55 protein-coding genes and 1 pseudogene (2 of these 56 cut by a window edge) are annotated in these 57,671 nt (G+C 39.4%); 24 read left to right on the top strand and 32 right to left on the bottom strand.

Going from position 1 to position 57,671, the window contains the following annotated elements; genetic code table 11:
* The 6 genes from ftsA to gshB all read right to left on the bottom strand — a co-directional run.
* Positions 1–538 carry the 5' portion of a cell division protein FtsA gene (gene ftsA, locus J576_RS08445; RefSeq protein ID WP_002053865.1) on the bottom strand. Its footprint begins 725 nt before the window's first position, so the window shows 538 of its 1,263 coding nt (coding positions 1–538); it begins with the start codon at positions 536–538; the stop codon falls past the left edge of the window.
* A gap of 60 nt (positions 539–598) precedes the next feature.
* Positions 599–1,453: a cell division protein FtsQ/DivIB gene (locus J576_RS08450; RefSeq protein WP_002053744.1), complete on the bottom strand. Its 855-nt coding sequence runs from the start codon at positions 1,451–1,453 to the stop codon at positions 599–601.
* A gap of 2 nt (positions 1,454–1,455) precedes the next feature.
* Positions 1,456–2,382, bottom strand: a complete 927-nt coding sequence (locus J576_RS08455; protein WP_002053928.1) for a D-alanine--D-alanine ligase — start codon at positions 2,380–2,382, stop codon at positions 1,456–1,458.
* Positions 2,383–2,419: 37 nt separating this feature from the next.
* Positions 2,420–3,868: a UDP-N-acetylmuramate--L-alanine ligase gene (murC, locus tag J576_RS08460; protein ID WP_033855553.1), complete on the bottom strand. Its 1,449-nt coding sequence runs from the start codon at positions 3,866–3,868 to the stop codon at positions 2,420–2,422.
* 11 nt (positions 3,869–3,879) lie between these two features.
* Positions 3,880–4,977 (bottom strand): undecaprenyldiphospho-muramoylpentapeptide beta-N-acetylglucosaminyltransferase, encoded by a 1,098-nt coding sequence (gene murG, locus J576_RS08465; RefSeq protein WP_002053889.1) that lies wholly within the window; start codon positions 4,975–4,977, stop codon positions 3,880–3,882.
* A 237-nt stretch (positions 4,978–5,214) separates the two neighbouring features.
* Positions 5,215–6,159, bottom strand: coding sequence for a glutathione synthase (gene gshB / locus J576_RS08470; RefSeq protein WP_002053920.1), 945 nt, complete (start codon positions 6,157–6,159; stop codon positions 5,215–5,217).
* Positions 6,160–6,320: 161 nt separating this feature from the next.
* On the opposite strand from gshB, the gene J576_RS08475 reads away from it, so the two are divergent.
* Both J576_RS08475 and J576_RS08480 read left to right on the top strand, forming a co-directional pair.
* Entirely contained in the window at positions 6,321–6,533 is a 213-nt protein-coding gene (locus tag J576_RS08475) for a DUF1737 domain-containing protein (protein WP_002054013.1), read from the top strand.
* A 226-nt stretch (positions 6,534–6,759) separates the two neighbouring features.
* Complete coding sequence (locus J576_RS08480; protein WP_031951321.1) at positions 6,760–8,952, top strand: TonB-dependent receptor; 2,193 nt, start codon at positions 6,760–6,762, stop codon at positions 8,950–8,952.
* A gap of 52 nt (positions 8,953–9,004) precedes the next feature.
* On the opposite strand, the gene pyrE is transcribed toward J576_RS08480, so the two are convergent.
* Positions 9,005–9,655 (bottom strand): orotate phosphoribosyltransferase, encoded by a 651-nt coding sequence (gene pyrE / locus J576_RS08485; RefSeq protein ID WP_000211303.1) that lies wholly within the window; start codon positions 9,653–9,655, stop codon positions 9,005–9,007.
* A 38-nt stretch (positions 9,656–9,693) separates the two neighbouring features.
* Between pyrE and J576_RS08490 the strand changes: the two genes are divergently transcribed.
* Complete coding sequence (locus J576_RS08490; protein ID WP_002053891.1) at positions 9,694–10,518, top strand: exodeoxyribonuclease III; 825 nt, start codon at positions 9,694–9,696, stop codon at positions 10,516–10,518.
* A 456-nt stretch (positions 10,519–10,974) separates the two neighbouring features.
* Positions 10,975–11,325 carry an arsenate reductase gene (locus J576_RS08495; protein ID WP_002053925.1) on the top strand — a complete coding sequence of 117 codons (351 nt, stop codon included), beginning with the start codon at positions 10,975–10,977 and terminating at the stop codon, positions 11,323–11,325.
* Positions 11,326–11,363: 38 nt separating this feature from the next.
* On the opposite strand, the gene J576_RS08500 is transcribed toward J576_RS08495, so the two are convergent.
* A complete protein-coding gene (locus J576_RS08500) occupies positions 11,364–11,801 on the bottom strand; it encodes a DUF2147 domain-containing protein (protein ID WP_002053814.1) in 438 nt (145 codons plus the stop codon).
* Between the two features lie 149 nt (positions 11,802–11,950).
* On the opposite strand from J576_RS08500, the gene J576_RS08505 reads away from it, so the two are divergent.
* Together J576_RS08505 and J576_RS08510 are read left to right on the top strand one after the other, a co-directional pair.
* Entirely contained in the window at positions 11,951–12,862 is a 912-nt protein-coding gene (locus tag J576_RS08505) for an alpha/beta hydrolase (RefSeq protein WP_002053915.1), read from the top strand.
* A gap of 178 nt (positions 12,863–13,040) precedes the next feature.
* Positions 13,041–14,234 (top strand): GGDEF domain-containing protein, encoded by a 1,194-nt coding sequence (locus J576_RS08510; protein WP_002054070.1) that lies wholly within the window; start codon positions 13,041–13,043, stop codon positions 14,232–14,234.
* On the opposite strand, the gene dsbD is transcribed toward J576_RS08510, so the two are convergent.
* The 4 genes from dsbD to J576_RS08530 form a co-directional block, all read right to left on the bottom strand.
* Positions 14,235–16,043 (bottom strand): protein-disulfide reductase DsbD, encoded by a 1,809-nt coding sequence (dsbD, locus tag J576_RS08515; RefSeq protein ID WP_002053899.1) that lies wholly within the window; start codon positions 16,041–16,043, stop codon positions 14,235–14,237.
* Between the two features lie 18 nt (positions 16,044–16,061).
* Positions 16,062–16,829 (bottom strand): transporter, encoded by a 768-nt coding sequence (locus J576_RS08520; RefSeq protein WP_002053755.1) that lies wholly within the window; start codon positions 16,827–16,829, stop codon positions 16,062–16,064.
* 12 nt (positions 16,830–16,841) lie between these two features.
* On the bottom strand, positions 16,842–17,387 hold the full coding sequence (locus J576_RS08525) for an ankyrin repeat domain-containing protein (RefSeq protein ID WP_002053917.1): 546 nt from the start codon (positions 17,385–17,387) through the stop codon (positions 16,842–16,844).
* Between the two features lie 158 nt (positions 17,388–17,545).
* Positions 17,546–17,896 carry an HPF/RaiA family ribosome-associated protein gene (locus J576_RS08530; protein WP_002053923.1) on the bottom strand — a complete coding sequence of 117 codons (351 nt, stop codon included), beginning with the start codon at positions 17,894–17,896 and terminating at the stop codon, positions 17,546–17,548.
* A 252-nt stretch (positions 17,897–18,148) separates the two neighbouring features.
* On the opposite strand from J576_RS08530, the gene puuE reads away from it, so the two are divergent.
* From puuE to J576_RS08555, 5 genes are all read left to right on the top strand, one after another.
* Complete coding sequence (gene puuE, locus J576_RS08535; RefSeq protein ID WP_002053819.1) at positions 18,149–19,114, top strand: allantoinase PuuE; 966 nt, start codon at positions 18,149–18,151, stop codon at positions 19,112–19,114.
* A gap of 99 nt (positions 19,115–19,213) precedes the next feature.
* Positions 19,214–19,717 carry a 2-oxo-4-hydroxy-4-carboxy-5-ureidoimidazoline decarboxylase gene (gene uraD / locus J576_RS08540; protein ID WP_002053987.1) on the top strand — a complete coding sequence of 168 codons (504 nt, stop codon included), beginning with the start codon at positions 19,214–19,216 and terminating at the stop codon, positions 19,715–19,717.
* The gene (uraH, locus tag J576_RS08545) at positions 19,714–20,037 is read left to right on the top strand and encodes a hydroxyisourate hydrolase (protein ID WP_002054028.1); all 324 of its coding nucleotides are present in this window, start codon (positions 19,714–19,716) and stop codon (positions 20,035–20,037) included. The genes uraD and uraH overlap by 4 nt, the downstream gene beginning before the upstream one ends.
* Before the next feature lie 24 nt (positions 20,038–20,061).
* Positions 20,062–21,429, top strand: coding sequence for a nucleobase:cation symporter-2 family protein (locus J576_RS08550; RefSeq protein ID WP_002053832.1), 1,368 nt, complete (start codon positions 20,062–20,064; stop codon positions 21,427–21,429).
* Between the two features lie 121 nt (positions 21,430–21,550).
* Entirely contained in the window at positions 21,551–22,276 is a 726-nt protein-coding gene (locus tag J576_RS08555; RefSeq protein WP_002053945.1) for an outer membrane protein OmpK, read from the top strand.
* A gap of 55 nt (positions 22,277–22,331) precedes the next feature.
* On the opposite strand, the gene hpxO is transcribed toward J576_RS08555, so the two are convergent.
* Positions 22,332–23,489, bottom strand: coding sequence for an FAD-dependent urate hydroxylase HpxO (gene hpxO, locus J576_RS08560; protein WP_002053773.1), 1,158 nt, complete (start codon positions 23,487–23,489; stop codon positions 22,332–22,334).
* Between the two features lie 199 nt (positions 23,490–23,688).
* Here hpxO and alc point away from each other — a divergent pair, with 199 nt between their 5' ends.
* Both alc and J576_RS08570 read left to right on the top strand, forming a co-directional pair.
* Positions 23,689–24,699, top strand: coding sequence for an allantoicase (gene alc, locus J576_RS08565; RefSeq protein WP_002054017.1), 1,011 nt, complete (start codon positions 23,689–23,691; stop codon positions 24,697–24,699).
* On the top strand, positions 24,696–25,199 hold the full coding sequence (locus tag J576_RS08570; protein ID WP_002053976.1) for an ureidoglycolate lyase: 504 nt from the start codon (positions 24,696–24,698) through the stop codon (positions 25,197–25,199). The genes alc and J576_RS08570 overlap by 4 nt, the downstream gene beginning before the upstream one ends.
* Before the next feature lie 119 nt (positions 25,200–25,318).
* Here the strand turns inward: J576_RS08570 and parE are convergent, their stop codons facing one another.
* Together parE and J576_RS08580 are read right to left on the bottom strand one after the other, a co-directional pair.
* Complete coding sequence (gene parE / locus J576_RS08575; protein ID WP_033855554.1) at positions 25,319–27,202, bottom strand: DNA topoisomerase IV subunit B; 1,884 nt, start codon at positions 27,200–27,202, stop codon at positions 25,319–25,321.
* 14 nt (positions 27,203–27,216) lie between these two features.
* Positions 27,217–27,798: a YqiA/YcfP family alpha/beta fold hydrolase gene (locus J576_RS08580; protein ID WP_002053841.1), complete on the bottom strand. Its 582-nt coding sequence runs from the start codon at positions 27,796–27,798 to the stop codon at positions 27,217–27,219.
* A 211-nt stretch (positions 27,799–28,009) separates the two neighbouring features.
* Between J576_RS08580 and J576_RS08585 the strand changes: the two genes are divergently transcribed.
* Positions 28,010–29,353, top strand: coding sequence for an alpha/beta fold hydrolase (locus J576_RS08585; RefSeq protein ID WP_002054038.1), 1,344 nt, complete (start codon positions 28,010–28,012; stop codon positions 29,351–29,353).
* A gap of 32 nt (positions 29,354–29,385) precedes the next feature.
* Here the strand turns inward: J576_RS08585 and J576_RS08590 are convergent, their stop codons facing one another.
* The 8 genes and pseudogenes from J576_RS08590 to gshA form a co-directional block, all read right to left on the bottom strand.
* Positions 29,386–30,117 carry a hypothetical protein gene (locus J576_RS08590; RefSeq protein ID WP_016803563.1) on the bottom strand — a complete coding sequence of 244 codons (732 nt, stop codon included), beginning with the start codon at positions 30,115–30,117 and terminating at the stop codon, positions 29,386–29,388.
* Between the two features lie 159 nt (positions 30,118–30,276).
* Positions 30,277–30,414, bottom strand: a pseudogene (locus J576_RS20410) (lysozyme inhibitor LprI family protein); the annotation flags it as partial.
* 131 nt (positions 30,415–30,545) lie between these two features.
* Entirely contained in the window at positions 30,546–30,902 is a 357-nt protein-coding gene (locus J576_RS08595) for a DUF5991 domain-containing protein (protein ID WP_016803562.1), read from the bottom strand.
* Between the two features lies 1 nt (position 30,903).
* On the bottom strand, positions 30,904–31,362 hold the full coding sequence (locus tag J576_RS08600) for a hypothetical protein (RefSeq protein WP_002053790.1): 459 nt from the start codon (positions 31,360–31,362) through the stop codon (positions 30,904–30,906).
* Positions 31,363–31,381: 19 nt separating this feature from the next.
* Positions 31,382–33,133: a muramidase family protein gene (locus J576_RS20630; RefSeq protein WP_002054054.1), complete on the bottom strand. Its 1,752-nt coding sequence runs from the start codon at positions 33,131–33,133 to the stop codon at positions 31,382–31,384.
* 11 nt (positions 33,134–33,144) lie between these two features.
* A complete protein-coding gene (locus J576_RS08610; protein ID WP_033855555.1) occupies positions 33,145–36,450 on the bottom strand; it encodes a type VI secretion system Vgr family protein in 3,306 nt (1,101 codons plus the stop codon).
* A 167-nt stretch (positions 36,451–36,617) separates the two neighbouring features.
* A complete protein-coding gene (locus tag J576_RS08615) occupies positions 36,618–37,133 on the bottom strand; it encodes a disulfide bond formation protein B (RefSeq protein ID WP_002053747.1) in 516 nt (171 codons plus the stop codon).
* Between the two features lie 14 nt (positions 37,134–37,147).
* On the bottom strand, positions 37,148–38,725 hold the full coding sequence (gene gshA / locus J576_RS08620; protein ID WP_002053847.1) for a glutamate--cysteine ligase: 1,578 nt from the start codon (positions 38,723–38,725) through the stop codon (positions 37,148–37,150).
* A gap of 168 nt (positions 38,726–38,893) precedes the next feature.
* On the opposite strand from gshA, the gene J576_RS08625 reads away from it, so the two are divergent.
* From J576_RS08625 to J576_RS08645, 5 genes are all read left to right on the top strand, one after another.
* Entirely contained in the window at positions 38,894–39,433 is a 540-nt protein-coding gene (locus tag J576_RS08625; protein ID WP_002053742.1) for a DUF924 family protein, read from the top strand.
* 58 nt (positions 39,434–39,491) lie between these two features.
* Positions 39,492–40,055 (top strand): CC0125/CC1285 family lipoprotein, encoded by a 564-nt coding sequence (locus J576_RS08630; RefSeq protein ID WP_002053890.1) that lies wholly within the window; start codon positions 39,492–39,494, stop codon positions 40,053–40,055.
* Between the two features lie 13 nt (positions 40,056–40,068).
* Positions 40,069–41,379, top strand: a complete 1,311-nt coding sequence (locus J576_RS08635) for a DUF445 domain-containing protein (RefSeq protein ID WP_002053988.1) — start codon at positions 40,069–40,071, stop codon at positions 41,377–41,379.
* 27 nt (positions 41,380–41,406) lie between these two features.
* A complete protein-coding gene (locus J576_RS08640) occupies positions 41,407–42,561 on the top strand; it encodes a pyridoxal phosphate-dependent aminotransferase (RefSeq protein ID WP_002053934.1) in 1,155 nt (384 codons plus the stop codon).
* A gap of 105 nt (positions 42,562–42,666) precedes the next feature.
* Positions 42,667–44,034: an MATE family efflux transporter gene (locus J576_RS08645; protein WP_002053737.1), complete on the top strand. Its 1,368-nt coding sequence runs from the start codon at positions 42,667–42,669 to the stop codon at positions 44,032–44,034.
* 56 nt (positions 44,035–44,090) lie between these two features.
* On the opposite strand, the gene J576_RS08650 is transcribed toward J576_RS08645, so the two are convergent.
* Positions 44,091–44,924 carry an SDR family NAD(P)-dependent oxidoreductase gene (locus J576_RS08650; protein ID WP_002053911.1) on the bottom strand — a complete coding sequence of 278 codons (834 nt, stop codon included), beginning with the start codon at positions 44,922–44,924 and terminating at the stop codon, positions 44,091–44,093.
* Positions 44,925–45,120: 196 nt separating this feature from the next.
* Here J576_RS08650 and J576_RS08655 point away from each other — a divergent pair, with 196 nt between their 5' ends.
* From J576_RS08655 to phoR, 3 genes are all read left to right on the top strand, one after another.
* Positions 45,121–45,792, top strand: a complete 672-nt coding sequence (locus J576_RS08655) for a TetR/AcrR family transcriptional regulator (protein ID WP_002053829.1) — start codon at positions 45,121–45,123, stop codon at positions 45,790–45,792.
* A gap of 255 nt (positions 45,793–46,047) precedes the next feature.
* On the top strand, positions 46,048–46,758 hold the full coding sequence (phoB, locus tag J576_RS08660; protein ID WP_000650776.1) for a phosphate regulon transcriptional regulator PhoB: 711 nt from the start codon (positions 46,048–46,050) through the stop codon (positions 46,756–46,758).
* Positions 46,759–46,767: 9 nt separating this feature from the next.
* The gene (phoR, locus tag J576_RS08665; RefSeq protein ID WP_002053999.1) at positions 46,768–48,126 is read left to right on the top strand and encodes a phosphate regulon sensor histidine kinase PhoR; all 1,359 of its coding nucleotides are present in this window, start codon (positions 46,768–46,770) and stop codon (positions 48,124–48,126) included.
* 67 nt (positions 48,127–48,193) lie between these two features.
* On the opposite strand, the gene J576_RS08670 is transcribed toward phoR, so the two are convergent.
* The 5 genes from J576_RS08670 to pncB all read right to left on the bottom strand — a co-directional run bounded on the left by J576_RS08670 (position 48,194) and on the right by pncB (position 53,050).
* Positions 48,194–49,390 carry an alpha/beta fold hydrolase gene (locus J576_RS08670; RefSeq protein WP_002053931.1) on the bottom strand — a complete coding sequence of 399 codons (1,197 nt, stop codon included), beginning with the start codon at positions 49,388–49,390 and terminating at the stop codon, positions 48,194–48,196.
* Between the two features lie 42 nt (positions 49,391–49,432).
* Positions 49,433–49,852, bottom strand: a complete 420-nt coding sequence (locus J576_RS08675; RefSeq protein ID WP_002053721.1) for a hypothetical protein — start codon at positions 49,850–49,852, stop codon at positions 49,433–49,435.
* A 136-nt stretch (positions 49,853–49,988) separates the two neighbouring features.
* Positions 49,989–50,840 carry an archaetidylserine decarboxylase gene (asd, locus tag J576_RS08680; RefSeq protein ID WP_002053980.1) on the bottom strand — a complete coding sequence of 284 codons (852 nt, stop codon included), beginning with the start codon at positions 50,838–50,840 and terminating at the stop codon, positions 49,989–49,991.
* Positions 50,837–51,685, bottom strand: coding sequence for a sulfurtransferase (locus J576_RS08685; protein ID WP_002053767.1), 849 nt, complete (start codon positions 51,683–51,685; stop codon positions 50,837–50,839). The genes asd and J576_RS08685 overlap by 4 nt, the downstream gene beginning before the upstream one ends.
* 150 nt (positions 51,686–51,835) lie before the next feature.
* Positions 51,836–53,050, bottom strand: coding sequence for a nicotinate phosphoribosyltransferase (pncB, locus tag J576_RS08690; protein ID WP_025468001.1), 1,215 nt, complete (start codon positions 53,048–53,050; stop codon positions 51,836–51,838).
* A 168-nt stretch (positions 53,051–53,218) separates the two neighbouring features.
* On the opposite strand from pncB, the gene dtd reads away from it, so the two are divergent.
* The gene (gene dtd, locus J576_RS08695) at positions 53,219–53,662 is read left to right on the top strand and encodes a D-aminoacyl-tRNA deacylase (RefSeq protein ID WP_033855556.1); all 444 of its coding nucleotides are present in this window, start codon (positions 53,219–53,221) and stop codon (positions 53,660–53,662) included.
* Between the two features lie 38 nt (positions 53,663–53,700).
* Here the strand turns inward: dtd and J576_RS08700 are convergent, their stop codons facing one another.
* The 3 genes from J576_RS08700 to serB form a co-directional block, all read right to left on the bottom strand.
* The gene (locus J576_RS08700) at positions 53,701–54,180 is read right to left on the bottom strand and encodes a hypothetical protein (RefSeq protein WP_002053983.1); all 480 of its coding nucleotides are present in this window, start codon (positions 54,178–54,180) and stop codon (positions 53,701–53,703) included.
* A gap of 253 nt (positions 54,181–54,433) precedes the next feature.
* The gene (aciT, locus tag J576_RS08705) at positions 54,434–54,769 is read right to left on the bottom strand and encodes a ciprofloxacin tolerance protein AciT (protein ID WP_002054010.1); all 336 of its coding nucleotides are present in this window, start codon (positions 54,767–54,769) and stop codon (positions 54,434–54,436) included.
* Between the two features lie 409 nt (positions 54,770–55,178).
* On the bottom strand, positions 55,179–56,402 hold the full coding sequence (gene serB / locus J576_RS08715; protein WP_002053863.1) for a phosphoserine phosphatase SerB: 1,224 nt from the start codon (positions 56,400–56,402) through the stop codon (positions 55,179–55,181).
* Positions 56,403–56,461: 59 nt separating this feature from the next.
* Here serB and J576_RS08720 point away from each other — a divergent pair, with 59 nt between their 5' ends.
* Positions 56,462–57,671, top strand: partial view of a hypothetical protein gene (locus tag J576_RS08720; RefSeq protein ID WP_079378083.1) — the 5' portion only. It continues 98 nt past the right edge of the window; only the first 1,210 of its 1,308 coding nucleotides appear in the window; it begins with the start codon at positions 56,462–56,464; its stop codon lies beyond the right edge, outside the window.

Below are 57,671 nucleotides of genomic sequence, written 5' to 3' on the forward strand. Positions count from 1 at the left end.
TCGCACCTTTCATGGCACGATCAAGGTTTTGCATAGTAGCAATCGGCATCATCATGAGTTGATAGTGGCCAGTCATGCTATGAGCGGTCATATTGATTGGGTTTTGAACCCATTCAGCAGAGTCGCCTAACTCAAACCCTAACGGGACAGCACTTGCTAAATAGTAGTCAGAAGTTACATGGCTTGCTTTTGCTAACTCTAATGCACGTACAACTTCATTGGTTGTAATCACATGTGCTGGATTAGCAACAGGTGTGCGTCCAGAAGCATAGAAACTTTGCAGCTCGGTACTCGGAATAGATACCCACGCACTATGAATGCGACATTCGGCCATATTTTCCGCTTCAGCAACGGCGTTTTTAATCGCAGCAATGACTTTATCGAGACTTACAATTTTTCCTTTGTTCATGCCTCGATTGCGAGCAGTTGCCATACCGATAACCTGAATGTTATCTGGCGCATGAATTTTTCCAATCAAAACTGAAACTTTATGCGTCCCAATGTCAATCGCAACAACTGAGGGAACAGCTTCACTCATCACTCATACCATTTCTTTGTTGTCTAATACCAGGCAAATTGCCTATTTTAAAGCCACGTATTATGGCTTTGCTTTTGCACCACCTGCAATGCTTGTGTCATCACTCGTTACAACAAACTGACCATTCACAATTTTAGGTGGGGTTGCATTCTTCCATTGAATAGATAATCCATTACGATATCGTAAATCAATGGCTGAGATTTTCGTCCACACAGGTTTTAGGTCAGATTGTGCCAAGTGACTTAAACGTTGCAATTTATTCATTGTTTGGTCTTGGTCAACAATAATTCGTAAACCAGAGTCAAACTGCATAAACCAAGTCATTCGCTCTGTTAGATATAACTCTTTTAAACGCAAATTAACAGGATGGAATAACTGATTAATTTCATTATAGCGTCGCATCATCATTTTAGACTGGCTTACCGGACCATGTAACAGCGGAAGCTCAGGATGAAGTCTCGGTTCTGCCTCACTAAATACGTCACCACCATCGCTTAATAAGCGACCTGTTCCCCAACGGGCGATCGCATGTCGAGGCATCACACGAACACGAATACCATTTGGCCAGGCACGAGATACGACAACTCGGTCTACCCATGAAATTTCTAATGCTTTATCACGTATCTGCTCTAAGTCAGACGTAAAATAATTATCTTTTACAATCGGTTGCACATATCGCATCACTTGCTGATTCTCAACCGGAGTTGTTGAACCTACCACTTCAAGTTTTGCGACAGTTGCATCAGTAATAACTTTATATAGACCGTAAATTCCGGCTGCCAAGACTAAAAAGGCAATAACCAGCAACACCCATCCGCCAGCATTGGCAAGCTTTTGCTTACGCGTAGGCGGTTTTTCATGAATGGAGGTAATCGCCGCACGTTTACGGCGCATGGAAGCCGGAAGTTGTGCCATATTTAAGCCGTACCTTCCAATGTTTGCTCAAGAATTGCAACACACAATTCATCAAAGCTATAACCCACAGCTTTAGCTGCTTTTGGCACAAGCGAGTGGCTGGTCATACCTGGTACGGTATTTACTTCTAAAAGCCAGAAATTACCTTGCTCATCCTGCATTGCATCAATACGGCCCCAACCTTCTGCACCTACGGCTTGGAAAGCACGTAAACATAAGGCTTGTAGGTTTTTCTCTTCGCTCTCGCTAAGACCACAAGGAATACCATACTCGACATCATTACGTTGATATTTTGCTTCGTAGTCGTAGAAAGCAACATCTGCTGGTGGCTGTAAACGAATAACAGGTAAAGGCTGACCATTTAAAAATGAAATAGTAAATTCACGACCTGTGATCCACTTTTCTGCCATCACAACAGCATCGTGCTGAGTCGCCTTCTCAATTGCTGCTGCAAAATCTTCAGCTTTCTCAACCTTACTCATGCCTACACTTGAACCTTCATGTACAGGTTTAATGATGACAGGTAAGCCTAATTCAGCAATGACTGAATCTAGGTCAGTCTCTTTAGTAATAATGCGATACGGTGCTGTTGGTAAGTCACTGCCTTGCCAGATTTGCTTGGTTTTGACCTTGTCCATACCAATTGCAGAACCTTGCACACCTGTTCCTGTATAAGGAATGTTTAACCACTCAAGTGCGCCTTGGATTTGACCGTCTTCACCACCACGACCATGCAATACAATAAATGCGCGGTCATAGTTTACAAGTTCAGTTACACTACGGTCTTGCGGATCAAATGCCTCAGCCTGAACACCTGAACGTAACAAAGCGTCCAGAACTGCCTGACCACTATCTAAAGACACAGCACGCTCAGCCGATTTTCCACCAAGTAACACAGCAACTTTGCCGAATTTTGTAGCATTTGACACGTTTAAATCCTTAACCCGATAATTCAATACTTTTTGTTTATTTCACATACAAATGATGCTGTGCAAGTTCTACTGAAATTGCTCCCACGTTACCTGCACCTTGCGTTAATAACAAGTCATTTGGTTGTAACACATTTTGCATGATGTTTTGCAAATTACCATCAACCGGATCAATCAAAATCGGCTCAACCTGACCGCGCAAACGAATACTACGCGCCAAAGTACGGCTATCTGCGCCAACAATTGGTTTTTCCCCAGCCGGATAAACTTCTAGTAATAATAATTGGTCGACTTGAGATAAAACTTCAATAAAGTCATCAAAACAATCACGAGTACGAGAGTAACGGTGTGGTTGGAAAAGCATCACTAAACGACGGTCAGGGTGACTCTGACGAGCAGCTTTAATTGTAGCTTCCACTTCTTTCGGGTGGTGTCCATAGTCATCGACTAATTTCACATTACCTTCACCAAGCTCAAATTCACCTTGTACTTGGAAGCGACGTCCAACACCACTAAAACCTTTTAATGCACGGCTAATTGCTTCGTCTGAAACGCCTTCATCGGTAGCAACACCAATTGCAGCCAAAGCATTTAAAACGTTATGTAAACCAGGCTGATTAATCGTTAGACGTAACGGTTCACGGCCTTTACGTAACACTGTAAAGTGCGAACGCATGCCATCTTGCTCTACATCAATCGCACGAATGTCATTATCTTCGTTAAAACCATATGTAATAACTGGACGGCCTACACGTGGCAAAATCTCACGAACGTTTGCATCATCACCACAAACTACCGCTAAACCATAAAACGGTAAGTTATGTAGGAATTGTACAAAGGTATCTTTTAATTTATCAAAGCTACCTTCATAAGTGTCCATATGGTCAGCATCGATGTTGGTTACAATCGCTGCCATTGGCTGTAAATAAAGGAAAGATGCATCTGATTCGTCAGCTTCAGCAACAATAAAACGGCTTTCACCAAGAGCTGCATTTACACCAGTACTGTTAAGTAAACCACCGATCACATAAGTTGGGTCAAGGTTTTCTTCAGCCAACATAGTGGTTAACAAACTCGTTGTTGTGGTTTTGCCATGTGTACCTGCTACCGCAATACCATGACGGTAACGCATAAGCTCACCAAGCATTTCTGCACGACGTACAATCGGAGTACGTTGTTCAATCGCTGCTTTAATTTCCGGATTTTCCGGATCAATAGCAGTTGAAACGACAAGCACATTGGCATTTTTAATATTTTCTGCTTCGTGTCCGATATAGACTTTAATGCCATTTTCTTCTAATTGTTGTGTAGTTTTAGAAGCTTTAATATCTGAACCGGAAATTTTATATCCTTGGTTAGCTAACACCTCAGCAATACCACACATACCTGCTCCGCCAATACCCACAAAATGAATGTGTTTGATACGGCGCATTTCAGGCACTTTAATCAATTTTTTTGCTTGGTTTGCAGCTGTTATTGGAGACATAGTAAATCCGATTACATTTTTTGAATAAGATCAACCACATGCTGAGTTGCATTTGGTTGGGCATGTTGACGCGCTTTCACTGCCATTTCTGTAAGTAATGGGCGGTTCATCAACGTAGTAAACAATTGATTTAAAACTTCTGGTGTCATGGTCGATTGCTGGCAAATTTTTGCAGCGCCGACATCGGCCAGAAATTTAGCATTTGCAGTTTGGTGGTCATCTACCGCAATTGGAAGCGGTACAAAAACTGCTGCAACACCAGCAGTTGCAACTTCTGTCACTGTTAATGCCCCAGCACGGCAAATAATCAGGTCTGCTTCGCTATACGCTTTTGCCATATCTTCAATAAAAGGCAAAACCTGTACAGTTAAATTTGCTGGCGCATCTGCATACAAAGCTTGAGTTGCCTCAACCTGTTGCTGACCACACTGATGGAAAATATTCAATGGAACTTGAAGTTGTTTTAATGCTGGAGGTAAACGTTCATTGAGTGCTTTTGCACCTAAAGAACCACCTACAATTAAAATATTTAAGGGTTTACCTGCTTGCTCACGCTCATCGTAACGCCACTTTGGGCTTAAGATATCAGTGATCTCACGACGTACCGGATTTCCAGTCGTTACCACTTTTTCGCTAGCAGGAAAAGTATTTGGAAATGCTTCACACACCACTTTAGCCACGCGTGATAACTGGGCATTGGTAAAACCTGCAACCGCATTTTGTTCATGAATGAGAACAGGAATACCTAATAAGCGCGCCGCCAAGCCACCAGGGCCTGCAACATAACCACCAAAGCCAGCTACCGCGTCAACTTTAAGCTGTTTCATATAGCGCATTGCGCTAAAAGTTGCTTTCAAAATTTTAAAAGGTGCAGCGAGTTTACGGATGACTCCATTTCCACGCACACCTTGAATATCAATTTGATATATTGGAATATTTTGATCTTTTAATAACCGATTTTCCATACCTGTTGGCGTGGCTAGCCATGAAACCTGACAACCTTGTTGTTGAAGTTGTTTGGCTACGGCGAGGGCTGGAAAAACATGTCCACCAGTACCGGCAGCCATCATCATGACATGTTTAAGTTTGCTTTGCTGTGAATCTGTCACGGTCTAATTCTTCAACTCAAAAAACAATGGAAATTGTCATCTATTTTTGTAGCCGTTTATTTTAATCCTAAAGCTTCATTAACGAAAAGCGAATTTCACTCGTTTATAACAGAAAGATGTGCTTTTTTGAAAATATGCCTACAAAGCGCTAGCGTATTTCATATTGTGGTTTTATTAATTCATATATTTTTAGGTGATTTCCCAATATTCGCTTAGGAAATCACCCGAACTAGACCATTATGCAGGACGCCCAGCTTCTAATACGTCAAATAGATCATCGGCAATTGAAGTACCAAATTGAGCATCAATTTCACGAATACAGGTTGGGCTGGTCACATTAATTTCAGTGACATAATTACCAATTACATCAAGTCCAACAAATACCAAACCTTTTTCACGCAAGAAAGGCCCAATTTTCGCTGCAATCAGCTTATCATTTTCAGTAAGCGGACGCGCTTGGCCTAAACCACCTGCCGCCAAGTTACCGCGCACTTCACCATTTTGCGGAATACGGGCTAGACAGTAAGGAACAGGCTCACCATTCACCATTAGAATGCGTTTATCCCCTTCTACAATTTCAGGAATATAACGCTGTGCCATAATTGGACGCGTACCCAATTCTGTCAGCATTTCTAAGGTAGAACCAATATTTACACCATCTTGGTATAAACGGAAAATTCCCATCCCACCCATACCATCAAGTGGCTTAACGATCACATCGCCATGTTCTTTAATAAATTCACGAATCAGGCTCTGCTGTGATGTCACAAGTGTAGGCACTTGTAGCTCTGGAAACTGCGTTGCAAAGAGTTTTTCATTGCAATCACGCAGTGATTGAGGCTTGTTAATAATCCATGAACCTTCGCGTTCAGCTTGCTCAAGCACATAAGTCGTGTAGACAAAGTTCATGTCAAAAGGCGGATCTTTACGCATGAGTACAACATCATAAGCCGCGATTGATTCTTTTTTCTTTTCGCCTAACTCATAATAATGGTTGTAATCTTCGAAAACTTTTAACGGAGAGATGAGACCGTAAGCCTTACCTTGATCGATATATAAATCTTGCTGTAATGCATAACCTAATTCATGTCCACGACGGCTCGCCGCCCACAACATTGCCATGGTTGAATCCTTTTTCAGATTTACGGTTTCAATCGGATCCATGACGACAAGTACACGCATGCTCAAGCTCTTCTTAAAATTTAAATTAGCATGAGTATAGCTGAGATTTTTCACTCGTTTTTCTTAATTTTAGTAAAACCTTATCTGTTATTTCTTTATCTTGAATTCAGATAAACTCAGTTAAACTAAGGTCATAAAATATTATTTTTTAAAGGCTAAAGATGAAACTTTATCGCTATTTAACAGGCCCTGATGACTCTGCTTTTTGCGCACGAGTGACTAAAGCACTCAATCATGGCTGGGAATTATATGAAGCACCAACCATGACCTTTAATGGCACTCAAGTGATAGTGGGCCAAGCAATTTGCAAAACGATTGATGAAAACTATGATCCAGAAATGGATATTGTAGATGTGCTCAAAAACAATACTTAACTCTAAGGGTGTTTTTTAATAATGAAGCACCCTCTTCAAACCTCTATTCATAAATAAAACTAATCATTTCAATCAAGCAATTATTCATCACATAAATTATATTTTTAAAATCAACAATTAAAAATCTATCACGATAATTTTATAAGCAATAGTTCTTTTATTCTAAACAATTAAATGATTATAATTATCATTTATACTTTTATTTTTGTTAATTGACTTTATTTTTATGTTAAAAATTTCTATATCATCTCCCCAAATTAAAAGCTCGTTCCCACTTAGCCTACTCAGTTTAATGATCTTGAATATTCAAGGTGCCTACGCAGAGGAATTAGCGGACTCATCTTCAAAAGTTGCAGCAGTCATGCCAACTATAAAAATTGAAGCGATGAGTGAACTCGATCCCATCAAAAGTTATATCGACTATGACAAAGCCAATGTCACACGTAATGGTTTAGACAAAAAAGATATTCCGCAAACTATTGATACTATTGATGTTCAAAAATATAAAATTTATGGATCAAATGACTTAAGCGTCATGCTGCAAGGTACACCAGGCGTATCAACCAGTTACGATATGCGCGGCGATGGGATCACGATTCGTGGTTTTGGTGCAGACACAGGCGATATTTACCGCGACGGTATACGTGAAAGCGGACAAGTACGTCGCAGTACAGCCAATATCGAACGTATTGAAATTTTAAAAGGCCCTGCTTCGGTTTTGTATGGTCGTAGCGCTGGTGGTGGGGTTGTAAATATGGTGAGTAAGTTTGCCAATTTTGATTCTAAAAGTTCAGTTGGCGCATATGCGGGTTCATACGATAATTACGGTACAACGGCTGACATCAACCAAGTACTTAACGACAATTTAGCAATACGTTTGACTGGAGAATATGGCGAGGCAGGCAGCTTCCGCTCAGGTATCAAAAATAAAATTGAGATGCTCTCTCCAAGCTTTACCTATAAAAATGACGATGGAACACTCACTTGGACCACACAATATACCTATGACAAATTAGGTCGAGTTCCTGACCGTGGGCCAACGCGTGAAAATCTACCTGCTGGTACATCTATCAAAACAGGATTTGCCCAAGATGGCGATTATGTTGATGATATTTTGCAAGTGGTCCGCACCGATGTAAATTATGAATATGCACCTGACTGGAACTTCCACTGGGCAGCGAGTTACCGTCAAGCAGAACAGAACTTTGACCACTTTTATTTTGGGACTTATTGTGGGTTAGATGGCAAAGATTTAAAAGGCAAAACCTGTACAACAAAAAAAGGCTATATCAATCAAATTTACTATTGGCAACAAACTAGCAATAAGACCACAACCAATACCTTTGATATTAAGGGAAAATTCAAAACAGGCTCGCTTGAGCACCAAATTATGGTCGGTACAGACTGGACCTATGAGCAACGAGAACCACGTCTAGCCAATAAGACTCAAAACGGTTCAGCCATTTATGGTTACGTTAATCCGCTCACTGGTGAACGTGAATATAGTCGTGGCAATGGCCCTCTTTTAATTAGCCAACATAACTACAATGAAGGTACCACTTATGGTGTATTTGTTCAGGATTTAATTGGTCTAAATGACCAACTTAAACTCATGATGGGCCTACGTTATGATTACTTTGACTTTTCAACTACCAATAAACTTAATAATGATCATCGTAATGTAAAAGACAGTAGTCTTAGTCCAAATGTGGGTTTAGTCTGGCAACCCGTTCCAGAGCATAGCTTTTATACGTCTTACTCTAAGAGTTTTGCACCATTTGGCGGGCAAATGGGTGTTAACCAAGTTACTGGCAGCACCGATGTCACAAAAATGGATAAAGAGCCTCAATATAACGAGCAATATGAAGTTGGAGTAAAAAGTGAATGGTTAGATAACCGTTTAAATACTCAATTTTCTGTCTTTGATATTCGTAAAAATAATATTCGCTATAAACCAAACCCTGACAGTGAACCAGATGTATGGGCAACTGCGGGTCAGCATCAATCTCGTGGTCTCGAATTTAGCTTTATTGGCCATGTACTTGATAATGTGTTTGTTCGCGGTGGGTATGGCTACACAGATGCAAAAGTAAAAGAAGACAAGCAAAATCCTGAACGTGAAGGCAACTATTTAGCAAACACATCTAAGAACACAGGTAATTTATTTGTTCGCTATTTACCAACCGAGCAATGGTATACCGAAGTGGGCGTGACCTATGTCGGTTCTTATTATCCAAATATTAATAATCAAGTAAAAATGGAAGGCTTCTATCGTGTCGATGCAGCAATTGGCTATAGTGCCGACCCGTGGAATGTCACACTTGCGGTAAATAACTTAACCAATAAAGAGTACTGGCGTTCAGACAGCATGCCAGGCACACCACGTAATGTGTTATTGCGTTTAAATTATCAGTTCTAAGTAAAAATATTAAAAAGGCATACCCCTATTTTAGAGGTATGCCTTTTTATTTTTAGATGCCGTATTTTTCACGGTAAGCTTGCATATTGGCTAAAGCTTCTTTTTCGCCTTTCGCTTCTAAATAATCCATTAAGTCCTTCATAGTAATCAGTGCATGCACAGGAATTTCTAATTCTTTTTGAACTTCCTGAATTGCAGAAAGTTCACCTTGACCACGTTCTTGACGATCTAGCGCAACCAAAACACCCGCAATAGTTGCACCGGCATTTTTCAAAATCGTTACCACTTCGCGAATCGCTGTACCTGCGGTAATCACGTCATCAATAATCCAGACTTTTTTACCTTCAACCGCAGCACCAACTAAAACACCACCTTCGCCATGATCTTTCGCTTCTTTACGGTTAAAACCCCATGGCACGCTCTTGTTATGTGTTTGCGACAAAGCAACAGCAGTCGCAGCTACAAATGGAATACCTTTGTAAGCTGGGCCAAAAATCACATCAACATTTTCGCATTGTGTTAATTTATCGGCATAGCCTTGTGCTAAAAGAGATAAAGCTTCACCATCGTTGAGTAGGCCTGCATTAAAAAAATAAGGACTCACGCGTCCAGATTTTAAAGTAAACTCACCAAATTTAAGCACACCGCGTGATAATGCGAGTTCGATAAATGCTTGCGGGTGAAATGACACAGGCGTTGTCATGAGGTGCTCCAAATTCACAATTGAGGTTAAATTTTCGCATGATACCAAAGGATCAGTATCCAAGTGATGTAAAAATTCTTCGAGTCGTTTCCATTAACGTAAATGGCTTACGTTCTTCAGTGACGAAAGGCTTACTTGAATGGTTAGAACAATCCGATGCCGATGTCGTATGCATGCAGGAAAGCCGCATTACCCATGAACAATGGACTGAAAAGTTTAGACCCGAGGGATGGCATACCCATCTCTTTCCAGCAGAGCGTGCAGGTTACGCAGGTACTGCAATTTATAGCCGCTTACCCTTTGTCTCTATTAAAGATGGTTTAGGGTTTGAATTGGCCGATAGTCAAGGCCGCTTCATTTCTGCCGAATTCGATTTAGGTTTGTCACATCCCGTACATATTGCATCATTATACTTACCTTCGGGCTCAAGTGGTGAAGAAGCGCAGGCACGTAAAGATTTATTTTTGGGTGAATACGCAAAAATCTTAAAACAATGGCGTGATGAGAATAAGTCCATCATTATTTGTGGCGATTACAACATCGTTCATAAACGGATTGATATTAAAAACTGGTCGGGCAACCAAAAGTCGTCTGGCTGTTTACCACATGAGCGTGCTTGGCTTGATCATATTTATGATGAACTTGGCTATGTAGACACCTTCCGTGTGGTAAGAACAGAAGCCGAATTGTACTCATGGTGGTCAAATCGCGGACAAGCTCGTGCGAAAAACGTAGGGTGGCGTATTGACTACCAAGCATGTTCACCAGACTGGAAAACACGCACAGTAAATGCATGGGTTTATAAAGATCAATGGTTTAGCGATCACGCTCCAGTTATTATCGACTATAAAATTCAAGAGTAAGTGAACAAGTGTTCACTTGCATTGTCGTTTTTGCTTACAACACATGTCGTTTTTGAGTATTTTTCTTACACACGTTTAACGGCATTATAGCCCCACGGCACAGGGAAGCAGTCAGGATGACGCAAAAGGATAGGACGCCGTAGGAAGATAAAATAAACTTAAGATAAGTTTATTTGCAAGGATGTGACAATGGACGTTGAAATGAGACCCGCATGATCAGGATGATTAAATGCGGGTTTTCTCTTTTCTATCTCTTATTTTTTGCGCTAAGTTCTTTTAGTTTTCTAGATTCTTCTTATTGAGTTCATTATTACCTTGTCTTATGACAATAACATGACATTCTTTATTGTTTTAATCATTATTTTTCATTTGTTTTAAAAGTATCGGTATAAAGTAGTGCCCAAATGCATTTTGGGTTAGGCTGTGTGTTCTTTCTTTTTGACATGGTCCGATAAAATGTTAAAAATTTATGGTATTAAAAACTGTAATTCAATGAAAAAAGCATTTGATGCCTTACAAGCAAAAGGTTTGAGTTACGAATTTCACGACTATAAGAAACAAGGGATTGATGCCGATACCTTGAAAATCTGGTTAAAAGAAATTGGACAAGATACCGTTCTCAACAAGAAAGGTACTACGTGGAAAAAACTATCTGAAGATGAACAAACTCGTGCTTTAAGCAGCGAAGATCATCTTATTGAAGCACTTATTGCTCAGCCAAGCTTAATTAAACGACCAGTTCTACAGACCTCTAAAGGTTTTCTGGTGGGTTTTGATGAAACTGCCTATCAAAACTTAAATGCATAAAAAAACGAGCCAAATGGCTCGTTTTTTTATTCACAGATTTAGTTGGCACGAATCCACGTTTGGTTACGGCCCAATGCTGAAACACCAATATAGCCGCGTAATTTAAGCTTTTTACCACCCTCAGCCAACTCACCTTTTAATTTGTAAGTTTTGCCAGATTTAGGGTCTAAAATTGTACCGTTTTCATAACTGGTACCACCTACATTTTTTAGATTATGTACAATGGTCACACCTTTAAGCGGTTTGTTTTTATACGGACCTTCACATTTTGTACAAGAGTTTTCTTCACCTGGTGTCAAAATGCTTTGAATGGTTGCAGTTAAGGTTCCATCCTTCTGTTCCGTAAACTTTACTACGGCTTTGGGCTTATTGGTTTGGTCATCAATCGTTTTCCATACCGTTCCGTTTAGTGGGTCAGCCGCATTGGCAAATGCAGCCATACCAACAAGTCCTAAAGCTAAAGCAATCTTTTTCATTTTTGTAATATCCTTGGGTCTTTCAAGACTTCAGTATTCAAAACTCGCAACGATATTGCAATTTTTGAATGTGACTGTTTCGTGTAACCTTGTAACCTTGAAAAATAAAATTTATAGGGAAACAAGTTATTAACATAAGCGGATACTATATGAATATACCAAACGTTTTAAAATATTATTTAACAGAAACATTTCTTAAAACAGCAATTCGCAAACCAAGTCAGTTGAATTTACCTCCAACTGCTTTACGCCCTATGCTTGAACAACTTTGCCGAGCATTTCCAAAACAAAAAAATGTAACTGTTCGTCCGATCCGACTTGCTGGTGTAAAAGGTGAGGAAATTAAAGCTCAGGATTCAGCAACCCAGCTTATTTTTCATATTCACGGCGGCGCTTTTTTTCTGGGCAGTGTAAAAACCCATCATGCATTTATGACGGATTTAGCTGCCCGCACCCAAATGCAAATCATTCATGTGGACTATCCACTTGCACCGGAACATCCATATCCTGAAGCGATCGAAGCATTATATGACGTATATCAATCATTATTAGTTCAAGGTATTCAGCCCAAAGATATTATTTTATCGGGCGATTCATGCGGGGCTAATTTAGCTTTGGCACTTTGCTTGCGTTTAAAAGAACAACCCGAACTCATGCCAAGCGGTCTAATTTTATTGTCACCTTTCTTAGATTTAACCTTAACCAGTGAATCTTTAAGATTTAACCAAAAACATGATGCCCTACTTTCTCTTGAAGCCCTGCAAATAGGTATTCAGCATTATATTGGCAATCATATTGCGGCAGATGACCCGCGTGTTTCACCTATTTTCGATAACTTAGAAGGTTTACCGCCAACATTAGTTCAGGTCGGTTCAAAAGAAATTTTATTAGACGATGCCAAACGTTTTAGAGAGAAAGCTGAAGAAGCAGGTGTCAAAGTACATTTTAAACTTTATACAGGCATGTGGCATAACTTCCAGATGTTTAATGCTTGGTTCGACGAAGCAAAACATGCGATGGCAGATATTGCCGAATTTGCTCATGAACTTGATAAAACTTAATTAAAATGAATGAAGTGATGAGTTTGAAATACCTCTCACTTCATCTTATTTATAAAAACTTTAATCTTAAGGTTTAATGAGTGAATCATGGTATGTTTAGGTTATGAATCATTCAAACTCCCCCATTTTAGGATGATCTGAAGAAGAGATATCACTATTTAGGAGTTCCTTTATTATTATGAAAATTCGTTTAATCACTCATCCTATAAATAAAATAAAACAGGTGATTCTCGAATTCATCCATAACAATCATATTATTAACTGGACGCCCTTACAAAAAAGTGCACTGATGCTTACCCTCGCCTGTGCAATGAATTTCAGTTGGATTTTATGGAAAGGCTATATCTTAATAACGCCTAGTGTCTGGCAATGGTCAAATTTACCTTTAGTCGAATCACAGCTCTGGCTCAACTTATTGACCTTATTTTTATTAGCTTTGCTGATTATTCCGTGTTACCGCTATAAAGACCAAGACTGGGCTCAAAAAATTGTTCCTTTTATTAGCGTGCAAGCCTTTATGCTCATGCTGTGTCACGATGGTTATTTAATAGGAAGTATCAGCCCAGCCACAATGGTCGGTTATGTAGGTACGATTGGCGTAGGTTTAGTTTTATTTGAAAGAAAAATTGTTTATAGCGCTTTTATACCAGCAACAATTATTTTAGCCGTGTGTACTTATTTAAGTATGAATGGGGTTATACCCTACGCTCCACTATTTAACTTCACGGCTATCCGACATGCTCAAACCAATCCATTTTGGTTAGGGAGTATGCTGTTTTTTATTATGCCGATTTTAGTGGCGTGCTTTATTTTATTTGAAATTCTACTAACTCAATGGCGCCAAAGAGAAACTTATATTCAACGCTTAAGCCAGATCGACCCATTAACTAATGTATTAAATAGACGCAGTTTAAATGCTCATCTTGAAACACTGCACGAGCAACAATTCGATTATGCTTTAGTCCTTCTCGACATAGACCATTTTAAAAAAATTAATGATGTATATGGACATCATCAGGGCGATCAGGTCCTGATTAAAATTGCTCAATGTCTTTCTGAAAATTTACGTAATGAAGACATCATTGGTCGATTTGGTGGAGAAGAATTCATTTTATTACTCCCTCATACCGACATTATTCAAGCGGAAAAAATTGCGGAACGTTGCCGACTTGCCTTACAAGGGTTATCTATTTTCAATAATCAGAATATTCAGATTCATGTGAGTGCAAGCTTTGGAATTAGCAGCTCTGCTTTTGCAAACGATCCCTACATTGTGATTCGACAGGCCGATGAGGCACTTTATGCGGTAAAAGCTTCAGGGCGTAATCAAGTCCGCACTTTTCAACAAATACCACATATAAAATCAATTTGACTATTTAGCTTTCGATAAGCTTGCAAGCTGTTGCAAAAGCTCTTGCTGACTAAAGGCACCTGTTAAACGCAAAGAACGAATTTCTTGTTGTTGCTCATTTAAAAACAGATAAGTTGGTGGTCCAAGAATATTCCACTGCTTGAGTAGAGCTTCATGTGACTGATCATAATGGCTCAAATCAAGCTTAATGAGGTAGTAAGGTGCAAGAGCTGACTGAACTTCTGGTGCTTTTAAAATACGATGTTCAATAGGCTGACAAGCCACACACCAGTCTGCATAGACATCAACGACAATAGCCCGATCAGCAGGCGCTGCTGCTAAAATTTTCTGAAAGTCTGCGGCTGTAGTTGCAACATGCCATTCAGTCATATGGTCAGAACTTTGCAAACTTCGATTTTGAAAATGCTGATACTGGTTATAAGCAACAAATGGCGTTACCAATAAAAGTAGTAAGGCATATAGCCACTGTAACTGCCCTTTTTTCCAAAAGAACTGATACAGCGCATAAATAATAAAAGCCAGCCCTAGCAATAAACTAAGCACTTGCATGCCCCAATCTGGCAATAAAGGGCGAATAAAATAAAGACTTAATCCTAACATCAGAAAAGCAAAAATTACTTTAATCTGATGCATCCAGTCACCTGCTTTAGGCAAGAACTTTGCACCTAAAACACTGGCAATGAGTAAAGGAATTCCCATCCCAAAACCTAGACAGAATAAAAGCAAAGCACCTTGCCATTGGTTCTGGGTTTGAGAAATAAATAATAAGGTTCCAGCTAAAGGTGCAGTCATACATGGACCAACCAAGAGCGCAGAAACTACGCCCATGACCCCGGCACCAACCAAAGTACCACCTTGTTGCATAGACTGAATACGATCAAGCCGATTTAACCACGTTTGCGGTAAACGAAGCTCAAACAATCCAAATAGATTCAGCGCAAAAACTACAAACAGTAAACTAAACGCGATAAGCGTAGCAGGCTGTTGTAACCAGCGTTGGAAATTTAGCCCTGCTGAAGAAGCAATTAAACCTAGACCTGCATAAACCAATGCCATACTACACACAAAGGTAAGCGCAATGGTCCAAGCCTTTAAACCCTTATGTTCTCGAATAATCAGTGAGGTTAAAATTGGCAACATTGGTAAAGAACATGGCGTAAATGCAAGCAGCATGCCTAAACCTAAAAACAATAAAACACCATACCAAAGTGAGTGTTCAATTAATTTAGCTGACCAAATCTGGTCTTGTGCAATTTGGGGAACGGCCGCTTCAGCTTTATTTTCTGAACTTTTCGGATCTTCTAAAGGTTCTTGAGATACTGGTTTATTTGCCAAATCTAATAAGCGTTTCTGTGCTGTTCCTGCTTGATTTTGTACACCAACCAGACCATCTGCATCGGTTTGAAACTCAATAGTTTGTGGTGGATAACAAATACGGTCTTTGGCACAGCCTTGCCAAGTTACAGTGTAGTGCTCTGAAGGTTTAGTCTTAATCTGGAAGTTGACTTGATGGTAATAAACCTGACTTTGCCCATAGTTCTCATCATATTGAGAAACGGCTTTAGGCAAATTTAAAGCTAAAGGTTGATTACCCTGCTGGACAGTAAATTTATGCTGATACAAATAATAATTTGGCTGAATCTGCCACGATAACTTTGCGGTATGCGATTGTGGCGATTCAACCGAAAATGAAAAAGCCTGTTCGGGTGAAAGTAGCTTATCTTCTGCAAAAACAAACTGGCTCAATACAAAACTAGCAGCTGCTAGAAAATAAATAATTCCCTGAGAAATAAGCTTTTTCATTAACATCAATTCAAGTTGGTTTTATCAAAATAAGAATGCCATGCCCAAGCCACCATGGTAGCCTTTATCTTGACCCTCTAAATCGACACCTACACTTGCATCAAGTTGAGTACGTTTATTAACTGCATATACTAAGCCTGTACCTAAACCATATTGGTAGTCTTGGCTTTCAGCTTTACGGTAAACAAATTCAGAATAGCCAGAAAGTTTGCCAGCAATTTTATAATTGATTGTTGGAATGGCTGTTACAGCCCAATTGCTGTTTTGCACTTCGTAACGCATCGTAATTGCAGTATTGATCAAATCATTATACTGATAAGCCACTGCTGAACTTAAACTATAAATATCGTCATGTTCAGTAAACTCATCATTACCCGTTGCAATAAGCGCTTGAGCCAACACAGCCATTGTTAAATTTTCATCATTTAAATCAATCGCTTTTTTTAAGCCGATGCTTACATCACCTAAACCAGAGGTATCTGTCTTTTTACCAGCGCGCTTGGTTTGAGTCCAACCCGGACCTTGCCAACCCAATTGTAATTCTAAGTCTTTCGCCAAACCTGTACGGAATAACATATCGCCATGTACAGTTACGGTTTTTTCTTTCACGCCATCAACAGTTGCTTCTGTATAAGTTGCACTTGGCAAACCTTGTTCCCAAGCTAACTGCCCCACTGGAGTGATACCTGTTCCGAAGCCCGAACCTGGACGGTCAAACGAGAACTCTGCGGCAAAACTACTTCCTGCGGCAACAGTGGTCAGAGCAAAAGTTAAAATTTGAAATGTTCTCATTCTATATTCCAATCAAGTAGTTAGTTCTTTTGACATTTTTGCTCCATGATGGCGCAATAACTCTAGTGTTTCACGCTCTTCTTGAAGCGCTTCTGACCAATCTATTTCATCAAAATCACAATCAAAGAACAACTGACTGATTGAAGATAAAATGGTGAGTCCTTCTTCATCACGTGTGTTTGGATCAACTTTTTCATCAAGTAAACGTTGAACCGCTGGTGCGCATGCCGAACTTGCTGCATCCCATAGTGGACCATAAAATTCTTCTGCATCCCAAAGATGAACATTTGCCTTTGCCTGAATTAAGGCTTCAAGGATATCGAGATAAACTTGTAATGCTTGATCTTTTTCTTCTTTTGATAAGGGAGTGCCTGCTTCATACGCTTCCGAGACCTCTTCCCACCATTTAAAAATTCCATCACAAATAATTGATACAGGTGGCCCTTGTTCCGGATCAATGAAATTCGGATCAAGCCCCTCAGCAAGTAATTTTTGTACTTGCGTAAGTTCTAATTCTTCTATGGCTTTAATTAAAGCCTGCTGCTGGGTGGTTAACATGACCATCTCTCAAAAATATATTAGGGCTATTATGCCTAATCTCTGATGAAGATTTTAGAGGTCAATGCTATTGCATTGCAAACCAAAAGTTGTGAAGAGTTTTTATCCGTCTTTTTTATTTTTCATAAAAAAAGCCCCGAAGGGCTTTTTAGCAATTTTTAAACTTCATCATCAATGAATTCTGGTTGTCCACCTCTCGGGTGTTCCTTTTTCTCAAAAGTATGTTCAAGGCTACGTTTTAGTTTTTCAATCGCACCGTGAATTGAGGCATCAATATTTCCTGCTTTATGGTGCACTGCCACTGGTTTCAAGCCAGCAGGACGTGCTTCGATCATACAGTGGATATCTTTATCGCCGCCTTTGTCCCCATTTTCATCACTAAAATGAACCGAGAAATGTGTAATACGTTCGCTATGACGTTGGAATTCTTGAGTAAGTTCTGCACGTACATAAGTAATTAAACGTTCACTATTATGGATGTTTTTATCTGTGCGGATTTCAATATTCATAAATACCATCCTCTCTTTCTTACTGTGGATCTTTTCTATGCAAAACTTTTTTATGTTGGCATGTTTTAAGCATGCATGAACTGACTTTAATTGTACATTTTGATGGTGTAATGGTTTGTTATCTCCTGACTTAAACGTACCGCTTTTAATTTATTTTGAAGATCTTCATACCTTCAATATCAGTCCATCTATAAAAATATGCAAGCTGATTTTTTAAATTTTTATGAAAAATTGAACAAAAGGAGAGCAATTGTGACCGAATCTTATCTATCTGGAGCAGAACTCATTGAGCAGATTCAAAAGTCTCCTTATTCACGTGATTTAATCGGTTATCACGGACAGCCTCCAGAGGTGAAATGGCCCAATAATGCTAAGATTGCCGTGCAATTTGTGTTGAATTATGAAGAAGGTGGCGAAAAGCATATTGAACACGGCGACGCAGGTTCGGAGCAATTTTTATCAGAAATTATTGGTGCTGCAAGCTATCCAGCTAAGCATATGTCGATGGACTCTATGTACGAATATGGTTCACGTGCTGGTTTTTGGCGCATCCATAGTGAGTTCCAACGGCGCAAGCTTCCAATGACTATTTTCGGCGTTGCCATGGCACTGGCCCGTAACCCTTATATTGTCGAAGCAATTAAAGAAGCTGATTATGATGTCGTTTCTCATGGCTACCGCTGGCTTCACTATCAAGATACCGACATTGAAGTCGAAAAACAGCACATGGAACAAGCCTTATCAGTTTTAGAAAGCTTGTTTGGAAATAAGACTATAGGTTGGTATACCGGACGTGATAGTCCTAATACCCGTCAGTTACTCGCAGAGTTTCCACAAATACAATACGACTGTGATTATTATGGTGATGACCTGCCTTTTTGGACCACACTAACCGATACGGCTGGGGCATCACGTCCTCATCTCATTATTCCTTATACGCTCGAATGTAACGACATGAAATTCTGCTCACCGGGCGGATTTAATAGCTCAGAGCAGTTTTTCCAATATTTAAAAGATAGTTTTGATGTGCTGTATGCAGAAGGTGAAACTGCACCAAAAATGATGTCTATTGGAATGCACTGCCGTATTTTAGGGCGTCCGGGTCGTTTTAAAGCCTTACAAAGATTCCTCGACTATATTCAAATGCACGATCGTGTCTGGGTGTGCCGTCGTCAGGATATTGCAGAATATTGGTTTAAAAATCACATAACTCGTTAGTTGGTTATTAATTTTCCAAATTCATTAGAGAAAGATTAACCACTCTTGGCACTGTTATTGCTAAAACTCTATATCATGATAACGAGTTTAGGAATAACAGTGTTTTTAGCCGAGTTTAATCAAGCCCCATCCGAGCAACTCAAGACTCTGTTAAACAACTGCGTCCATATTCCTGCTTGGGCCGAAAAAATTATTTCAGAACGTCCCTACTCTTCAAAATCAGTTCTTTTAGGGCATGCAGAACAATTAAGCCACACATGGTCATGGCAAGAAATTCAGGCCGCTTTAGCAACCCATCCAAAAATTGGGGAACGACAGGCAAAAAAACAACTCAATGCAAAAGAGCAAGATTTTTCAGCTAAAGAACAAGCTGGTATCTCGTTGGATGAGCAAACACAACAAGCTCTGCTGCAAGGTAATCTTGAGTATGAACAGAAGTTTGGTTTTATTTTTTTAATTAAAGCAGCCGGCCTCAGTAGCGAAGATATTTTAAAAAAACTCCATCAACGTCTTCAAAACAACTTAGCTATAGAAAAAGTCATTGTACATGAGCAACTCGCAGCAATTGCTCTATTACGTCTATCACAGGAAGTACAAGCATGATCAGCACTCATATTTTAGATACGAATTTAGGTAAACCGGCTGCACAGGTCGAAGTGAAATTGTTTCATGCAGCAACTCACGAACTAATTGCGACCGCAACCACTAATCAAGATGGGCGAGTGAGTGATTTTGAAATAAACGACTTGAGTGAAGGCGCTTATCAACTTGAATTTGAAATTGCTCCTTATTTTGCCTCCCAAGAAGTCAAGACTTTTTTCCCGCGTGTTTGTATTCAATTTTTTATAGAAGACATCAATCAGCATTATCACATTCCATTACTAATCAGCCCCTTTGCCTACTCCACTTATCGCGGCAGCTAATTCAAATATAAATAGGAGAAAAATATGAATCATCGACAAAAGAATGCGATTTCTCCAGAGCATGAGTATTTAGGAATTTCGAAAAGTTTTGCTTATGGCTTACAGCATGTACTCACCATGTATGGCGGCATTGTAGCACCGCCACTTATTATTGGAATGGCAGCTGGTTTAAGCTCGGCACAAGTCGGCATGCTCATTGCAGCGGCCCTATTTGTAGGCGGATTGGCAACTCTTATACAAACCATAGGAACAAAATATCTAGGCGCAAAGCTACCGCTAGTTCAAGGTGTGTCTTTTGCTGGCGTGGCGACCATGGTTGCCATTATCACCACAGGCGGTGGTCTACCTGCAGTTTACGGGGCAGTCATTGTAGCCTCTCTAGTTGGGCTTTGCCTTGCGCCCTACTTTTCAAAAATCATTCGTTTTTTCCCACCTGTTGTAACCGGATGCGTCATCACGATTATTGGGCTATCTCTATTACCTGTTGCAATTCGTTGGATGATGGGTGGTAACGAGAAAGCACCCAACTGGGGAAGTGTAGAAAATATTTCTTTGGCACTACTGACCTTAGGTATTGTGATTATTCTGAATATGCTACCTCAAGCCGGTATTCGTCGCTTATCCATATTATTGGCGATCATGGCTGGTAGTATATTGGCCTACTTCATGGGTTTTGGTGATTTTAGTCACGTGAGCTCAGGTGCATGGCTGCAATTCCCTCATCTATTTGCATTTGGTTTACCGACTTTTGAGCTCAGTGCGATCTTATCGATGCTGATCGTTACCTTAGTAATTATGACGGAAACCACTGCTGACATTATTGCTGTCGGAGACATTGTAGGAACTGAAGTCGATTCAAAACGCATCGCCAACGGTGTACGTGCAGATATGTTTTCAAGCGCTATTGCTCCTATCTTTGGTTCATTCATGCAAAGTGCTTTTGCCCAAAATGTTGGACTGGTGGCAATTACAGGTATCAGAAGCCGCTTTGTCGTGGCAGCAGGCGGTGTCATTCTCATCATTTTAGGTCTATTGCCTGTTATGGGTCGCCTTATTGCAGCAATCCCTATGCCTGTACTTGGTGGTGCAGGTCTGGTCTTGTTTGGATCAGTTGCAGCGAGCGGAATCCGTACTTTGGCAAAAATTAATTATAACGATCAGAAAAATTTGATTATTGTCGCGACTGCTTTATCAGCAGGGATGATTCCTATTATAAACCATGAATTCTATGCTCACTTTCCAGTTTGGGTACAAACTTTGTTCCATTCGGGTATTAGTTCAACTTGTATCTTTGCTATCTTATTGAATTTGTTATTTAATCATTTACCTTCATTTCGTAGCTCATCTGCCCCTCAATTGAGCCAACCCATAAATACACGAAATACACATTAATGAATTCGTTTTTAGCGCCCCACTTCGGTGGGCTTTTTTTTAACCGTTGATCAAATTTGGCTTCATTTTTGCTTAAGACCCTGTATCCTTAGCGTGCTTTATTTGGGGGGAGATCATTTAAATGCAATTAAAGCAACTTGCGGCTACTTGTGCCTTGTTATCTGCAACAGCCATGGTTCAGGCAAAACCAATTTGGCAAGATTTTAGCGTGACTGGTCTTTATGGTGAAAACTATGAAGTTGTAGACGCAAAAGAAACCACCATCACTTTGGAATATGCAGCAAAAGTTAAATATGCTGATGTGTTCTTCTTCATGGACCGTATGCGCGGTGAAGATGATCATAAAAGTACATATTTTGAGTTATCACCACGTTTAAGCTTAGGTGAAATATCTGGCAAAAAATTGGCTTATGGCCCAATTAAAGATGTGCTCATTAGTACCACTTGGGAAAGTAATAGCGAAAACGGCAACAATTTCGATAACTTCTTATATGGTTTTGCTGTTGATTTAGATATTCCATATTTTAAATATGCGAATTTAAATTTCTACCGTGCAAACAACGAGAAAACTGATGACGATTATCAAATGACATTCGTCTATGGAATTCCATTTAATATTGCATCTGAAGAATTCTTGGTTGATGGTTTCCTAGATTGGTCAACTGCTGAAGGTGACCATGCCAGTGAGCTGAACTGGACAACTCAATGGAAATGGAATGTAGGTAAACACATTTCTCCTGACACACGCCTGTACCTAGGTATTGAGCACTCTGTGTGGAATAATAAATTTGGCCTACAAGGCCGAGATGAAAATAACGTCAGTGCTTTGGTTAAATACCACTTCTAAAATTTTTTATTTAGAAGCATAAAACAGCAAGGAAAAATTCCTTGCTGTTTTTGTTTTAGTCGAGTGGATTACCGACAATATTACTAATAATACCCTGCATAATATGTCCGCCTTGTTCACGGCGTAATTCTGCATACCAAGCTTGGGTAACAGTTTCATCTTTCATATGGGTTACATCACAACGTTTGCGTGCACGAAGCACCAATTCATTGGCACGTTCATTACGTTTGTTTTGATAGCGGCGTAAAGCATCTTCTAGTCCCAAAGTATTAATTTGCAAAGAGCGCGCTAAATAAATTGCATCTTCCATGGCTTGGCAGCCACCTTGCCCAATATCAGGTGTGGTGCTATGAGCGGCATCCCCTAAAATCACCACGCGACCTTTATAAAATTGGGTAAACGGTTCAATATCATGTATTTCTACCCGATTGGTCTTTTGCGGGTCTAAGCGTCCAATGAGCTGCTGTACAGGCTGGCACCAATCAGCAAAATATAGTTTTAAGAGCTTTTTATATTCATCCCGATTATTCTCTAAACCTGCTGGCAAAGGCACATCTAAAAAGAAATAAAAACGTCCATCCGCAACTGGCATCAGAGATGCACGTTTACCCTCTCCTACATAAGTCGTCCATTGCTGAGCTGGCGCTAAATCTTCAGAGATGTCAACCAAACCATTCCAGTTCACATAACCTGCATAACGGCGCTGTACCTGCTGACCTAACACATAGGCACGAGTCATTGAATGCGTACCATCAGCCCCAATCAGTAAGTCGGCTTGTGTTGAACTACCATCTGCAAAATGCACTTCGACATAATCAGCTTTATCTTCAAGGCTGACCATTTTTTTGCCTAAATAAATCTGATCTCGACCAAACTCATCCATCAGCATATTTTGTAAATCGGCACGTGCGACCGGATAAGGGCGTTGTCCCACTTCTTCAATTAATGGCCGTAAACTGAATTGTGTCATCACATCTCCAGTTAAACCATCTACATAGGCCAAGTCATCCATTTGCCCACCAAGTTTGGCGATTTTCTCGGTTAATCCCAGATAATTTAGACATTTCACACCATTCGACCACAGCGAAATTGCAGCGCCGACTGGAAGAATCTTTTCAGTTTGGTCAAAAATACGAACTTGGTGACCAAATTTCTTTAATGCAATGCCTGTGGTTAGACCTCCCATTCCCGCACCAATAATCACCACATTCATAACACGCTCCTATAGATATTCACCTATAGGGTGCTTATGCTAAAAACATGCCATCGTTCAAAATTTATTGAGCTTTTCCACCAAACTGGCATGCACCATGCTTATATATTTAAGTATAGAACTGGTCTCAACACGCTCAGTGTGAGTGCAGTTTTAAATGAAAAATCATGTTTTTAACAAGAAATACGGATACTCCATTATGGCAACATTGCACGCTCCAGCTTTTGAACTTCCTGAGATTTTGAATACTAAAACTAATTTGGCGGATGCCCGAATTGGTGCACAAGTGATTGAGTGTTCAGATGATTTCTTTGCAGAAGCAAAACGTATGCTGCAATTTGAAGCACCTATTTTTGTTGAAGATAAATTCGATGATAACGGCAAATGGATGGACGGTTGGGAGACGCGCCGTAAGCGTCATGCCGGCTATGACTGGTGTATTGTGAAGCTAGGAGTGAGTGGAAAAATCAGTGCACTTGATATCGACACCACGTTTTTCACAGGAAATTATCCTGCTTCTGCATCATTAGAGGCATGTTATGCACCAAATGGTGACCTTACTGGGGCAAAGTGGCAGAGTATTTTGGAAAATACCGAGCTAGGACCAAGTCAACATCATATTTTCATGGTCAATAATGATGCAATTTTCACGCATATACGTCTCAATATTTTCCCAGATGGTGGTGTCGCCCGTTTACGCGTTTATGGTGATGTTCATATTCAGGTGTCTGATACAGAGCAAACACTCGATTTACTGGCTCTTGAAAATGGCGGTCGCGTAATTGCCTATAGCGATGCGCACTTTGGACACCCGCGTAATTTGATTAACCCAGGCCGTGGCGTCAATATGGGCGATGGATGGGAAACCAAACGCCGCCGTGCACCAGGTTATGACTGGTGTATTCTTGCACTGGGTAAAAGCGGAAAAATTGAAAAAATTGAAATTGATACGGCGCACTTTAAAGGGAACTTCCCTGCTGAAGTTTCTATTCAGGCGGTCTACCTTGAAAATGCAACCGATGCACAATTAATTCCACAAAGTATGTTTTGGTCTTATTTACTAGAAGCCCAACCTATGCAAATGGACCATATTCATGAATATGTGAATGAGATTTTACAGCATGAAAAAGTCTCCCATATCCGTATTAACATGATTCCAGATGGTGGCATTAGTCGTGTCCGTTTATGGGGGAAAATTGCCAAGTCATGATCATAGATACTGTTCAGATTCAGCCCTTAACTATTGAGAACTTTCAGCCCTTCGGAGAAGTTATTTGTTGTGACGGGCATGATTTTTTTCATATTAATGATGCACACACCGAGCGCTATCATGCGCTCGTTGAAACTGAAATTGAGGGCGAAGCAAAAGCAGGGATCAGTATTTTCCGTAACATCAAGGCCAGTGTCTTGCCTATGGAAATTTCCATGCTAGAGCGACATCCGAAAGGTTCTCAAGCATTTATTCCATTACAGCAACAAAAGTTTTTAATTATTGTGGCACCCGCTTTAGATGAAAATACTCCCGATATTTCCAAGCTCTGTGCTTTCATCTCGAATGGTAAGCAAAGTATCAATTATCGGGCAGGCACATGGCATCACCCTTTGCTTACCTTTGAGGCACCCAGTGATTTTGTAGTAGTAGATCGGATTGGAGGTGGTGCAAATTGTGATGTTTTTCGATTTCCACAACCTATAGAAATTAGGTTTTAAATAAAGAATAAGTTATACAGACCTGTCTGCTTTAGTCTAATTATTTAAATACTGCATACTATTGTGTAATTAAAATAAAAAATCCCCGCCTATTGTGCGGGGATTTTTTTAATACTTTTTTAAACCGTGATATCAGCTAAGTTACCCTTTTGCTCAAGCCACTGCTTACGGTCTGCTGCACGTTTTTTCGCAAGGAGCTTGTCGAGTAAACCTGCTGTTAAATGTGCATCATCTAGATCGAGCTGAACCAAACGACGAGTATTTGGATCCATGGTTGTTTCACGTAGTTGAATTGCATTCATCTCGCCCAATCCTTTGAATCGGATAATTTGCGGATTCTTATTACCTTTAACATTTTTTAAAATGGTTTCAAGCTCTTCATCATCTAGCGCGTAATGAACATCTTTACCAATGTCGATACGGAACAATGGCGGCATTGCTACAAATAAATGACCTTCTTCAACCAATGCTGGAAAGTGTTTAACGAATAAAGCACAAAGCAGAGTCGCAATGTGCAGACCGTCTGAGTCGGCATCGGCCAAAATACAGATTTTGCCATAGCGCAGTTCTGACAAATCATCACTGCCTGGGTCTACACCAATTGCAATCGCAATGTCGTGAACTTCCTGAGAAGCAAGTACTTCATCAGAAGAAACCTCCCATGTATTTAAGATTTTTCCACGAATTGGCATGATAGCCTGAAAGTTCTTGTCGCGCGCCTGTTTGGCACTACCACCAGCCGAGTCACCCTCGACAATGAATAACTCACTTTCTTCGCGTGTTTGGCCCACGCAGTCTGCCAATTTACCCGGTAAAGCCGGACCAGAAACAATCTTTTTACGCTCAACTTTTTTCGCAGCTTTTAAACGTCGACCTGCTTTAGAAATTGCCATTTCGGCAAGTTGCATAGCAATTTCAGCATGTTGATTGAGCCAGAGCGCAAACGCATCCTTAGCAATATTTAAAACAATATTGGCGGCTTCACGACTCGAAAGACGCTCTTTAGTTTGACCAGAAAATTGTGGCTCTTGGAACTTAAGCGATAAAATATAGTTCACGCCATCCCAAACATCTTCAGCCGAAAGTTTAAGATTACGTGGTAATAAATTACGCAACTCACAGAATTCACGTAGCGCTTCGGTCACCCCCGAACGTAATCCATTTACATGTGTACCACCTTGTGCAGTTGGAATCAGGTTGACGTAGCTTTCTTGAACCTGCTCACCACCTTCTACATTCCAGCAAATCGCAAACTCACACGCGGCACGGTCTGCTTGCCCACTGCTTACAAATGCAGGGTTTGGCAAAATTTCACGATCTTGTAATTCATCCATCAAATAATCGACAAGACCATTTTCAAATTGCCATTCGATTTTTTCATCATTAATTTGATCGATATAAGTAATTTTTAAACCAGCTGCTAAAACAGCTTTGGCTTTTAAATTATGTTTGAGTGCTTTTAACGCAAATTTTGGACTATCAAAATATTTAGCTTCAGGCCAGAAACGTACCGTCGTTCCTGTCGCACGTTTTGGTGCTTTACCTTCTAACACCGCTAAAGGAGCAACAGGTTCACCTTGCTCAAATGCCATCTGGTATAAATTACCCTGACGCTGAACTTCTACCTCAACACGTGTAGATAAAGCGTTTACAACTGAAATCCCCACACCATGTAAACCACCTGAAAACTGATAGTTATCAGTACTAAACTTACCACCAGCATGCAGCTTGGTTAAAATGATTTCGATACCACTTTGGCCATATTCAGGGTGAATATCGACTGGCATACCACGACCATTATCTTCAACCGACAATGAACCATCTTTATAAACCGTGACACAGATTTTGTCGGCATGACCGGCTAATGCTTCATCGACAGCATTATCAATAACTTCTTGGGCTAAATGGTTAGGACGAGAAGTATCGGTATACATCCCCGGACGACGACGAACAGGGTCTAAACCGGAAAGAACTTCAAGCGATTGAGCCGTATATTGTGTCACGTTGTACGTTTTCCTTATTTGATGGTGTGCGCAAAGAATTCGATCACTAAGGGTAATTTTTCTTCAAAATCTTCCATGGCATGATTGCCATGAGCATCCGTCAAAATCAATGAGGATGGTGTTGCAGCACTATAATAGCGTTGTGCTTGACGATAATCCAAAATTTCGTCGCCTTGTTGCAATAAGACGAGTATTTTGTCAGCATTTTCAGGTTGTTTCAGTTCCAGTTGTTCTAACTGTCGTAACTGAACATGATCAATTGACCATAGATCATTCACCTTATAAGGCATGCTTTCAACTTGAAATAACTTATCAAACAACTTCCATGGTTGCATAGCAGGGTTAATCAGTACAGCCGGAACATTATATTTCGCGACAAAATATGTCGCAAAAAACCCGCCAAGGCTACTGCCGACTAAAGCCACATCTTGTAAAGACTCTATCAGCTCTGAAACTTGCGCTACAACCTGATCTGGAGATCTATTTAAATCTGGCAAATGTACATTTATGCCCAATTCGCTACAATATTGCTTAAGGCTCAGCCCTTTAATCGAAGAAGAGCTGCTATTAAAGCCATGGAGGTAGATAATATTCATATATTTCCCTCTTAAATTGAGAATAAACTCACATTTTTGTTCTCAGTTTGTATATAAAAACCCTATTGTCAGACAAGAAAAACGTCTCAACTTACCATTCATCAGTATTTTAAAAACATGTGTTATTTAAACTACTAAGATGGAAACGTTAGCTGCCGTTCATAAAAAGTACAGCTTAAAACGTCGGTTATAACGTAAATGGGGAAAAGATATGCCGAGCTTAACACCGTTACATGAAACTTATTGTAAATGGGATCGTACGCCACCGAGTCAGGCCGACGTACTAGAAGGTTTAGCTCAACTGTTCAGCACCAGCTTAAATGGTGTACATGAATTAATACAAGTCATTAATATTGAAGTGTTAAAAAATGCTTTTGGTATTAGTGCCCAAAATGCGAATAATTTTCAAAAACGCCCTTCTGTGCAAAAGGTATATCAGTTTTCTTATGGTGCCTTACAAAAGTATGGGCGTTATTTTTTAGCACCCGGTTTACGTCGTATTATTGAAAAATTCCCGACCCTTCATGAAAAGCCATTAACACCAAGTCTTCATTTTTTGGTGGGCATTTTAAATGGTATTTTCGGAGACTATTTGCTTAAACAACATAGTCCCCTTGCCTTACCCATGGTGCTATACGACCACTACGGTGCAATCCAGCAAGGTGAACTTGCAGGACGTATCGTAATTTTAGTTCATGGTTTGTGTATGAACCATCTGACTTGGTCAAATGCACACTATGGCGGCATTGGTGAGCGTCTGTTAGCACAGCGTGATCACAACACTATGCTGTATTTAAACTACAACACAGGTCGCCGCATTTCAGCCAATGGCCGCAGTTTCTCTAACTTGTTAGAAGATTTGGTACAACGTAATCCAAGAATTACCAGTATTGATATCATTGGTCATAGTATGGGTGGACTGGTTTCTCGTAGCGCACTGTTTTACGGTAAACAAAATATGTACCAATGGATTCATATGGTCGAAAACCTCGTCTGTATTGGTTCTCCACACCATGGTGCAGTACTGGAGCGTTTTGGATTTGCTATACAAGATAAGCTCGGAGCTTTCCCATTTGTTGGGTTACTGGGTCAGCTAGTTAATATCCGTAGTAATGGCATTTTAGACTTACGCCATGGCAGCGTTCGTGATGATGACTGGGAATATATGGATGCCCGTATTGGCATGATGGATGACAACCGTGCGCCGGCTCCACTACCCTCCCATATCAATACCTTTTTAGTGGCAGGAACACTCGAGTTTGAAAAGGTGCGTAATAAAGCACTTACCGTGATTGGTGATTACTTAGTCAGTGTAAAAAGTGCACTAGGCGAACATCCTAATCCACGTTTTCAGCTTAAAGTTCCAGACTCACATAAAGCGGTGTTTTATGGCTTAAATCACTTTGAAATTCAGTATCACTCAAGTGTTGCCGAACAGATTACTCGCTGGCTATATCCTCATGTGAATGATTATGTGCAAGACGGTATTCAAACCCATATTATTGATATGCCGAACTATACGCTTGAAGATTTAGAAGGAATTGTAGAGACGTAAAAAAAAGCCCAACTTATGTTGGGCTTTTTACACTAATTAGCTTTTGTAGCAGGAAGAACCCCTATTGTCTCACATCCTAAAGTAGATGAAATACACTTTAAATTACTATTAAAAATAGTTTTTATAGATTGAGTTTTTCCTGTTTTATAAGATTTTATATTTGCTAAATAAATATATTGCCCTTTTTTTGAATCATATGTTAATTGATCTCCTTGTAAGATATCGGTCGACTTACTTTTATCCTCACTATCTGAATTCAAAACTGGTACTTCAATAAAATTATTATTTATCAAATTATAAAAATATGCATTTGCAGTGAAATTCTTATATGGTTCTTTCACATAATCTATATTACTATTTTCCCGAATCCTAAAAGCCACAATATTTTTATCATTATATAACAATGTAAAGTCAACATCAGATTTTAAAGGAACTTTACTTTCAAAAATATTGTAAACCGCTTTCCGATTTAAAATTTGAACTCCATATTTTTTTAAAGAATATTTAATCTCTTTTTTAGTTTTATTGATATTACCAAAGTCTACTAATTTAATTTTTAAATTAGGATTTACAACTGTATATTTATTATAAGAATCTATATATTCTATAGGTGAATTTATTTGGGTAGAATCTTGTAAATAATCATTCCATTCGCTATTTTCTTTTGCATAACAAATATTGAAAGAAATACTGCAAGCTATCATCGCTGCAAAAGAATTTAAAACTTTCATAAGTACCTCAAAATTAATATGGTAAATTTGCATTTATAAATGGGATTGGGTCAATTCTTCCATCTAACCCCATCCCTAATAATGGAGCGCTTCTGGCTTCAAAATGAAGATGAGCACCTTTGAAGGTGTTAGTTAACTTATTCATATTATCTATTATAGTATTTTAATTAATTAACTCTTCAGTATCGTTTATTTTATAACAGAATATGCATCATTTAGATCATGCTCACTATTACTATATATGGTTTTCTCATCTAACCGTGGTGATTTATGATCTGCAGCATTTGAGGAAATACATATGTTGAAAAACAATAAAAAACCAATTCTCATTATATGGCATCTATAAAATCAATACTATTATTTTAAAATTCTAATAAAATATTAAAATTAAATAAGCCTAAAAGTAAGTTAGACTTATTTAATACAAATAAAAATATTTAATAAAGATAAAATAATAACTATTATTTATCCTTAAAGAAAAAGTTTTTTCTACCATCTATAACATAATGGGAATAAAGGTAATAATTTCCTTTTCTAAAGATAATTTTTCCAAATTTCTCATGGCTGTTAGCATCAAACAAGTATAGATCTTTATTTTTTTCTTCCACCTTACATGAATAAGTTTTATCCATTTGAAAACCAAAAATAGAGAAAATACACTTTTCTGATGTTAGTGTTAAAATTACTTCCCTAGTTGCAACATTATCTCCTAGAAGTTTTTCTGAGCCATAATAATGATAGGTACCATTCCAATTATCGCTATATGCAAAAGTATTACTAGAGATCACTATCAGCAATAGTAAATATAATACCTTCATATTACTTCCTCAAAAGATCTAATAAGTTTGCATTATTATATTGTATATTTTTAACAACTTTACATTCTCCTTTGCTTTCTATCAAAAAATCAATAAATTCACCATGTGTAGGCGTATCAAATTTAACAGTAACTATATTGTTAGTCGCTTGCAATATATTAAATTCCCCTAAATCATCTTGAGAATTATTTAATATATTAAAATCTATATTACACACTCCATTTGATTTACCTCTACATTTATAATCATTTAACAGCATAGTAGTTAGTTGATTATTAAAAAATTTAGAGATAGTTTTTTTATCAGCACTCTCAACAATTTTATTTCCATTTACAGGAAAAGTTTTATATAAGTTTGTAATTAAACTTTTTGAGTCTTTAAAACATTTCTCATCATTATTTGCACTTACGCAACCAGATAATATTCCTAAAGAAATAAGCACAAATATTTTAAGTTGCATTTAACACCTCTAATTAACATCACTGAATTCTAAAGTATCTATAATTAACTTTATCCTTATAGATAACTTGACTTTTTTGTCTAAAATCTGAAATCCACTGTGTACCATCATAACCTGCAATATGCCCATATTGATGACTAGCAGTTTTAGTAATTATGTAAATATCACCTTTTTGTGGATGATCAAAAGCAGGAGTAACCTCTTTATAACCATTTTTTATTAAAGTTGGGCCCCAATCTGATGCGGGAACAGGATGTCCAGTTGTATCTGCACCAGCAGCCTCAAGAGCTATTCGTACATATTTTGCACACTTACCTTGGCTTTTTGATTCCGCCCTTTTTCTTAATGTTTTTGCAAAAATATCCATATCAAGATTTGTTTTTTTGTTACTTTGACTAATTTGTTCATAAGCACACGTAAAATCCGTAGCTTTATTTTCTTGCTTCATACCATCATTATAGTGTTTTTCTATTTCTCTCTGTACTTCCCACACCTTGGTCGAGCCATTTTTAATACCTTGGTTGACAATTTTCTTGCCATTCCTTTTAAATTCCCCATCCTCTTTCATAAAAATAGGGTTTTGATAATATGGACTTTCTAAAAATTTTACAGAAGTTACTTCTGCATCTTTAGGCGCCGCATAAACAATATCGTCATTCCCTAATCTATTTTCTCTAACATTCTTAGGATAATTTACCCATAAATATAATCCAGTTAGAGTCTTAATCTTTGTATGAGCCGAACTTAATTGATAAAATTTTTCTACATAATCTAATTGCTGTATTGCTGTCATTTTTGCTAAATCAGATCTTTTAACTTTTAAATCAATTGCAGCACCTTTACCAAATTGTATGAGTCCAACATAACCACCGTCGGCACTATCTGTTAAATTCTTTCTTGTAAAAGTACCAACTTTGGGGCTGAATGTACCGGTAGTTTCTAAATGCATAACAGCCATTAATTGGCTTGCCATATTCTCTGAATCATTAGGCCACAAATTTTGTGCTATTTTTATAACTCTTTTCCTAAATTCACAACTAACTTTAGATCCCCAAGCCAAATTATATTGCTTACAAATACATGGTGAAGTTGCATTAGTAGCAACTTTCATTGGTTTTCCTGACTCTTTTGTATATTCATCAGTTATATCTTTTGACTCTATTCTTTTTTGAGGTTTATCTGAGGTATTTTTATTATTATTTTCATGTGAATTTACTTTCTGAGTAGAAGATGATTTATTATTTTCATGCTTAGATTGTTTGTTATCAGGACTTTTCTTAGAATCACTTGATGCACCTTTATATGGAATTTTAATAATTTGTCCGACATCTATATGATCAGGATTTTTTAATTTATTTAAATGTACAATTTCACTAACTTTACAATTAAATCGATGAGAAATTGAAGATAAGTTTTCTCCTTTTTTTACTTTATGCGTTAAATATCTATAATTACCAGGTTTATTCGTTGATTTTGCTAAGGTAATATTATCTAATAGTATTTTTGATGATGTTACTCTTACTATCTCCTTCTTATAAATAACAGTGTGTCTAACTTTTTCTTTCAAATCACCTGTTATAATATTTTTTAAATATACATAAAGAGTATCGCCTACATCTCTACTTATCATTACTGTTAAGCCATTACTATTTGTCATTCCAGAAGCAATAGTTGTGCCCTTTTCATTCTTAATAACATGATATAAATTAGGTATATTATTACCAGTAAATAATTCAACAAACCTAAACTGAATTAAACCTTTCTTATTCATTTCCTCTCCCCCTAATTAGAATTATTATTTAAATTAGAATCATTATGGATTTCATAGTCCTCAAAATCCTCAAACTCTTCTGTTTCTTTATGCCATTTATCAGCACTATATCCCACTAAAACCTTCATTTTGTCAGGAGTACTACTCTTGAATCTTTCTGTTCTTCCTAATTCATCTAAATTCCCTTGCGTAACTCTTTGATTTTCAAAAATCGCACTATATTTAATATTTTCGAAATCACTCCATTGAAACATCTTATATAAATCAATTCTATTACTATAATCAAAAGAACTAGGCATCTTAGGAACCTCATAAGAAACCTTGGCCCCACCCGTAAACAAATGCTGCCCAGCTTTACTTTCAAACTTACCGCCTGTTGTTGAAAAAACGCCATTGGCATTAATTTTAAGCTGTGATCCCCCTGCCGTTAATACAATTTCTTTTGGACTCGTAAGCTCGATTTTATCTTCAGTAGAAATGAGCTTAATGACCTTCTTGGCAATTGCTTCAATAGCATCATCTTGTGCTTGCAGTTCGAGCTTTCCTTTTGCTGCATAAGCACGCAAACCTTTTTGAGCAGCGAACAAACTGATTTTGTCTTGTGCGTGCCCAATAATATTTTTTTGCGCACTCAAATTAATAGAACCGCTGGCACTTTCAGCAATATCTTGCGATGCTTGCAAAATAATATTTTCAGGTGTCGTCAAGGCAATGCCATTTGGTGAAGCTAATAGCATTAAGGCTTGTCTAAAGATTTTGCCTTGTTCTTGCTGTTTAGTATCGGAACTACTTTCTAAACCTTGGGTATAACCCTCCATAAAGCCTTGTAAAGAACTCAATGCTTTAGAAGGTGATACTTCCAATTTACTGCCTTTACTAAAAGTTCCGCATACACTCATTAGGTCAAAGTCCTTAGTCTCGACATTCGCTAAGACTTTTCCGACCTCTTTAATACTCTCAAATGGATTTTTATGAATACGATCTTTAATGCTTGCAAGCTTACCTTTAACGATGTCGGCACCATGTTCTTCAACGTTTTCGATGAATGCTTTTAAGTTTTCCACCGCATCTTTGGCATCGCTAAAGAAAGCATTAAATTCATCTACAACGCCTTTTGCGTTTCCGCCTAGAGCACCAATATCCTCAATAAAGCCGCCACAGCTTTTGAGTGCATGAATAGGGTCGTTATTAATGCCTTCCTTAAACAGATTTACCGTACTATTTAATGCCTGACCTGTGGTTTTTAGCTCAAGCGACTGGATGAATTTGGGTAAGCGATTAATCACGTTTAAAGCATCAGTTTGTTGTTTGGCTGCAACTTCACTGAGCATTTTCATGCTTTCATAGCCTTGTGAAAGTAAAGATTGTGCTTGTGCAGCCTCTAAATGATCTGCAATCGCTTGCTCTTGTGCATAGGTACTAATGAGCATGCCTTTACCCGCACGCACAGCTCCCCAAGCATCTGTTCTGAGCTCAAAGCCTTCACCACGGCCTTGGCTCGTCTCGTGTTCTTTTGGATGACTTAAATTACCTAAATTCAGCTGTGTTGCTGCATGACTACTTTGGAGTTGGGTACTGATTTGCCCGGTTGTGTCATCAAAACGTAATTGGTTAAAGCCACTGCCATTGATTTCCTGACTGCGAATCCCGCTCAGTTTTTTAGTTGCAGGAAGTTGCCCTTTTACATCGAACTTAGTGGGTGAGCGCTGCGCTTCATGGATGCGCCCAGTCACAAATGGACGGTCAATATTGCCGTCAAAGAAGTCAATAACAACCACTTCACCAATACGCGGCAAGAAACGTGCCCCATAACCTTCTCCTGCCCAAGGAGTCAGTACATCCCCCCAAGCCGAGTCGGTATCATTGTCATTGCTACCTGCACCACCATCATGGCCATGATCATCACTACGGGTAAATAGAAAACGTACTTTAATGCGTCCCCATTCATCGACATGAATGGTTTCTCCTTGTGGCCCCACGACTTTCGCTCTTTGTGGGTAGGCAATTGGGCGATGTTGCTCTGGATTATATTCAGGTGCAGTTTTGATTTGACGGCGTATTAGGGTCAGTTCATTACCTTGACGCTCTATATCATCATAACCCTGTTGATCCCAACGACTTTGGGTTAATAACTGGCTAACTTGCTGATGTAAATCTTTAGGTAAGTTATTTTGGTTATAAAAGTTTTTAGCAATAATTAGGAACTCTTGATCTGCCCCTTCATGCTGATCAATTTCAGGGTGCTCGCGTAGATTAAACCAATAGCCGACTTGGCTATCACGAACGCTACTATAGGCTTTAAAGTATTTAGCCCGACTCGCATGCATATCGGTGAAATGTTGATTTAGTTTTTCTAATTGACTACTGCCTGAAGCGGTTGCCTGATCTTCCCCATTTAAATCTTGCATCCAAGCAGGGCTTACGTGCCAAGCCTGCTCAAGACTTAAAGTGGCTGAGTCGAAGTTGTCTGAATGTGTATGCGTGGTAATAACCGAACCATTACCCTCTTCTTGTGCAAGGGCATCGGGTTGCCAGCGCTGCACATGTACCGCTGTCGGTTGCAAACTCCGTACTGCAACAAAGCCAGTAATACTATCTTGATATTCGGTTGCACTACTTCTGTGATAGCGAATACTACGACGCTCTAAAGCCTGATACTGGCTATTGTCATCAATTAATCTTAGTTTTTGAGTTTGTATTGGCGCGGTAAAATGCGGAACAAAAAGCTCTGTTTCATCAATGAGCCAACTAATACCTTCACTTCGCCATAAGCGTGTAAGAAAGTCATAGTCAGACTCATTATGCTGCATAGTAAAAGGTCGAATATCATAGTTTTGACTTAACCCACCCAAGTCTAAACTTAAACTCGCAGCAAACAGTGGACTTTTTTCTTGCCACTCTTTAAATAAAACTTCGGTAATTTCTACGATACTTTTATTCATAAAAACACGACTATTACGGCGTTTGTGCCATAAATTTGTCGCATCTTCTATAGTCAGCTTATAAAGCGTTAAAGCACCATCACTTTGTCCATAACTGGCTTCAGTCACAATACCTGTGGTTCGGAACAATTGGCCCGAATCTGTGACCTGATCAACAGCGACCTGAACGCCAATAAATTGCTTCAATGCAATTTGGGCATTGGTTGAAAGGCAGATCAATTCCGCCATTAGGCCACCATTCAACTGATGTTGACCTTCTATACGTTGTAAGAATATTTGGTTATTGAGTAGTTCATTAGAAAATTGTACATGGATAGCACGTTTCTGAGCATTTAGCCCTATTTTTTCCAAGACACTAAATATATTAAAAACCATTTTTTTATAATCATTAGGATATATAAACGGCTGCACTTTATAAAAAACAGAACTATCTGTCTACAAAATTATGCGTTATTTCTATCAATTTTTCTTATATTTTCACTTGTTCGAATATGATTAAAAAAAGCCCAACTTAAGTTGGGCTTTTTTTAATCATATTAAATTCACTTTTTAGCCGTCTTAAATGCCGGATAAAAACGGAATAACTGCCATAAACAGACCAGTAAAAGTAAAAGGAAATAAACCAAAGACCATACTGGTAAAGACTGACCTAAAAAAGTCCAGTCAATTGCAGCACACTCACCTGAACCAGAAAGCACTTCTTGTAAAACTGCTTTCATGGGTAATGCATCGATTAAATAATTTAAACCTGGTCCACAACTTGGTACTTGGTCTGGTGGTAAATGCTGTAACCAAACATGACGGCCTGCAACGCCCACTGACCATAAAATTGCAATGCCTGCTAAAAATGCATAGAAGCGTTTAATCGCATTAGAAACCGGGTTATGCAAAAATGCAATGAGCGCCACAAACCCCATTGCCATTAAGCCAACACGTTGAAAAATACAGAGCGGACATGGCTCTAACCCTTTTACATGTTCCAAATATAACGCAAAAGACATGCCGACAATGCTTGCCAGTACAAGCAGTCCACTCACCAAACGGTAACTTAATCGCATGTAAAACCTCATTTTTATCTATATTGTTCAAGATATTGATCAAAACTGATCTGACTATCTTGTTCAAGTTGTTCTTGCTGCTGTAAAGATTGTGCAGCCAATTGTTCAAAATATTGCAAAGTCTCTGCACTGATTTCATGCTTTTCATAACTTTCAGCATGCATCTGTGCCATATGACTGCCAAAGCTCCAGGTTCCACCATGCTTTAACGTGTCATCAATCACATGCGCAGATAGTGTTTCATCTACTTCATCAATACGTTCTTGCATCACGGTCAAAGCCGAGCTGTACAGATCTGTCGCATAGGTCTGATCGAGTAACTTGGCACAGTCCTGCATATTAGAAATGTGCTGACGTGCCCAATCTTCAATATGGTAAGACCCGTTTAAATCAGTAATCGTCGCATTTGGCGCTCGGCCACGATTGACCACTTCTGTCTGGTTCTTCTCAATCAAATCTTGCTCGGGACATAACAACTCAGGGCTATCACTGAGCAAGCAATAAAGCGCCAGAGCCTCAAGAAAACCAGCTGTTGTTTCATTTACACCAATTGGTGAATATGGATTTACATCCACTGCACGAAGTTCAACATAACCCACTCCTCGATTTTTCAAGGCTTGAGACGGTGTTTCTCCCGCGTGCGGGACCTGTTTTGGACGCACGAGACTGTAATATTCATTCTCGATCTGTAAAACATGATCATTAATTTGCAACGGTTCACCAGAGGCATCATTTAACCCTAAACGGCTAAATGGCGGGTAAGGAGAATGTACTGCTTTTTGTAAACCAGCCAGATAACCAGATAAGTTGTTGTAATGGATACCTAAACTTTTTTGTGCCGAGTTCTGGTAGCCTAAACGTCCCATCCGTAATGCTGTAGCATACGGTAAATAGTATGACCCTTTGATTAAAGGCAACAAATGATGTTCATGTCCGGTCAAGAAACAACGACAAACCGATGGACTCGCCCCGACTAAGAACATAACCAGTGGGGTCAGACGAATAAAGTTACGAATAAGCCCAAAATAACGGTGGCTACGATAATCTTGCAGACTGAGTGCTTTTAATTTTTCGTCAGTTTCATGTTCCTGCAAGGCAGAAAAAAGAGAATCGGGAAAAGATAAATTATAGTGGACGCCTGAAATGGTCTGCATACGGCGACCATAACGAATACCCAAACCACGGCGATAAAGTGTCTTAAAACGACCAATATTAGAAGTACCGTATTGAGCTAATCGAATTCGTTCTTCGTTGTCATCTAGCATACATGGCATAGACAAGGGCCAAAGCTTTTCACCATTTTCTAAATGACGATGCACAACGGCATGAATATCGGTGAGCTCATGTAGGGCATCCTCAATGGTTGGCTGTGGTGAGGTAATAAACTCCATCAACGCTTCAGAATAATCTGTGGTGATTTTCGGATGTGTTAAAGCTGAACCTAATGCCTTTGGATGTAACTCTTGTGATAAGAACCCATTACTTTGCATACGTAGGCTTTCACGTTCTATTCCACGTAACATGCCTTGTAGTAGCGACGAATCCACCCAAGCAGGAATAACTGATTGAGATGGTGTAGTGGGTTGACTCATGCATTTGCTCGCTTATAAAAGATCACTATATACAAAATCGTGACATGATATGGATATTGATATGATCACATCATTTCGGTTTGGCAATTTTTATCACAATCTTGTTATTTAAGACACGAAAGAATTGTGATTTTATTGAAGAATAATTGCTAAAGAGTTGTCAATATCATGAACGATCAAGACATTTTAAACTTCTGGTTTTCACCTGAACACCGTTCACTTTGGTTTGCAAAAAGTGATGATTTTGACAAAAAAATCCGTGATCAATTTGCAGATATTCATCAGCACGCAACTCGAGCAGAACTTTGGTCTTGGCGGAAAACCCCAGAAGGTCGTCTTGCAGAGATTATTGTGCTAGATCAGTTTTCTCGCAACATTTATCGTGATCAACCTGAATCTTTTGCGTATGACAGCCTCGCTTTAGCTCTGTCACAAGAAGCAATTAGCTTACAACTCGATGCACAGCTTAATCCTGACCAGCGCTCATTTTTGTATATGCCATTTATGCATAGTGAATCAAAATTGATCCATGAGTTTGCTTTAAAATTATTTCAACGCCTCGGCAATGAAATTAATTTAAGCTTTGAGAAAAAGCATAAAGTGATTATTGATCGCTTTGGACGTTATCCTCATCGCAATGCCATCCTTGGACGTGTTTCAACACCAGAGGAAACCGAATTTTTACTAGAACCGAACAGTAGTTTTTAAGACTTCTCTTTTTTAATGCTGAGTCATCTATTCTTCCATGCTCAGCTGGGAGTTCACCATGAAATATCTCTCTCTTTGTTTAGCTTTAGGCACTGCCTTAACTCTAAGTGCTTGTTCAACTATACCAAGCAAACCAAAAACCTTCGATCAGCTTGGCCAGTTTTCAGCCTATCCGTTAAATGCTCAAACGTTTCGAATCAGTTTCCAAGCTGACTCAAACATGAGCTATGGAACAGCTGAAGAAATTACCTTGGTGAAATCAGCACAAACGACCGTACAAAAAGGCTTCCGCTTTTTTAAAGTACAAAATGACCCAAGTAATCAAAGCCAAAAACCACCTCGTCAGGCTGTGGTTTATCCAGCTGCACCGAGTTTTTATCCGTATGGTTATGGGCGTCGTTATCCGGGTTTCTGGCATGATCCGTTCTATGATTTCCCACAAGTGGTCAATATCGACCCTGTTCAAGTGTCGTATACTATTGAATGTTATCAGGATCAAAAGCAAGCTCCACAGGACGCTTTTGATGCAACGTTAATTCTCAAATCTATCGGACAAAAATATGGCTTAAGTCCGACAGGAGAGTTGTTGCCACCGCCTGAGCCGCCAGTAAAACAAAAATGAATAGGATGACTGTATGAATATGGCAGAAGAAGTACACCATGCACCCAATCTGAAGCGCAGCAAATATTTCGCTACCATGGCGCTTGTTATTGTAGTAGTGCTGTGGATTGGGTTATTGATTGCCAATCGCTTTCTGCCTGAGTATACAAACTTAATTCATATTTTGATGTTAGGTGCGGAAGCTGGCGTAGTGGGTGGACTCGCAGACTGGTATGCCATTACCGTCCTGTTTCGAAACCCATTTGGTAAGCTTCCTATCCCTAAATTTTTGCGGGATCATACCGAAATTATTCCGCGCAATAAGGCCCGTATTGCAGAGTCAATGGGCCGCTTTGTGCAGGAAAACTTTCTGTCACCTCAAGTGGTAGAGCGAAGCTTAGAAAAAACTGACCTAAGCCTTGCCATTGGTCAATGGCTAGCAAGCCCACAAAACAATACGCAAGTGGTACAGCTTATTCAGCAAACTGTACCTAAAGTTTTTGAATTTGTGAGCCAAGAACAAATTGCCAATTTCGTGCAAAACAACAGCGTGCAATGGGTGCGTAACACTCAAGTCAATAAACTTGCGAGTGAAATGCTGCGTGCAGTATTGGAGAATGATTTCCACCAAGATGTATTGCAGCGTGGTCTCGATATCGCGCATGAGTGGGTGGTACAAAACCCAGATAAAACTCGTGAATTAACCCGAAAAATGTTTAAAGCACTGGGTGTCTGGTCACTTGCAAAAGGTGCAAGCTGGATTGGTATTGATGTTCAGCAACGTACTATTGACTCACTGGTTGAAAAAGTAGAATCCATGCTGGCCGACCACGAGCACCCATGGCGACAGGAAATTGAAACTATTGCCCATTCGCTTATGCTCGAATTAGCAAATCCTGACAGTGTTGCCAGCCAACGTCTCAATAGTGGTAAGGATGCACTGCTAGATAGTCCACAAGTTTTAAATTTCATTAGTGGTGCTGTCACCATTTTATGTGATGCCATTAAAGCGGATTTAATGAAAGAAGACTCCGGCATTGCAATGAACCTGAGAGCTGCCATTCAGCAATTGGGTGAAAACCTTGTCCAAAATGTAAAAGTACGCGAAGTTCTCAACAAAGAAATGACAGGACTTGCCATGAACTTTACGGATCAATATAGCCATAAAATCATACGCTATGTGAGTGAGCGCATTCATGAATGGGACTCACGTGAAATGATTGGAAAAATTGAAAATGAAGTCGGTGGCGACTTACACATGATTCGCGTAAATGGCGTTGTAGTTGGTGCATTTATCGGTTTAACTCTAGGTGTAATCCGCGCAGCGATTGAATCGATTTTATAACCTCAATAATTTCTTTAAGAGAACAACATGCTACAGCTTCAGTCAAAATTGCCCGCACAAGGGGTGACTATTTTTAGTACGATGACGGCAATGGCACAGCGCTTGGGTGCACTTAACCTTTCACAAGGTTTCCCAGACTTTCCAGCCCCTCCTGCTTTGCTCGAAGCCCTCTCACAGGCAACTTTGGCTGGGCACAATCAGTACCCACCTGGTGATGGCATTCTCGCATTACGTGAACAGCTTGCTTTACAGTTTCAACAGCGTGATCAACTTCAACTTGACCCTGTAACCCAGATCACGATTACACCTGGCGCGACCATCGCTATTTTCTGTGCCATACAAGCCTGCATCAATGCAGGTGATGAAGTCATTATTTTTGATCCGAGTTATGACAGCTATGGACCTTCTGTCGAGTTAGCAGGCGGTAAAGCTGTTCGTATTGCTCTACAAGCACCTGACTTTAAAGTGAACTGGCAACAAGTTAAAGATTTGATTAACGATAAAACCCGTATGATTGTGGTGAATACACCCCACAATCCAACTGGTACCATCTGGGAAAAACAGGACTGGTTAGAACTCATTGAACTGATTCAAGATAAAAATATTTTGGTTTTATCCGACGAAGTCTATGAGCACTTAGTTTTTGATGGTCAACAGCACTTTAGCGCGTTGCATTTTCCAGAGCTTAGAGAACGTAGTTTTGTGATTGGCTCTTTTGGAAAAACCTTTCATGTGACAGGCTGGAAAACTGGTTACTGTGTTGCTGCACCTGAATTAATGCGTCTATTCCGGCAAATTTATCAATATGCAAATTTCTGTGGTACGACCCCTTGTCAGATTGCGCTTGCGCAATATATGCAGCAACATCCAGAACATATTCAGGAACTTTCACAGTTTTATCAGACTAAACGAGATCGTTTTAATCAGGCAATTCACAATAGTCGTTTTTTATTTAAACCATCTCAAGGGACTTATTTCCAAAACCTTGATTACAGTCAGATTAGACCCGACTTAAACGATGTTGAAATGTGCCAGTTTCTTGCCGAGCAACATAAAATTGTGGCTATTCCTGTTTCAGTGTTTTACCAACAAGCACCTGAGTCTTTACGCCTGATTCGTTTCTGCTTTGCTAAAAATGATGAAACATTGCAAAAAGCAGGAGAAATCTTGAATGAATGTTAATAAATTTAGAAACTTAGCATAGTAAAACACTACAAGAAATTTCAACTAAATATGCTAAGTTGAATGTCCGCCCCGCTCATCAAAGAGATGGGCGATGGAGAACACATGCCACCAAGACAGTCTTTAATACATCAGCAAAATCTATGGAAAACATTTTTTGTTTTCTTATTGCCGCTCATTGCTACCAATATCTTGCAAAATTTATCTGGCACCATTAATACCATCTTTGTTGGACAAATGATGGGTGTCGATGCAATTGCCGCCGTCTCTGTATATTTCCCCATTTTGTTTTTACTACTTGCCTTTATTATTGGAGTTTCAACTGGTACTACTGTTTTAGTTGGACAGGCATGGGGCGCGCAGGATATAGAAAAAGTTCAAAGTGTGGTGGGTTCTACTCTTTTTATGACCATCATTGGGGGAGTCATTACCGCGATTATTGGGGCATTCTTCGCCCATGATATTTTAGAGCTTTTAGGTACTGACCCCAAGGTGATGCATCTTGCTTTACCTTATGTGCGATGGATGCTCGCAGGTAGTCCACTTTTATTTGTTTATATTATCTATACCTCAATTTTACGTGGTGTAGGTGACAGCACCACGCCCTTACTGGCACTGGCTTTAACCAGTGTAATCGGTGTGATTATTACCCCAATTTTGCTTAAAGGTTATTTTGGCTTCCCTACTCTAGGGATTATTGCACCCGCTATAGCATCAATTATTAGTTATATTGCGATTTTAATTTTTCTTGCGATTTATCTAAATAAGAAAAAGCACCCTCTTCGACCGAACCGCCAGCTTTTGCAGCATATCCGCCACAACCCAGAACTGAGCAAGATTATTTTACGTCTGGGTGTTCCCACTGGTATTCAAATGATTACCACCTCTATGGCGGGACTCGTGATTGTAGGTTTAGTTAACCGCTTTGGCGCTCATGCCACAGCTGCCTATGGTGCCGTCAACCAAGTACTCAATTATATACAGTTCCCTGCTTTGTCTATCTCAATTGCAGCTTCAATTTTTGCAGCTCAAGCAATTGGTGCAGGTAAGTCAGACTTACTCGCACGTGTCACCCGCACAGCTTTAGGCATGAACTTTTTATTCACAGGTGTGTTAATTGCACTTGGCTATCTATTTTCAAAATATTTGATGGCCTTATTCATTACCGACCCAACTGTGGTGGTATTAGGACAGCAGCTCTTATTTATTGTACTTTGGGCAATTTTATTTTTTGGTGCAGGTGCTATTTTTGCATCAATCATGCGAGCCAGCGGTACAGTTACCGTCCCAATGCTGTTAAATATCTCGGCTATTTTGTTAATTGAAATCCCATGCGCTTACTGGTTTAGCTCAATGTGGGGGCTTAAAGGAATCTGGATTGCTTATGCCTTGGCATTTGTGAGCCTTTGTATCGTTCAAGGCTTGTATTACCAGTTTATCTGGAAGAAAAAGAAGATCAAAGTTCTTATTTAAAACAGCTTAAGCCTTATTAAAAAAGCCATCAATTGATGGCTTTTTTAATTTAAATCTTATTTCATCCATTTGGTTACAACGGTTGAAGCACGTTGATATCCAGTTGGGAACAAACGCTGAAGTGCATCAAGAAATTTTGCATCACTACCAATCAATAAACGGCGTTTATTTTTCAAAACGGCATCTAGAATTTGACGAGCTGCTTCTTCTGGTGGGGTACGTAGGAATTTATCAAAGTTTTGAATAGATTTAGCTGGGTCCATACCCAAACTACTCAAACTGTCATTCATTTTTGCAGCTTTAGCAATATTGGTGCGAATGCCGCCAGGATGTACACATAGCGAACTTACGCCACATTTTTCAATGTCTAACTCTTGGCGTAACGATTCGGTAAATCCACGCACCGCAAATTTGGTTGCATTATAGCCAGACTGAGTTGGCTGAGCTGTTAAACCAAATAAGCTCGAAATGTTAATAATGTGCCCATCTTGAGTTTGCTTAATGAACGGTAAAAATTCTTTGGTACCGTAAACCACGCCCCAAAAATTAATTCCAACAATCCACTCTAAATCTTCGTAGCTTGCGCCTTCTACAGTTGAACCTAAAGCTACACCAGCATTGTTAAAAATGAGATTAACAGAACCATGATCTTGAACGGTTTCCTGTGCCCACTGCTTTACCGCTTCACGATCAGAAACATCCAACTTTTTAGTTGTTACAGTAATATTACTGTACGGTTTTAATAGCTCAACAGTTTTCTCTAAACCCTTTTCATTAATATCACTTAATGAAAGATGGCAGCCTTGTTTCGCCAACAGAATTGCTAATTGTTGCCCAATGCCAGAACCTGCACCTGTGATTGCAGCGACTTTGTTTTTAAAATTTTTCATTGTCCATCCTTTGTTTTTCGATTTGCACAACCGGTTCATTGCATGTGCACTTTAGACTCTTTTAATATAATTTTGACAATATTCATTGTCAATATAGTACACTGTAATTTCAGATAGATTGGCACAATTCTGCTGACAGCTTTATCATAAGCCTCATACTTGCTGAAAAACCGATAAATCAGGAAACCATTTATTTATGGCGACAAACGACTCAACCAATAAAAAGAAAACAAAAACTGCGGGTAAAGAACGCCAGTTCAAAGGATTATCTCTGTCTGAGCGCAAAGAGGCACGCCGCGAAAAACTCATTGAAGCCGGTATTGCGACTTATGGAACCCTTGGCTTTTTTTCAGTGACGGTAAAAGATGTCTGCCAAGAAGCAAAACTCACTGAACGTTATTTTTATGAATCATTTAAAAAGAGTGAGGATTTATTCCAAACTATCTTTTTAAAAATGATTGAAGAATTACAGCAAAACTTAATGCAAGCTGTGATTAAGGCTGCACCAGATCCAGAAAAAATGGTCGATGCAGGGTTAAGAGCGCTACTGACAACCTTAAAAGATGACCCAAGATTAGCTCGTATTGTCTATGTGGATGCCGTCTTGGTTCAGGAGTTACATAATCAGGCAACGATTCAAGAAACCCTTGCCCAGTTTGACCGTATGATTCAAGCGTTCGTTATGCTGACCATGCCGCAAATACAGCACAAGGAAAATGAACTCTCTTTAATTGCAACGGGCTTAAACGGATATGTGACTCAAATTGCGATTCGATGGGTCATGGGTGGCTTTGAGCAATCTCTTGAACAAGTTTTAACAGCCTGCCGTATCGTTTTCTTGTCTTTGTTGGCACAAGTTTCAAAATAATATTAAAGTTTTTTGACACTGCTTTAAGGCTAAAAACCTAGTAGGAAGCAAACTGTTAACATATTGAATGGCTTTAAGAAAATTTATGCATCCCTGTCATCATTCGGTCATGTGCTTGCCGTATTTTTGTCACAAATTATTGCTAAATTCGATTTTATAGACTTTTCTGCAATGAAATTGTCATAATTAATCTTTGTAATAAGCCTGTCATAACTACAAAACGGTTCACCGTTAAAATCTACAAGGTATTACGCTGTGAAAGATGACTATATTTTAATTGTCGATGATGAGCTTCCTATTCGTGAAATGATCCATACTTCTTTGGATATGGCAGGCTTTCAATGTTTACAGGCTGAAGATGCCAAACAGGCCCATCAAATTATCGTCGACCAACGTCCAGCACTTATCTTGCTTGATTGGATGTTACCTGGAGGCGTAAGTGGTGTTGATTTATGCCGCCGCTTAAAACGCGATGAAAACCTAGCAGAAATTCCAGTCATTATGCTGACTGCGCGCGGTGAGGAAGACCACAAAGTACAAGGTCTAGATGCCGGTGCAGACGATTATATGACTAAGCCATTTTCAACACGTGAACTGGTTTCTCGTATTAAAGCTGTTTTACGCCGTGCAAATGCGCTAAGCGGTGAAAAAACAATTGATGCCAATGGTTTAATTCTTGATCCTGTAAGCCAACGCGTAAGCTTTGGTAACAGCATTTTAGATATGGGACCAACAGAATATCGCTTGCTTGCATTTTTTATGACCCATCCAGAACGTGCATATACACGTGCCCAGTTGCTCGATCAGGTGTGGGGCGGTAATGTATACATCGAAGACCGTACCATCGATGTACATATCCGTCGTTTGCGTAAAGTGTTAGAACCTTTTGGTGTTGACCGATTTGTTCAAACCGTACGTGGTACAGGTTATCGTTTCTCTACACGTGCAGATTTAGCCGCAGGTTAACCAAAATTTATGTATGAACCCTACCCCGTCCCTGAACAGGTACGTGAACAAAAGCTTTCCCGTTACAGTAGTTTGTGGACGTTTGCTAAACAAGATTTACGACTTTTATTATTTTTCCTGATTATTGCAGGTTTAGTCGGTTTAGGGGTTGGGTATTTCTGGAGCTGTATTTTTATCGCCTTCGTGGTGTTTTTTGCGCTCCAGTTACGTTCTTTATATTTGGTGAATGACTGGATTGCCAACAATCCTTACGATGTTCCTCCCAACCTAAGTGGTATTTGGGGGGCATTATTATTTAATGTGTATCGTGCTCAGCGTCAGGAACGAATTGTTCAGGCCGAAATGGTTGGGCTAATTGACCGTGCCCAATCTTCTTTAGTTGCCCTAGCTGAGGCAGTTGTTTTAATTGATGATCAACATCAAATCGAATGGTGGAACCCAGCCGCAGAGCGTTTACTGGGAATTAGTCCACTTGACCGTGGTCGCAACTTATTAACTATTTTGCGTCAGCCTACTTTTATTGAATATTTTAACAATATTGATCAAGCGCCCGATGGGATTAAACTCCATTCTAATCTTGATGATGACCGTTATGTACAGGTTAAGCTCACACGGTTTGGTGGTGAAAGCCGCTTACTTGTCGCTTATGACGTGACTCGTATGCACAACCTTGAGCAAATGCGTAAAGACTTCGTCGACAATATTTCGCATGAGCTTCGCACCCCCTTAACTGTACTGAGCGGCTATATCGAAACATTTACCGATCAAGAAGATATTAGTCCACGCTGGAAACGTGCATTTGATCAAATGCAGTCACAAACTAAGCGTATGAATGCGTTAGTGAATGATTTACTGCTGTTATCAAATTTAGAAAATAATAAGAAAATTGCAAAAAATCAGATTATTGAAATGCCGAGTTTAATGAATCAACTGTTTGATGATGCTCAGGCCTACAATGCTGATTATGGACACACGCTCAATTTACATATTGATAGCCACTGTGACCTGATTGGTTCCGACATGGAAATTGCCAGCGCATTTAGTAACTTAATTACCAATGCCATTAAATACACACCCAAAGGTGGAACCATTACCATTGGCTGGCATGATGACGGTGAACATGCTTACTTTAGCGTACAAGATACCGGTATCGGGATTAACCCGAAACATTTACCGCGTCTGACCGAACGCTTTTATCGCGTAGATAGTGACCGTAGTCGCCAAACAGGTGGAACGGGTTTAGGTCTTGCGATTGTAAAACATGTACTGATGCAGCACGGTGCTTATTTAGATGTGCAATCTAAAGAAAATGAAGGGTCAACCTTTACCGCAGTTTTTCCAAAAGAAAGACTATATAACATGACCTAAAGTTGCCTTCTCACATATAAAAAGCCGACTCTTGAAAAGTTGGCTTTTTTGTCACATTTCAAACTATTTATTTAAAATTAGAGCAATAAGATTTAGTCTGATTTTTCTCTATAACATTTAAAAAGTTGGTGGCAAAAGTACTACTCTGACGCAGTGCATCGCGATGATCTCCACCATCAATTGTTTGATAAATAGTTGGCTTTTTTGATTTGCATAGCTGTTGGTAATAAGCATATGTCCCTCTCGGGTCAACCAAATGATCTTTAGAACCTTGTACGATCATTAATGGTACGGTAGGCACCATATTTTCAATGGACTGTTGCTTCAGATAAGTCAAAAGACGTCTTAAATCTGCATTAGCTTTAAATATACTAGAAGGAGATTTCTTCAAGTCAGATTGAAGTTCAGATAAACAGCGGCTACGTGCTTGCGTTAGCACAGTGTTCATTTCGGGACTAATTAAATTTTCAGGGACAATGCTTGGTTCTGCTGCTTGCGCTCCCAATAACACAATCGGGAAGAAAGCTGCCACGCTAGGTTCTGGGTTTGGATTAGTTTTTACATACTCTGCAATGCCTTCATATTGATAGCCACCTGGCGCAAGCGCAATCGCTCCTTTTAAATCTAATTCAGGTGCATCTTTTTGCCCATAAGCCGCCACGGCAATAGCAGCAGCTCCGCCTTGGCTATGGCCCATCACTAGCCATTGTTTATTAAAATCTTTTGGCTTAACTGCATGTAACGCTCGTACGGCATCTACCACCGTGTGCAGTTGGCTCTTGGCATTCATATAAGGATGTGCACCTAGCGTACCTAATCCCTGATAATCGGGTGCAACGACCGCATAGCCGCGTGCAAGCCAAGAATCTAAAGCTTTGGAAGCAACTTCTTGATAAGAATGAACAGGGCCACCTACATAGTCACCAGAAGGTGCACAGGTGTCAGCAACTCCAGTCGTGCCATGCGCCCAAGCCAGTATAGGCCAGCCATTTTTTGGAGGCGTTCCTTTTGGTAATAAAATAAATGCTGAAGCAACGATAGGTTCACCATTCACACCTCGACTACGATAATTGACCAGCAAACGTTGATCTGCATGAGGAAATAAACTCGTCACATCTTGTTGTTCGATGGACAGTATAGAACCCGGTTTTTCACTCACTATTTGCTTACTCAAATCTGTCATTGGAGTAGCCATAGCAGAACCGGATGCCAAACAAATACTGCTCAATAAAAATTTTAATAAAGAATTACTTTTTCTAATCAAGGGATTACTCCTCTACTTTCTAATCATCATTTCAAATTGAACTTATAAAGAATATGCCCCTATTGCATATAACGAACCCAACAAGAGGCAAATGAAAGAACTCACATACCAAAATAGATCACTATTTCCACTAAATCTAGCCTTTAACCATGGAAATGCCAAACCACGCAAAATAAATGGAATGGCAACTAGAGAAATAATCATTTTTTCAAATGGTAAATTCATAAAACGAGTTGCTGCGCAAAAAGCATAGAAAGAGAAAATACAAAGAATAAAACCTACAGCTATAGCCATAAAATTTGGGTACCAATGCCCTTTTTCGACCATCTGAACAATACTTTTCCCAGCCCCTAAAAACCGAAAACCATTTGCTCCCCAAAACACACAAATAAAATGAAGTAACGCGGCCACAAAAGTCAAAACCGAAGCAAAATATAGGCTAATGATAGGAGTTTGGGACATTTTATTCTCTTAGTAAGTATTTATAATGAGTTGAAAATTTATTTACTGATAAACATTATATTTAAAAATAGAGTTAATTATAAAAATGTGAATAAAAAAAGAGAGCAGATGCTCTCTTTTTTTTATTATTTATGAGTTAAATCGTGTGGCCCATACGTTCGCCCATGACAACAACTGACTCGGCTTTAAAACGTTTTTCCCACTGGATTTTATCTTTTTCAAATAAAATAATAGCAGTAGAACCTAAATAAAAACGACCAAGCTCCGCACCTTTCTCTAGCTTCAACTGATGATGCTGTAATTCGATACGACCCGATGGTTTTACTTTACCTGTTGCCACAGTTTCAATACCTGCAACAATCATAGCGCCGACTAAAACAACAGCCATACGACCAAGTTCAGTATCAAATAAGCAAACCATACGCTCATTACGGGCAAATAAACCCGGTACATTTTCAGCAGTCACCTGATTTACTGAAAATAACTCACCCGGTACATATAAAGTTTCAGTTAATGTGCCTGAAAATGGCATATGAACACGGTGATAATCGCGTGGAGACAAATAAACCGTTGCAAACTCGCCTTCTTGAAAAGGTTGAGCAAGTTGTGGGTCACCAATTAATTTTTCTACAGAGAAGCTTTGGCCTTTTGCTTGAAATACCTCACCCGCAGTGATTTTACCAATTTGTGAAATAGCGCCATCTGCTGGTGAAACAATACTATCTGGGTTTTCATCAACCAGTCGTACGCCATCTTTCAATGCCCGAGTAAAGAAATCATTAAAAGATTTATATTTGAGTGCATTGCCTTGCTCTGCAATCGATAAATCAATGCCATACTTGGTTTTAAATGCATGAATAACAGCAGCTTTTAAAATTGGATTTTCACTTGCAGCAACTTTACCCACTACACGACTTAACTGATGCTGAGGAACAAGATTTTGTGCCTTAATAAATAATTCTTTTTTTAAGCGAGATGTAAAACTCAAGACGGCGATTCTCCAGTAATGATAGGACTATCGAGGCGATTGCCCCATTCACTCCACGCACCATCATAGGCTTTTGCTTCCCAACCCAAAAGTCTAGCCAAAATATAGGCCAAACCAGAACGGTGATGTGACTGGCAGTATACGACTACAGGTTGTTTTAAATCGAACCCAAGTTGTTCAAGACGCTGCCGCGTGCGTTCAAGCGGATGCAATTTTAGATGATTTTGTCGATTAAGTGCAGTACTCCATTCAAAATGGAGTGCATTTGGGATGTGACCACCGCGTCGCGCTGCTAAACGAACACCGCTGTACTCATCAATCGTTCTGCAATCCCACAATTGAATGCTTTCTTGTTCAACCTGTTTACGTAACTCTTCATAGTTCACTCGGAACTGTGCAGCATGTGATAAATCAATCTGGATTAAATCATCAACTCGAGGCAGTTCTTCAACCTCAGCTGTAGTCGGTAAACCTGCCCCAAGCCATGCATGAATACCGCCATTAATTAAACTCGTACGGGTAAAACCTAAGCAATGGAGATTCCAGATTAAACGCCCTGCCCATGCCCCACCTTCATCATCATAGACCACCACATGGTGATTTGGTGAAATATTCAATTTTTCAATTAGCGCTTGTAAACCTGCTTCATCCGGTAAAACACCTGTTGCTTCTTCATGTTGAGCAACTAACCATTTAGGCTGTAAGTGAATAGCATGCGGAACATGGAGTTGCTCATAAACTGATGCACGGCTCAAATCAACAATACGGATATATTCATTGCCTAAATAAGGCACTAACTCTTCTGCTTCTATTAATAAATCGAGTTTAAAATCAGGGAGTGTCATCGTCATGGTTACTTTTTATACCAGCTTAATTTCATCTTAGCATAAGCTTATATCTATCAAACTCTGATTTTCTGCTAGTGTTTAGCAGAAAATCAGATATTAAAATTCTCAAGTCTTAAGTGGCTGCCAAGCGCTTAAGCTCTATTGTAATTAAATTGCTTCATCCAGCTCTTCGATTTGGAAAACCTGACGCAAATAGGCCAAGAATGTATCGTTATCAGTCATAGTTTTGCCAGGGCTATCCGAAATTTTAGCAACAGACTGGCCATTACACTCAACCAGTTTCAATACAATATTGAGCGGTGTTTGGCCCATGTCATTGGTCAAATTAGTACCAATACCGAAACTCACCTGAAAACGGTCTTTGAAATATTGGTGTAGTTCCCAAGCCTTTGGCAAATTAAGGCCATCACTAAAGGTCAACATTTTGGTTTTGGTATCAATTTTTAATTTACGATAGTGTGCATACGCTTTATCACCCCACTCGTACGGATCACCACTGTCATGACGTAAGCCATCAAATAGTTTGGCAAAATACAAGTCAAAATCTCTGAGGAAAGCGTCCATACCAACAACGTCAGTTAAAGCAATTCCTAAGTCTCCGCGATATTCTTGAACCCACGTTTCTAAAGCAGCTTTTTGAAAGTCACGTAAGCGAACATCAAGCGCCTGAAAAGCTTGTAAGAATTCGTGGGCCATGGTTCCAATTGGCGTAATATTTAACTCTTTGGCAAGCAAGACGTTACTTGTACCACGGAACACATTTGGCACAGTGTTATGAAATGCAGCAACTACATGTTTTTGCCATTCAAAACTATACCGACGGCGTGTACCAAAATCAGAAACTAAAAATGGAGGATCATTCGGTTGTTGAGCTTTTTCGTACTGCTGAATCAATTCAAGCTTTGCTTGTAAACGTCGTTCGCCTTCCGCCCAAACTTCGTCTGTTTTAATGCGGCTAAAATATAATTCATTTACAATCGCTAGGACAAAAATCTCGAACATCATGGCCTGAACCATTGGCCCTTCAATCCGAATATCTAGTCGACCTTCATTATCAATACTGGCCTGAATAAAACGTCGTTTAAGTTGGAATAATTCTAAATAATCGACAAAGTCGCTTTTAATAAAGCGTAATTTTCTTAAATATTGTAGTTCGTCTTCTTTATATTTGAGATTACATAAATGGTCGAGTTGCTCGTTTAAGTCATCCAAAATATCCACTAATGGATAAACAGTATCTTCTAAATTTCTGCAACGAAAATGGTAGACACTATGTGTTTGCGGGAATTTATGCAAAACCACTTGTAGCATCGTAAATTTGTACAAGTCTGTATCAAGTAAAGAATGGATAATTGGAGACATAGTCAATGATTATTCGCTTGCTTCTTAGCATTAAAGCATATTTTTATAGATGAATTATGAGCTTTTATACCATTGTTGCAACTCCATGAAATTTCCTTTTAAAAATCATTTAAATTAATTTCTGCTAAACTGCATCAATTCAGATAATTGCAGAAACTCTCTCTAACAATGCGCGCTTTAATACAACGAGTTCTTGAAGCTAAAGTGGTGGTAGGCGGTGAAACGACCGGTGAAATCCAAAATGGCTTATTGGTTTTTTTAGGAATTGGCCGAGACGATACTTTAGCCATAGGTCAGAAGCTTATCGATAAGATTTTGAAATATCGTATTTTTGATGATGAGCAAGGCAAAATGGGCTGGAATGTATCAAAAGCAAATGGCGGAGTCCTACTTGTTTCTCAGTTCACGCTCATGGCACAAACCCAAAAAGGCTTACGTCCAGACTTTGGTCCAGCCATGCCACCGAGCGACGCAAAAGCACTTTATGAACAGTTGGTTGAATATACCCGTTCACAGTTTGAAAATGTTCAAACAGGTATTTTTGCTGCTGATATGAAAGTACACCTCATTAATGATGGACCAGTTACTTTCAATTTAGAAGTTGAAGCATAGATATAAAAAAACTCCCGATCGGGAGTTTTTTTTAAGTCCTAACGACCAGTCTTTTCTTTAATAAAGGCACGCGCCTGACGTACTTTATCTTTTACTGGTTTAGGTAATTTTGGTGGAATCAATTTAGCTGCCTGGTTAAACCAAACAAGTAGGCTGAAATCGCCTTCCATTTTGATACTACCCTCTTGCATACCCGTCATGAATGCAGTTGGGTCGCCTTTGAGTAAGGTTTTTACACCTTGTTCACTATCTGCAAACTGCAAAATAAAGTCAGCTTTTTCAGGTGAGCCAGCGACTGTATCGATATGGCCATGATTAATAATAATTTGGCGAGCCACACCTAAATCAGTACCAATTTGAATGCGGAATGCGCGGTCATGCACTAGCTCAATAAACTTAGGACTTGTACGTGCCAACTGTTTCATACGCAGTGCCAAACCTGCTACCAATAAATCTAACGGGTCTGTACTGACATCAACAAGTGGTAACTTGACTACAGGTATAGAAGAAAGTTTCATGAACATTCACGCCTATTGTATTTTTATGAAAACCTTGGGGCAAAACTCAGCAAGGGCTCCCCATTGCCTGTTTTGTGCATCGACTGATGATATTCTAATTGGCAACGCAATCTATATATGAAACGTCAACAGACCAGCCTATCGTAGCATAACTGGCTATTTTTTAATAAATGCTTTGTATAATAAAAATCATGTTTTCGTAAATAAAAAAGGCATGCTGTGCATACCTTTTTACCGTTAGATAACAATTTAATTATCGGCTAGAACATTGCTGCTGATCATCTTCATATACTGGCGTATGTTCTATATATTGGCGATTTGCCAAAGCCTTCTGTGCCTGTTTATCCTCACGTAATAAAATAAATGTGACCATTACCATCGCTAGACTTAGTGCAGTTAAATAACTATATGTGACTGGCATTTCAAAAGTGACTTGAACTCCAAAACGGACCACTTCCAATAGCCCCCAAAAAAACATCCCTGCAAGCATAAAACCAAGCCAACGACGGTAAGGAGAAAAGAACACAGCAACAAGCGCGACAGCAATTAAGCTGAGTCCGGCGATAGCGGCAAAATTCGCTGTTACCATAGAAACCTCCGTCTTAATGAAAACGTCTAAAAACATTCGGTCTGAACACCAGACCTCATTCCAAAAACAACTTTAATTCATGATTTGTGTTGAAGCTTAGAAAGCATTATGGATGTTTTTTTTTAGAAAAAAAGACCTGTTATTTGTCGAAGCGACATACTTTGTCGCAACATTCTTTTGTCATTACATTTTTGCAAATTTAAAAAAGTTCTACTTCCTATATGGCGTCAATTCTGGCGTGTCATTACAAAAAACTATGCTGTTTTTTTGCCTCAAAATAAGTTTTTTTCAGTTTTTTTTATTGCCTTTTTTCTGTGCACAATTCTGTCATAACTTGCTTGTTTTTATGACTATTCTGCATAAAAAAAGCGCTACTCTTGAGCAGCGCTTAATGATTGTTCAGTATTATTTAAGCACGGTTTAAATCTTTGTCATGCATACCGAGTAAATACAGCACACCATCTAAACCAACGCTTGAAATCGCCTGATTCGCATTTTGGCGAACAAGCGGTTTAGCACGATATGCTACGCCAAGTCCTGCAATCGCAAGCATCGGTAAATCATTTGCGCCATCACCGACAGCCATTGCCTGCTCTAATGAAATATCGAGTTTGTTGGCAAGCTCACGCAGCAACTCTGCTTTACGGGCACCATCAACAATTACACCTTTTACTTCACCAGTTACAACGCCATCTTGTACGTCTAAAATGTTGGCATGAACTTCATCAATACCAAGTTTGCCTTGTAAATATTCAGCAAAATATTGGAAACCGCCTGATAAAATAGCCGTTTTATATCCAAGTGCTTTTAATGTTGAAATGAGACGTTCTGCACCTTCGGTAATGGTTAAACGCTCAGCAATTTTAGGTAAAACAGCAGCATCAAGCCCTTTTAACAATGCAACACGGGCACGGAAGCTTTGTTGGAAATCAAGTTCGCCTTGCATTGCTCTTTCAGTAATTTCAGCAACTTGTGCGCCTACCCCTGCTTCAATCGCCAATTCATCAATCACTTCTTGCTCAATTAAGGTTGAGTCCATATCGAAGCACACTAAACGGCGGTTACGTCGATATGCGTTGTCTTCTTGAACAGCAACATCAATATTTAATTCGCTTGAAAGAAGTAAACAAGCAGCACGCATGGCTTGTGCATCTAAAGTTGGACCACTGCTTAAACCAAACTGTACGCAAGCACGACGAGGCAATGTACTATCTTTTTCAAGGTCTACACGGCCAGATAAACGCGTTATCGTTTCGATGTTAAAGCCTTGCGTAGACACAATTTGTGTAACTGCTTGTAAATGTGCAGCAGTCAGTTCTGGCGCCAAAGCCGTGACGATATAACGGGTTCGTCCACCTTCGCTTACCCATTGATCGTATTCTGCGCCCGAGATTGGTTTAAAGCGCACTGTTAAGCCAATATCATGTGCTAAAATCAAAATCTCTTTCATTGCCAACGCTGTCGCAGTTTCATTATCTGAAGCGACCACGATGCCCAATGTCAGTTGATTATGAATAACGGCCTGACCTACATCCAGTATTTGCAATGAATGTACGGATAGTACTTGCATTAATCGGGTAAACTGGTTTGGTTGGTCCGGTCCTAAAAAGGATATAAGAATGATTTCTCGCATGAATTGACTCTAGTCTGAGTGACAACTATTGTAAGAATCATAATCGAATTTCAATATAATTGCCTTGGAAGTTTAACTTGATTGCGCCTAGACAAGGGCTATTTGCTAGCCTACTGATCATTAGTTTTGCATTGCATACCTTTTTATTGGTGATTGCAACGACACACCAGCTCAATGAAAACCGTGCGAGTCAAGGTCAGCTCATGACCAGTCAACTCGTAGCAGACAGCTTATCTGAGCTTGAACCTGCCAATACGGTATCTTTGGCGCTTATTGCCAATCGCTATGCGACCAATCCAAGTGTGGCATCTATCCGTATTCTTGATGCCAATAAACAAGTTTTGGCAACAAGCGGCATGTCAAAAACTCGCGAAGGTGAAATTTTTGTTCGTGATGCTCTTCAAAACGAGAAGAAAGTCGGTTCTATTGAAATTACGCTTATTCAACCAAGTATTGGGGAAATTCTTCGTACCCAATGGCTTGCGATTTTAGCTTCACTGTTCCTACATGTTTTATTATGGCTTGCTTACCGTGCTATCGCTCGTCCAACCCGTAGCGAATACTTAGCCCGTATTAACGAAGAAAATCGTTTAAAACATGAGATTCAAGAGTTAACTCAAGCACTCGCACTAGAAAAGCAAAATACAGTGACCTTGGTCGCACAAGCTCAGCAACAAGCTAAAGCTAAACCACTGGTCCGTACACAACCAGAAAAGAGCGCTGAGTCTCCAGATCAAGATACCTTGGCACTTAATATTCAGTTTTATGACCCAAAACAGTTATTAAGTAGCGTTAACCAGTCTGTTTCTGTTCCTTATTTTAAACTTTGTCAGCTCTTCTTAAATAAAAGTATCGAGCTATGCACAAAGCATTATCATTTAAAGTCTACAGATATTGAGGTAGTAGATGAGTTTCATGCAGAAGGCGCAACACTCGCAATCTCAACTTCACATGCACACGCTGTAGAGTGCCTACTTATGGTAGGTACAGTGTTCCAATTACTATCAGACGTTTTATATAAGCGTTACCGTGAAGATAAACGCTTTGCACTGCAAACCCGTAGTGCAGTGTGTCATGCTGTAGAAGCAATGCAAATTGATGCCAAAGAAGCTGCTCAGCGTTTAGCACAACATCTTCACGCGAAAGAGTCTGCACTTTATCTTGATAATGATCAGCTTAAAGCGATTCAAGACAGCTATCAGCTTGTTGCTATGCCAAACCCAAGTAATGTTATGACTCGCCATGCATTTATGATTAACGGCATGAATG

Source organism: Acinetobacter sp. 766875 (genome assembly GCF_000582055.1).
GTDB classification, from domain to species: Bacteria; Pseudomonadota; Gammaproteobacteria; order Pseudomonadales; family Moraxellaceae; genus Acinetobacter; species Acinetobacter nosocomialis.

Coding starts and splice junctions, on each gene's coding strand:
- J576_RS08450 (WP_002053744.1), bottom strand. CDS start 1,453: ATGGCACAACTTCCGGCTTCCATGCGCCGTAAACGTGCGGCGATTACC.
- murC (WP_033855553.1), bottom strand. CDS start 3,868: ATGTCTCCAATAACAGCTGCAAACCAAGCAAAAAAATTGATTAAAGTG.
- gshB (WP_002053920.1), bottom strand. CDS start 6,159: ATGCGTGTACTTGTCGTCATGGATCCGATTGAAACCGTAAATCTGAAA.
- J576_RS08475 (WP_002054013.1), top strand. CDS start 6,321: ATGAAACTTTATCGCTATTTAACAGGCCCTGATGACTCTGCTTTTTGC.
- J576_RS08480 (WP_031951321.1), top strand. CDS start 6,760: ATGTTAAAAATTTCTATATCATCTCCCCAAATTAAAAGCTCGTTCCCA.
- pyrE (WP_000211303.1), bottom strand. CDS start 9,655: ATGACAACGCCTGTGTCATTTCACCCGCAAGCATTTATCGAACTCGCA.
- J576_RS08490 (WP_002053891.1), top strand. CDS start 9,694: ATGATACCAAAGGATCAGTATCCAAGTGATGTAAAAATTCTTCGAGTC.
- J576_RS08495 (WP_002053925.1), top strand. CDS start 10,975: ATGTTAAAAATTTATGGTATTAAAAACTGTAATTCAATGAAAAAAGCA.
- J576_RS08500 (WP_002053814.1), bottom strand. CDS start 11,801: ATGAAAAAGATTGCTTTAGCTTTAGGACTTGTTGGTATGGCTGCATTT.
- J576_RS08505 (WP_002053915.1), top strand. CDS start 11,951: ATGAATATACCAAACGTTTTAAAATATTATTTAACAGAAACATTTCTT.
- J576_RS08510 (WP_002054070.1), top strand. CDS start 13,041: ATGAAAATTCGTTTAATCACTCATCCTATAAATAAAATAAAACAGGTG.
- dsbD (WP_002053899.1), bottom strand. CDS start 16,043: ATGTTAATGAAAAAGCTTATTTCTCAGGGAATTATTTATTTTCTAGCA.
- J576_RS08520 (WP_002053755.1), bottom strand. CDS start 16,829: ATGAGAACATTTCAAATTTTAACTTTTGCTCTGACCACTGTTGCCGCA.
- J576_RS08525 (WP_002053917.1), bottom strand. CDS start 17,387: ATGTTAACCACCCAGCAGCAGGCTTTAATTAAAGCCATAGAAGAATTA.
- J576_RS08530 (WP_002053923.1), bottom strand. CDS start 17,896: ATGAATATTGAAATCCGCACAGATAAAAACATCCATAATAGTGAACGT.
- uraH (WP_002054028.1), top strand. CDS start 19,714: ATGATCAGCACTCATATTTTAGATACGAATTTAGGTAAACCGGCTGCA.
- J576_RS08550 (WP_002053832.1), top strand. CDS start 20,062: ATGAATCATCGACAAAAGAATGCGATTTCTCCAGAGCATGAGTATTTA.
- J576_RS08555 (WP_002053945.1), top strand. CDS start 21,551: ATGCAATTAAAGCAACTTGCGGCTACTTGTGCCTTGTTATCTGCAACA.
- hpxO (WP_002053773.1), bottom strand. CDS start 23,489: ATGAATGTGGTGATTATTGGTGCGGGAATGGGAGGTCTAACCACAGGC.
- alc (WP_002054017.1), top strand. CDS start 23,689: ATGGCAACATTGCACGCTCCAGCTTTTGAACTTCCTGAGATTTTGAAT.
- J576_RS08570 (WP_002053976.1), top strand. CDS start 24,696: ATGATCATAGATACTGTTCAGATTCAGCCCTTAACTATTGAGAACTTT.
- J576_RS08580 (WP_002053841.1), bottom strand. CDS start 27,798: ATGAATATTATCTACCTCCATGGCTTTAATAGCAGCTCTTCTTCGATT.
- J576_RS08585 (WP_002054038.1), top strand. CDS start 28,010: ATGCCGAGCTTAACACCGTTACATGAAACTTATTGTAAATGGGATCGT.
- J576_RS08590 (WP_016803563.1), bottom strand. CDS start 30,117: ATGCAAATTTACCATATTAATTTTGAGGTACTTATGAAAGTTTTAAAT.
- J576_RS08595 (WP_016803562.1), bottom strand. CDS start 30,902: ATGAAGGTATTATATTTACTATTGCTGATAGTGATCTCTAGTAATACT.
- J576_RS08600 (WP_002053790.1), bottom strand. CDS start 31,362: ATGCAACTTAAAATATTTGTGCTTATTTCTTTAGGAATATTATCTGGT.
- J576_RS20630 (WP_002054054.1), bottom strand. CDS start 33,133: ATGAATAAGAAAGGTTTAATTCAGTTTAGGTTTGTTGAATTATTTACT.
- J576_RS08610 (WP_033855555.1), bottom strand. CDS start 36,450: ATGGTTTTTAATATATTTAGTGTCTTGGAAAAAATAGGGCTAAATGCT.
- J576_RS08615 (WP_002053747.1), bottom strand. CDS start 37,133: ATGCGATTAAGTTACCGTTTGGTGAGTGGACTGCTTGTACTGGCAAGC.
- gshA (WP_002053847.1), bottom strand. CDS start 38,725: ATGAGTCAACCCACTACACCATCTCAATCAGTTATTCCTGCTTGGGTG.
- J576_RS08625 (WP_002053742.1), top strand. CDS start 38,894: ATGAACGATCAAGACATTTTAAACTTCTGGTTTTCACCTGAACACCGT.
- J576_RS08630 (WP_002053890.1), top strand. CDS start 39,492: ATGAAATATCTCTCTCTTTGTTTAGCTTTAGGCACTGCCTTAACTCTA.
- J576_RS08635 (WP_002053988.1), top strand. CDS start 40,069: ATGAATATGGCAGAAGAAGTACACCATGCACCCAATCTGAAGCGCAGC.
- J576_RS08640 (WP_002053934.1), top strand. CDS start 41,407: ATGCTACAGCTTCAGTCAAAATTGCCCGCACAAGGGGTGACTATTTTT.
- J576_RS08645 (WP_002053737.1), top strand. CDS start 42,667: ATGCCACCAAGACAGTCTTTAATACATCAGCAAAATCTATGGAAAACA.
- J576_RS08650 (WP_002053911.1), bottom strand. CDS start 44,924: ATGAAAAATTTTAAAAACAAAGTCGCTGCAATCACAGGTGCAGGTTCT.
- J576_RS08655 (WP_002053829.1), top strand. CDS start 45,121: ATGGCGACAAACGACTCAACCAATAAAAAGAAAACAAAAACTGCGGGT.
- phoR (WP_002053999.1), top strand. CDS start 46,768: ATGTATGAACCCTACCCCGTCCCTGAACAGGTACGTGAACAAAAGCTT.
- J576_RS08675 (WP_002053721.1), bottom strand. CDS start 49,852: ATGTCCCAAACTCCTATCATTAGCCTATATTTTGCTTCGGTTTTGACT.
- J576_RS08685 (WP_002053767.1), bottom strand. CDS start 51,685: ATGACACTCCCTGATTTTAAACTCGATTTATTAATAGAAGCAGAAGAG.
- pncB (WP_025468001.1), bottom strand. CDS start 53,050: ATGTCTCCAATTATCCATTCTTTACTTGATACAGACTTGTACAAATTT.
- dtd (WP_033855556.1), top strand. CDS start 53,219: ATGCGCGCTTTAATACAACGAGTTCTTGAAGCTAAAGTGGTGGTAGGC.
- J576_RS08700 (WP_002053983.1), bottom strand. CDS start 54,180: ATGAAACTTTCTTCTATACCTGTAGTCAAGTTACCACTTGTTGATGTC.
- aciT (WP_002054010.1), bottom strand. CDS start 54,769: ATGGTAACAGCGAATTTTGCCGCTATCGCCGGACTCAGCTTAATTGCT.
- serB (WP_002053863.1), bottom strand. CDS start 56,402: ATGCGAGAAATCATTCTTATATCCTTTTTAGGACCGGACCAACCAAAC.